The organism is Sulfitobacter sp. R86518 (assembly GCF_042466275.1).
GTDB lineage: Bacteria > Pseudomonadota > Alphaproteobacteria > Rhodobacterales > Rhodobacteraceae > Sulfitobacter > Sulfitobacter pontiacus.
Window position 1 is genome coordinate 396,503 of the sequence record NZ_JAXHCA010000005.1, and the last position, 56,796, is coordinate 453,298.

General features: G+C 61.0%; 55 protein-coding genes and 2 pseudogenes (2 of these 57 only partly in view). 33 read left to right on the forward strand and 24 right to left on the reverse strand.

Features of this window, described 5'->3' with window-relative positions; all coding sequences use genetic code 11:
• The 4 genes from SJY36_RS02730 to SJY36_RS02745 all read left to right on the forward strand — a co-directional run.
• Positions 1-1,530, forward strand: the 3' portion of a protein-coding gene (locus tag SJY36_RS02730; protein WP_386172834.1) for a primosomal protein N'. The gene continues 666 nt to the left of window position 1, outside the view; only the last 1,530 of its 2,196 coding nucleotides appear in the window; its start codon lies beyond the left edge, outside the window; its stop codon occupies positions 1,528-1,530.
• A 143-nt stretch (positions 1,531-1,673) separates the two neighbouring features.
• On the forward strand, positions 1,674-2,906 hold the full coding sequence (locus SJY36_RS02735) for an MFS transporter (protein WP_064216169.1): 1,233 nt from the start codon (positions 1,674-1,676) through the stop codon (positions 2,904-2,906).
• A 59-nt stretch (positions 2,907-2,965) separates the two neighbouring features.
• Positions 2,966-3,838, forward strand: coding sequence for a 50S ribosomal protein L11 methyltransferase (locus tag SJY36_RS02740; RefSeq protein WP_386169899.1), 873 nt, complete (start codon positions 2,966-2,968; stop codon positions 3,836-3,838).
• 109 nt (positions 3,839-3,947) lie between these two features.
• Positions 3,948-4,295: a hypothetical protein gene (locus SJY36_RS02745; RefSeq protein WP_037943314.1), complete on the forward strand. Its 348-nt coding sequence runs from the start codon at positions 3,948-3,950 to the stop codon at positions 4,293-4,295.
• A gap of 133 nt (positions 4,296-4,428) precedes the next feature.
• Here SJY36_RS02745 and SJY36_RS02750 read toward each other — a convergent pair whose 3' ends face one another.
• Complete coding sequence (locus SJY36_RS02750) at positions 4,429-4,647, reverse strand: DUF1127 domain-containing protein (RefSeq protein WP_005851636.1); 219 nt, start codon at positions 4,645-4,647, stop codon at positions 4,429-4,431.
• A 330-nt stretch (positions 4,648-4,977) separates the two neighbouring features.
• Here SJY36_RS02750 and ruvC point away from each other — a divergent pair, with 330 nt between their 5' ends.
• From ruvC to folD, 16 genes and pseudogenes are all read left to right on the forward strand, one after another.
• A complete protein-coding gene (gene ruvC / locus SJY36_RS02755; protein ID WP_009826106.1) occupies positions 4,978-5,484 on the forward strand; it encodes a crossover junction endodeoxyribonuclease RuvC in 507 nt (168 codons plus the stop codon).
• Positions 5,481-6,150: pseudogene (gene ruvA / locus SJY36_RS02760) on the forward strand (Holliday junction branch migration protein RuvA). The gene ruvC and the pseudogene ruvA overlap by 4 nt, the downstream one beginning before the upstream one ends.
• 49 nt (positions 6,151-6,199) lie before the next feature.
• The gene (gene ruvB / locus SJY36_RS02765) at positions 6,200-7,219 is read left to right on the forward strand and encodes a Holliday junction branch migration DNA helicase RuvB (protein ID WP_386172837.1); all 1,020 of its coding nucleotides are present in this window, start codon (positions 6,200-6,202) and stop codon (positions 7,217-7,219) included.
• Positions 7,220-7,266: 47 nt separating this feature from the next.
• A complete protein-coding gene (locus tag SJY36_RS02770; RefSeq protein WP_180828729.1) occupies positions 7,267-7,890 on the forward strand; it encodes a hypothetical protein in 624 nt (207 codons plus the stop codon).
• Positions 7,887-8,273 carry a tol-pal system-associated acyl-CoA thioesterase gene (gene ybgC / locus SJY36_RS02775; RefSeq protein WP_005851645.1) on the forward strand — a complete coding sequence of 129 codons (387 nt, stop codon included), beginning with the start codon at positions 7,887-7,889 and terminating at the stop codon, positions 8,271-8,273. Before SJY36_RS02770 ends, ybgC begins: the two co-directional genes overlap by 4 nt.
• A gap of 132 nt (positions 8,274-8,405) precedes the next feature.
• Positions 8,406-9,101, forward strand: coding sequence for a protein TolQ (gene tolQ / locus SJY36_RS02780; RefSeq protein WP_005851646.1), 696 nt, complete (start codon positions 8,406-8,408; stop codon positions 9,099-9,101).
• Positions 9,102-9,104: 3 nt separating this feature from the next.
• Positions 9,105-9,584: a protein TolR gene (gene tolR, locus SJY36_RS02785; protein WP_243251264.1), complete on the forward strand. Its 480-nt coding sequence runs from the start codon at positions 9,105-9,107 to the stop codon at positions 9,582-9,584.
• A gap of 2 nt (positions 9,585-9,586) precedes the next feature.
• On the forward strand, positions 9,587-10,750 hold the full coding sequence (locus SJY36_RS02790; protein ID WP_386172840.1) for an energy transducer TonB: 1,164 nt from the start codon (positions 9,587-9,589) through the stop codon (positions 10,748-10,750).
• Positions 10,747-12,069, forward strand: a complete 1,323-nt coding sequence (gene tolB / locus SJY36_RS02795; RefSeq protein ID WP_005851653.1) for a Tol-Pal system beta propeller repeat protein TolB — start codon at positions 10,747-10,749, stop codon at positions 12,067-12,069. The genes SJY36_RS02790 and tolB overlap by 4 nt, the downstream gene beginning before the upstream one ends.
• A gap of 100 nt (positions 12,070-12,169) precedes the next feature.
• Positions 12,170-12,694, forward strand: a complete 525-nt coding sequence (gene pal, locus SJY36_RS02800; RefSeq protein WP_005851654.1) for a peptidoglycan-associated lipoprotein Pal — start codon at positions 12,170-12,172, stop codon at positions 12,692-12,694.
• Between the two features lie 28 nt (positions 12,695-12,722).
• Positions 12,723-13,574 carry a tol-pal system protein YbgF gene (gene ybgF / locus SJY36_RS02805; protein WP_005851655.1) on the forward strand — a complete coding sequence of 284 codons (852 nt, stop codon included), beginning with the start codon at positions 12,723-12,725 and terminating at the stop codon, positions 13,572-13,574.
• A 4-nt stretch (positions 13,575-13,578) separates the two neighbouring features.
• On the forward strand, positions 13,579-14,838 hold the full coding sequence (tilS, locus tag SJY36_RS02810) for a tRNA lysidine(34) synthetase TilS (protein ID WP_386172842.1): 1,260 nt from the start codon (positions 13,579-13,581) through the stop codon (positions 14,836-14,838).
• Positions 14,839-14,916: 78 nt separating this feature from the next.
• Positions 14,917-16,833: an ATP-dependent zinc metalloprotease FtsH gene (gene ftsH / locus SJY36_RS02815; RefSeq protein ID WP_005851657.1), complete on the forward strand. Its 1,917-nt coding sequence runs from the start codon at positions 14,917-14,919 to the stop codon at positions 16,831-16,833.
• A gap of 115 nt (positions 16,834-16,948) precedes the next feature.
• A complete protein-coding gene (locus SJY36_RS02820; RefSeq protein WP_386172845.1) occupies positions 16,949-17,530 on the forward strand; it encodes an MOSC domain-containing protein in 582 nt (193 codons plus the stop codon).
• A gap of 173 nt (positions 17,531-17,703) precedes the next feature.
• Positions 17,704-19,380, forward strand: coding sequence for a formate--tetrahydrofolate ligase (locus SJY36_RS02825; RefSeq protein ID WP_386172847.1), 1,677 nt, complete (start codon positions 17,704-17,706; stop codon positions 19,378-19,380).
• A gap of 94 nt (positions 19,381-19,474) precedes the next feature.
• A complete protein-coding gene (gene folD, locus SJY36_RS02830) occupies positions 19,475-20,377 on the forward strand; it encodes a bifunctional methylenetetrahydrofolate dehydrogenase/methenyltetrahydrofolate cyclohydrolase FolD (RefSeq protein WP_037965050.1) in 903 nt (300 codons plus the stop codon).
• Here folD and SJY36_RS02835 read toward each other — a convergent pair.
• The 16 genes and pseudogenes from SJY36_RS02835 to SJY36_RS02910 all read right to left on the reverse strand — a co-directional run bounded on the left by SJY36_RS02835 (position 20,374) and on the right by SJY36_RS02910 (position 36,414).
• On the reverse strand, positions 20,374-20,802 hold the full coding sequence (locus tag SJY36_RS02835) for a PaaI family thioesterase (protein ID WP_278375954.1): 429 nt from the start codon (positions 20,800-20,802) through the stop codon (positions 20,374-20,376). The two genes, folD and SJY36_RS02835, sit on opposite strands and share 4 nt — an antisense overlap.
• A 41-nt stretch (positions 20,803-20,843) precedes the next feature.
• A pseudogene (gene pdeM / locus SJY36_RS02840) lies at positions 20,844-21,508 on the reverse strand (ligase-associated DNA damage response endonuclease PdeM).
• Between the two features lie 258 nt (positions 21,509-21,766).
• On the reverse strand, positions 21,767-24,211 hold the full coding sequence (locus SJY36_RS02845; RefSeq protein WP_386172849.1) for a ligase-associated DNA damage response DEXH box helicase: 2,445 nt from the start codon (positions 24,209-24,211) through the stop codon (positions 21,767-21,769).
• 102 nt (positions 24,212-24,313) lie between these two features.
• Positions 24,314-25,621, reverse strand: a complete 1,308-nt coding sequence (locus SJY36_RS02850) for a hypothetical protein (RefSeq protein ID WP_005851665.1) — start codon at positions 25,619-25,621, stop codon at positions 24,314-24,316.
• Positions 25,622-25,682: 61 nt separating this feature from the next.
• Positions 25,683-26,177, reverse strand: coding sequence for a prepilin peptidase (locus SJY36_RS02855; RefSeq protein WP_386172852.1), 495 nt, complete (start codon positions 26,175-26,177; stop codon positions 25,683-25,685).
• A gap of 3 nt (positions 26,178-26,180) precedes the next feature.
• Entirely contained in the window at positions 26,181-27,035 is an 855-nt protein-coding gene (locus tag SJY36_RS02860; RefSeq protein ID WP_340287384.1) for a hypothetical protein, read from the reverse strand.
• A 28-nt stretch (positions 27,036-27,063) separates the two neighbouring features.
• Positions 27,064-27,618, reverse strand: a complete 555-nt coding sequence (locus SJY36_RS02865; RefSeq protein WP_005851668.1) for a tetratricopeptide repeat protein — start codon at positions 27,616-27,618, stop codon at positions 27,064-27,066.
• A gap of 56 nt (positions 27,619-27,674) precedes the next feature.
• Entirely contained in the window at positions 27,675-28,631 is a 957-nt protein-coding gene (locus SJY36_RS02870) for a type II secretion system F family protein (RefSeq protein ID WP_373276849.1), read from the reverse strand.
• Between the two features lie 12 nt (positions 28,632-28,643).
• The gene (locus SJY36_RS02875) at positions 28,644-29,606 is read right to left on the reverse strand and encodes a type II secretion system F family protein (protein ID WP_005851670.1); all 963 of its coding nucleotides are present in this window, start codon (positions 29,604-29,606) and stop codon (positions 28,644-28,646) included.
• A 12-nt stretch (positions 29,607-29,618) separates the two neighbouring features.
• Positions 29,619-31,064 carry a CpaF family protein gene (locus tag SJY36_RS02880; protein ID WP_037943335.1) on the reverse strand — a complete coding sequence of 482 codons (1,446 nt, stop codon included), beginning with the start codon at positions 31,062-31,064 and terminating at the stop codon, positions 29,619-29,621.
• Between the two features lie 39 nt (positions 31,065-31,103).
• The gene (locus tag SJY36_RS02885; protein WP_005851672.1) at positions 31,104-32,342 is read right to left on the reverse strand and encodes an AAA family ATPase; all 1,239 of its coding nucleotides are present in this window, start codon (positions 32,340-32,342) and stop codon (positions 31,104-31,106) included.
• 272 nt (positions 32,343-32,614) lie between these two features.
• Positions 32,615-33,319 (reverse strand): OmpA family protein, encoded by a 705-nt coding sequence (locus SJY36_RS02890; protein ID WP_037943337.1) that lies wholly within the window; start codon positions 33,317-33,319, stop codon positions 32,615-32,617.
• Positions 33,306-34,745, reverse strand: coding sequence for a type II and III secretion system protein family protein (locus SJY36_RS02895; RefSeq protein WP_005851674.1), 1,440 nt, complete (start codon positions 34,743-34,745; stop codon positions 33,306-33,308). Before SJY36_RS02895 ends, SJY36_RS02890 begins: the two co-directional genes overlap by 14 nt.
• A gap of 211 nt (positions 34,746-34,956) precedes the next feature.
• Positions 34,957-35,820, reverse strand: coding sequence for a Flp pilus assembly protein CpaB (cpaB, locus tag SJY36_RS02900; RefSeq protein WP_005851675.1), 864 nt, complete (start codon positions 35,818-35,820; stop codon positions 34,957-34,959).
• A 132-nt stretch (positions 35,821-35,952) separates the two neighbouring features.
• Complete coding sequence (locus tag SJY36_RS02905; protein ID WP_184583134.1) at positions 35,953-36,126, reverse strand: hypothetical protein; 174 nt, start codon at positions 36,124-36,126, stop codon at positions 35,953-35,955.
• A gap of 93 nt (positions 36,127-36,219) precedes the next feature.
• Positions 36,220-36,414 carry a Flp family type IVb pilin gene (locus SJY36_RS02910; RefSeq protein WP_386172857.1) on the reverse strand — a complete coding sequence of 65 codons (195 nt, stop codon included), beginning with the start codon at positions 36,412-36,414 and terminating at the stop codon, positions 36,220-36,222.
• A gap of 375 nt (positions 36,415-36,789) precedes the next feature.
• Between SJY36_RS02910 and SJY36_RS02915 the strand changes: the two genes are divergently transcribed.
• Complete coding sequence (locus SJY36_RS02915; RefSeq protein WP_386172859.1) at positions 36,790-37,581, forward strand: lytic transglycosylase domain-containing protein; 792 nt, start codon at positions 36,790-36,792, stop codon at positions 37,579-37,581.
• 77 nt (positions 37,582-37,658) lie between these two features.
• Here the strand turns inward: SJY36_RS02915 and SJY36_RS02920 are convergent, their stop codons facing one another.
• From SJY36_RS02920 to tldD, 6 genes are all read right to left on the reverse strand, one after another.
• Positions 37,659-38,285 carry a 3-oxoacid CoA-transferase subunit B gene (locus SJY36_RS02920; RefSeq protein ID WP_237278451.1) on the reverse strand — a complete coding sequence of 209 codons (627 nt, stop codon included), beginning with the start codon at positions 38,283-38,285 and terminating at the stop codon, positions 37,659-37,661.
• Positions 38,285-38,980, reverse strand: coding sequence for a CoA transferase subunit A (locus SJY36_RS02925; protein WP_005851680.1), 696 nt, complete (start codon positions 38,978-38,980; stop codon positions 38,285-38,287). Before SJY36_RS02925 ends, SJY36_RS02920 begins: the two co-directional genes overlap by 1 nt.
• Positions 38,981-39,183: 203 nt before the next feature.
• Positions 39,184-39,756 carry a L,D-transpeptidase gene (locus SJY36_RS02930; protein ID WP_005851682.1) on the reverse strand — a complete coding sequence of 191 codons (573 nt, stop codon included), beginning with the start codon at positions 39,754-39,756 and terminating at the stop codon, positions 39,184-39,186.
• A gap of 102 nt (positions 39,757-39,858) precedes the next feature.
• The gene (gene topA, locus SJY36_RS02935) at positions 39,859-42,525 is read right to left on the reverse strand and encodes a type I DNA topoisomerase (RefSeq protein ID WP_386172861.1); all 2,667 of its coding nucleotides are present in this window, start codon (positions 42,523-42,525) and stop codon (positions 39,859-39,861) included.
• 245 nt (positions 42,526-42,770) lie between these two features.
• Positions 42,771-43,910 (reverse strand): DNA-processing protein DprA, encoded by a 1,140-nt coding sequence (gene dprA / locus SJY36_RS02940; protein ID WP_386172863.1) that lies wholly within the window; start codon positions 43,908-43,910, stop codon positions 42,771-42,773.
• 164 nt (positions 43,911-44,074) lie between these two features.
• Complete coding sequence (gene tldD, locus SJY36_RS02945) at positions 44,075-45,499, reverse strand: metalloprotease TldD (protein WP_132997115.1); 1,425 nt, start codon at positions 45,497-45,499, stop codon at positions 44,075-44,077.
• A gap of 179 nt (positions 45,500-45,678) precedes the next feature.
• Between tldD and coxB the strand changes: the two genes are divergently transcribed.
• The 10 genes from coxB (at position 45,679) to SJY36_RS02995 (ending at position 53,634) form a co-directional block, all read left to right on the forward strand.
• A complete protein-coding gene (coxB, locus tag SJY36_RS02950; protein ID WP_386172866.1) occupies positions 45,679-46,575 on the forward strand; it encodes a cytochrome c oxidase subunit II in 897 nt (298 codons plus the stop codon).
• 63 nt (positions 46,576-46,638) lie between these two features.
• A complete protein-coding gene (gene cyoE / locus SJY36_RS02955; RefSeq protein ID WP_243251291.1) occupies positions 46,639-47,574 on the forward strand; it encodes a heme o synthase in 936 nt (311 codons plus the stop codon).
• A complete protein-coding gene (locus SJY36_RS02960) occupies positions 47,574-47,750 on the forward strand; it encodes a hypothetical protein (RefSeq protein WP_005851690.1) in 177 nt (58 codons plus the stop codon). Before cyoE ends, SJY36_RS02960 begins: the two co-directional genes overlap by 1 nt.
• On the forward strand, positions 47,750-48,325 hold the full coding sequence (locus tag SJY36_RS02965) for a cytochrome c oxidase assembly protein (RefSeq protein ID WP_005851692.1): 576 nt from the start codon (positions 47,750-47,752) through the stop codon (positions 48,323-48,325). Before SJY36_RS02960 ends, SJY36_RS02965 begins: the two co-directional genes overlap by 1 nt.
• A gap of 23 nt (positions 48,326-48,348) precedes the next feature.
• Positions 48,349-49,152: a cytochrome c oxidase subunit 3 gene (locus SJY36_RS02970; protein ID WP_005851694.1), complete on the forward strand. Its 804-nt coding sequence runs from the start codon at positions 48,349-48,351 to the stop codon at positions 49,150-49,152.
• A 120-nt stretch (positions 49,153-49,272) separates the two neighbouring features.
• Positions 49,273-49,953: an SURF1 family protein gene (locus SJY36_RS02975; protein ID WP_386172869.1), complete on the forward strand. Its 681-nt coding sequence runs from the start codon at positions 49,273-49,275 to the stop codon at positions 49,951-49,953.
• A gap of 5 nt (positions 49,954-49,958) precedes the next feature.
• Positions 49,959-51,347: a threonine synthase gene (gene thrC / locus SJY36_RS02980; protein ID WP_289080710.1), complete on the forward strand. Its 1,389-nt coding sequence runs from the start codon at positions 49,959-49,961 to the stop codon at positions 51,345-51,347.
• Entirely contained in the window at positions 51,344-52,606 is a 1,263-nt protein-coding gene (locus SJY36_RS02985; RefSeq protein WP_386172871.1) for a M16 family metallopeptidase, read from the forward strand. The genes thrC and SJY36_RS02985 overlap by 4 nt, the downstream gene beginning before the upstream one ends.
• The gene (locus SJY36_RS02990) at positions 52,606-53,190 is read left to right on the forward strand and encodes a GNAT family N-acetyltransferase (protein ID WP_005851700.1); all 585 of its coding nucleotides are present in this window, start codon (positions 52,606-52,608) and stop codon (positions 53,188-53,190) included. The genes SJY36_RS02985 and SJY36_RS02990 overlap by 1 nt, the downstream gene beginning before the upstream one ends.
• A 6-nt stretch (positions 53,191-53,196) precedes the next feature.
• The gene (locus SJY36_RS02995) at positions 53,197-53,634 is read left to right on the forward strand and encodes a VOC family protein (RefSeq protein ID WP_386172873.1); all 438 of its coding nucleotides are present in this window, start codon (positions 53,197-53,199) and stop codon (positions 53,632-53,634) included.
• Between the two features lie 69 nt (positions 53,635-53,703).
• Here SJY36_RS02995 and SJY36_RS03000 read toward each other — a convergent pair whose 3' ends face one another.
• Positions 53,704-54,303, reverse strand: coding sequence for a GcrA family cell cycle regulator (locus SJY36_RS03000; protein ID WP_005851702.1), 600 nt, complete (start codon positions 54,301-54,303; stop codon positions 53,704-53,706).
• Between the two features lie 432 nt (positions 54,304-54,735).
• On the opposite strand from SJY36_RS03000, the gene SJY36_RS03005 reads away from it, so the two are divergent.
• Together SJY36_RS03005 and argF are read left to right on the forward strand one after the other, a co-directional pair.
• Positions 54,736-55,911, forward strand: a complete 1,176-nt coding sequence (locus tag SJY36_RS03005; RefSeq protein ID WP_386172875.1) for an aspartate aminotransferase family protein — start codon at positions 54,736-54,738, stop codon at positions 55,909-55,911.
• 75 nt (positions 55,912-55,986) lie between these two features.
• A protein-coding gene (argF, locus tag SJY36_RS03010) for an ornithine carbamoyltransferase (RefSeq protein WP_009826142.1) crosses the window boundary here: on the forward strand, positions 55,987-56,796 show its 5' portion. Its footprint extends 96 nt past the window's final position; the window shows 810 of its 906 coding nt (coding positions 1-810); its start codon is at positions 55,987-55,989; the stop codon falls past the right edge of the window.

Consider the following 56,796-nt stretch of genomic DNA (forward strand, 5'->3'; position numbering starts at 1 on the left):
CGGGGCGTGACCGGATCGGGCAAGACCGAAGTCTATCTGGAGGCCGTCGCCGCTGCGCTGAAATCCGGCAGGCAGGCTTTGGTGCTGCTGCCGGAAATCGCGCTGACCGAACAGTTCTTGCACCGTGTGCAGGCGCGGTTTGGCGCAAAGCCTGCGGAATGGCACTCGGGTGCCACGATGACAGAGCGGCGTCGCATCTGGAAAATGGTCGGGCAGGGACAGGCTCAGGTGGTGATCGGTGCGCGGTCGGCGCTGTTTCTGCCGTTCCAGAACCTTGGTCTGATCGTCGTCGACGAGGAACATGACACCTCCTACAAGCAGGAAGAAGGCGTGCTGTATAACGCCCGTGACATGGCGGTGCTGCGGGCGTCCATCTGCGGGGCGCAGGTGGTTTTGGCCTCTGCCACACCGTCGTTGGAAAGCTGGGCCAACGCCGAGGCGGGCAAATATACGCGGGTCGAGCTGACATCGCGCTTTGGGCCGGCGGTGATGCCGACGATGGGCGCGATCGACATGCGCAGCGAAGGCCTGCCGAGCGATAAATGGGTGTCGCCCACGTTGAAGGTCGAGGTCGACAAGCGGCTGGAACGGGGCGAGCAGGCGATGCTGTTCATCAACCGTCGCGGCTATGCGCCGGTGACCCTGTGCCGCGCCTGCGGGCATCAGATCGGCTGCGATCATTGCGATGCGCGGATGGTCGAACATCGCTACCTCAAACGGCTGGTCTGCCACCAATGCGGCGAAAGCAAGCCCATGCCCGAGGTCTGCCCGTCGTGCGAGGCCGAAGGCAAGCTGGCTGCCGTGGGGCCGGGGGTGGAACGTCTGGGCGAAGAAGCCGCAGCGCTTTGGCCCGAGGCGCGGGTCGCGACGCTAAGCTCGGACATGTACGGTTCGGCCCGCGCGCTCAAGGCCGAGATTGCAGGGATCGCCGACGGGGCGGCGGATATCATCATCGGCACGCAGCTGGTTGCGAAGGGGCACAACTTTCCCAACCTCACACTGGTGGGGGTCATTGACGCGGACTTGGGGCTGATGGGATCGGACCTGCGCGCGGCAGAACGAACCTATCAGTTGATGCGGCAGGTGGCAGGGCGCGCCGGACGGGCCGAGGCTCCGGGCACCGCGCTGTTGCAGACCTTTCAGCCGGATCACCCGGTGATCCGCGCCATTCTGGCAGGGGACGAGGAGGGGTTCTGGAAAGCCGAAGCCGGAGAGCGCCGCCACGCCGGCGTGCCGCCCTATGGCCGGATGGCGGGCATCATCCTGAGCGGCCCCGATGTGGCCGCGCTGTTTGATGCGGGCAACCAGCTGGCGCGGCAGGATGCGCCGCTGCGGGCTATCGGCGCGCAGGTCTATGGGCCCGCGCCCGCGCCAATCGCACGGGTGCGCGGGCGCCATCGGGTGCGGCTGCTGGTCAAGGCCGAAAAGGCCGCCCCCTTGCAAGAGGCATTGGCGAAATGGGTCGCACAGCTGCGGTTGAAGAATGATGTGCGCATCGCCGTCGATATCGACCCGCAGAGTTTTTATTAGCGGTGTGACGCGCTTGCCCCTGCGGGGCAAGGGCCTTCGGCGAGGATTTTGGGCCATTTGGAAGCTGCGGTTGCGCGGAGCATGGGCGTGAGGCGGGTGATTTGATCTCGTCAAGGGGCAGGAACGGGGGTAAGGAATTGCCCATGACCCAATATGTGACCCTTGAAGATGCCAAGCATCAACCGTTCTGGCGCCGCCCTGTGGCGCTGCTGTTCCTGATGGCGCTGGCGATGCCCATTGCCTTCAACACATGGTCGGCGCTGCTGAATAACTTTGTGATTGAGGTCGCCGGGTTCGACGGATCAGACATCGGCTTGCTGCATACGGTGCGCGAGATACCGGGCTTTCTGGCGGTCGGCGTGATCGCGATTATTCTGTTCGTGCGCGAACAGGTATTGGGGTTGGTATCACTGGTGCTGCTGGGGGTGGCGACGGCGCTGACCGCGTGGTTCCCGTCGATGGGCGGTATCCTGACGATCACCATGCTCAGCTCTATCGGGTTCCACTATTACGAGACGGTGAACCAGTCGCTGCAGCTGCAGTGGCTCAAGATCGAGGACGCGCCGCGCATGATCGGCTGGCTGATGGCGGCGGGGTCATTGGCGACGCTGGTGGCCTATCTGGCGATCATGGCGCTGTGGGATACCTTGTCGCTGTCCTATAACATCGTCTATCTGATTGGCGGCGGGGTGACGGCGGTGATCGCGCTGGTCGCGCTGCTGGCCTATCCGCAGTTCGAGGCCCCGACACCGCAGGTCAAGAAGATGGTGCTGCGCAAGCGGTACTGGCTGTATTATGCGCTTCAATTCATGTCTGGCGCGCGGCGGCAGATCTTTGTCGTTTTTGCGGGCTTCATGATGGTCGAACGCTTTGGCTTTGATGTGCATGAAATCACCCTGCTCTATCTGATCAACCTGATCGCCAATATGATCTTTGCTCCGCTGATGGGCCGTGCAGTCGGCTTCTTTGGCGAGCGCCGCACGTTGAGCTTTGAATACATCGGGCTGATCATCGTGTTTCTGGCCTATGGCGGCGTCTACTATCTGGGCTGGGGCGTGGTGGTGGCCGCGACGCTGTATGTGCTGGATCATATGTTCTTTGCGCTGGCGCTCGCGCTCAAGACCTATTTTCAGAAGATTGCCGACCCTGCCGACATTGCGCCGACAGCGGCGGTGGCCTTTACCATCAATCACATCGCGGCGGTGTTCCTGCCTGTGGGGCTGGGGCTGCTGTGGCTGATCTCGCCCGCGGCGGTGTTTTTCCTTGCGGCGGGGATGGCGCTGGTGTCGCTGTTGCTGTCACTGATGATCCCGCGCCATCCCGTGCCGGGCCACGAGACGATCTTTTCCAATCCGCTGCCGGCCCCGGCCGAGTAGCACCCCCTGACATAGCCGGACGTCGCACGGCGATATCGGCGATCCTGACGGAGTTTCCCATGCCAACATTCACAGCTTTGACGACCCTTGAAGGACGCAAGCCCGCCTATGCTTTGGGCGAGGCGATGGAGCGGCTGGTGCCGGAACCCACCGGTGTCGGCGTTTTCGAGATGGAAGACGGCTCGGGCCTGTGGGAAGTCGGCGGCTATTTCGAGGAAAGCCCGGATGAGACAGCGCTGGCGGTGCTGGCGGCCTCTATGGGGGCGAAGGAATTTGTCGTGTCAGAGCTGCCGGAAACCGATTGGGTCGCCCATGTGCGCCGCGAGCTGTCGCCGGTCGAGGCAGGGCGGTTCTTTGTCTACGGCAGCCATGACGCGGACAAGGTGCCCGAAGACTGCGAGCCGCTGTTGATCGAGGCAGCGATGGCCTTTGGCACCGGGCACCACGGCACCACATTGGGCTGCTTGCGCGCGTTGGACCGGTTGGCGAACGGCGGCATGGTCGGGCAGAACGTGGCAGATATCGGCTGCGGTACAGCGGTGCTGGCGATGGCAGCCGCGCGCATCTGGCCGAACCCCGTTTTGGCCAGCGACATCGACGAGGTTGCCGTCGACGTGGCCCGCGCCAATGCGGCCGCGAATAATCTGGCCGACCGTTTGATCTGCGTCGAGGCCGCGGGGTTTGACCATCCCGAACTGGCATCGCGCGCGCCCTTCGATCTGGTATTCGCCAACATCCTGAAAGGGCCGTTGGTCGCACTTGCCCCCGATATGGCCGAGGCGCTGGCCTCCGAAGGCTATGCAATTCTATCTGGCATTTTAAACGAACAGGCGGATGACGTGATCGAGGTTTATGCGCGATCCGGCATCAATCTTGTCAACCGAGAGGTGATTGGTGACTGGACCACGTTGACTGTCCAGAAAATGCCATAATCTTTGTCACTTTTCGCCACGAACAAGGTCGAAATGCAGAGAATTTGACACATTCTTGCTTTATTATGATCTTGCGAGAGGTGGGGGCCTTTAGCGACTAGAGGCTGCCATGGTTGATGCTCGTCAACAATTTGGGACACGCGTAAAAAGTTTAGAGAGTAAGAACGTCAAGCTCGCACGGGGCTATTACACCACCATCCGCGCCGACGGGCTGGTTGTCGCGCGGCCGGCGCGGCGCGGCCTGCGGGTGCCGACCAAATTACTGGTCGCGCTGGTGGCCCTGTTCGTCTGCTTCAAAGGGTTCGTTCTGGCGGCGATCGGCCCCACGGCCTATGACAGCAGGCTGGACAGTTTGGCGCAGGGCACCGTGATCGAGCAGGCGGGGGCTTGGGTTTTGCAGGTCGATCCGGTGACGCAAACGCTTGCCCGTAAGCTGGGGCCGGTCTTTCGCGGATAGGGACGCTGCGGGACGGTGGCCTGCACCGTCATATTTCACTGTCGTAGAATAAATGAAGCCACGCAGATCATTCAGATGTGCGTGGCTTGTGCTTTGGGTTGGCAGCCCCTTGGGCGCTATGAAACATCGACCCTTAGCGGATGAAGTGATTCATTGCGACGCGTTCGATGTCGCCACGGACCAGACCGATATCATCGAGTTCACGGTCGGACAGCGCGGACAGGGCGTTGCGTGTGACACGTGCGTCGTTCCATTTGATGATGCTGCCGACAACGTCGCCAAGATGCGCGAAAAAGCGGTTAACAGCCGCGGCGGTGCCGTAGGTGGTTGGGGTATTATAGTAAACAGCCATTGGAGCCATCCTTGAATAAAGAAAAGCCGGATAATCCGGCGGTGCGCTGTGCAATTAGGCAGAATGAAAACACTTCACAACACCCACCGGCGCATGTGTGTTCTGCGTTTGCTGCATAGCAGCATTTGGCGGTTTAGCGCCTATGGATAAGGGGTTTGCCGCTATTGGCGTCGGGGTCGTTTTCAGTGGCTTGAGCGTCGCAACACGTCCCGAAATTCAGGTTGCAGGTTGAATTGTGACTTTTGTGTGGCGCGGTGCAAAAACCTTGGTGGATGTTCGCGTTTCGTGCTACTGCCTTGGAAAAAGAAAATTCTTGAGGATAATGGGCATATGATACGGGTAATCGGCATTGATCCGGGCTTGCGCAATATGGGCTGGGGCGTCATCGACGTGGCCGGCAGCCGCATCACGCATGTGGCGAACGGCATTTGTCAGTCCGAGGGGGCCGATCTTGCCACGCGTCTTTTGTCGCTTCATGCTCAGTTGACGCGCATCATGGTGACCTATCGACCCGATGCCGCGGCGGTAGAGCAGACCTTTGTGAACAAGGACGGTGCCGGGACGCTCAAGCTGGGGCAGGCGCGGGGGATCGCGATGCTGGTGCCTGCGCAGGCGGGGCTGGCGGTGGGTGAATATGCACCCAATACGGTCAAGAAAACGGTCGTTGGCGTCGGCCACGCGGATAAGGGGCAGGTGCTTCATATGGTACGCATGCAATTGCCGGGGGCAGAGATCGCCGGCCCCGATGCCGCGGATGCTTTGGCAATCGCGATCTGTCATGCGCATCACGGGGGGGCCTCGACATTGGCGCAGGCCGTCGCAAGGGCAAGCGCATGATTGGCAAGATCACAGGACGTATTGATTATCGCGCGCCGGATCATCTGCTGATTGACGTGCGTGGTGTTGGTTATCTGGTCTATTGCTCTGACCGGACAATGGCTGCGCTGCCCGGCGTGGGCGAGGTCGTGGCGCTTTTCACCGATCTGGTGGTGCGCGAAGACCTGATGCAGCTTTTCGGCTTTCAGACATTGGCGGAGAAAGAATGGCACCGGCTGCTGACCTCTCGTTCAGGGGGTGGGGGCCAAGGCATCGCTGGCCATTCTGGGCGCGCTTGGGCCAGATGGTGTCAGCCGCGCCATCGCGCTTGGCGACTGGAACGCGGTCAAAGTGGCCAAGGGCGTCGGCCCCAAGATCGCGCAGCGCGTGGTGCTGGACCTCAAGGATAAGGCTCCGGGGGTGATGGCGATGACCGGTTCGCTGGCCGAGGCGCATGGCGAGGTCGAGGCCGCAGCAGAGGTGATCGAAACCGCTGCCCCCAAACGCCGCCCCGTGGCCCCGCCGAACCAGTCCGCGCAGGCAGAGGCGCTGTCGGCGCTTGGCAACCTTGGCTATGGTCCGGGCGATGCGGCAGGGGCCGTGGCGCAAGCCGCCAGAGAGATGCCAGAGGCCGACACCCCGCAGCTGATCCGCGCGGCGTTGAAACTGCTTGCCCCCAAAGGATAGGATGCGCATAGCCGCGTGGCCGTCCGTATGAACCTTGCTTGGATATTTGATGATCGACAGTGACCCAACTTTGCGGCCGGACCCGCAGCCCGGTGATATAGACCGCGCCCTGCGCCCGCAGATGCTGGATGAATTCGTCGGTCAGGCCGAGGCGCGGGCCAACCTCAAGGTGTTCATCCAATCCGCCAAGCAGCGGGGCGAGGCGATGGACCACACGCTGTTCCATGGCCCGCCCGGATTGGGGAAGACCACGCTGGCGCAGATCATGGCACGCGAGCTGGGGGTCGGGTTCCGCATGACCTCTGGCCCTGTGCTGGCAAAGGCGGGCGATCTGGCGGCGATCCTGACCAACCTCGAAGCCCGCGATGTGTTGTTCATCGATGAAATCCACCGTCTGAACCCAGCCGTGGAAGAGGTGCTGTATCCCGCGTTGGAAGACTTTGAACTGGACCTCGTGATCGGCGAAGGGCCCGCCGCGCGCACCGTGCGCATCGAATTGCAGCCGTTCACGCTGGTTGGCGCGACAACGCGCATGGGGCTGTTGACCACGCCGCTGCGCGACCGTTTCGGCATCCCGACGCGTTTGCAGTTCTATACCGAGGATGAGTTGTTCATCATCGTCGATCGCAATGCCCGCAAGCTGGGGGCCCCCGCCGATGAGGGGGGCGCACGCGAGATCGCCAAGCGCGCCCGTGGCACCCCGCGTATTGCGGGCCGTCTACTGCGGCGCGTTGTGGATTTCGCCGTGGTCGAAGGCGACGGCCGCGTGACCCGCGCGCTGGCGGATATGGCGCTGACCCGTCTTGGCGTCGACAAGCTGGGGCTGGACGGGGCTGACCGCCGCTATCTGCGTCTGATCGCCGAGAATTATCAGGGCGGGCCGGTCGGGATCGAAACCATGTCGGCGGCGCTGTCTGAATCCCGTGACGCGCTGGAAGAGGTGATCGAGCCCTACCTGCTGCAACAAGGGCTGATCCAGCGCACGCCGCGGGGACGGATGCTGGCGCAGAAAGCCTGGTCGCATCTGGGGATGGCACCGCCCAAACCCCTAAGCGATTTGTTTGGCTGAGGGCGGGGAAGCCTTCGGCGAGGATTTAAGACCATTTGGAAGTTGAGATGACACCACAAGAGATCGAAGCGCTGTTTACCCGAAGCGACGACAGCTATGCCTTTGCCCGTTGGGGCCGCCCGTTGGCACCTGTGGTCTTTGGCGTGGATGATGCGACGCTGACCGTGGTCAAAAGCGCGATCGAGGCGGTCTGTCAGTTGGCGGGGCACAGCATGTCAGAGACCGACCCCGAGCTTGGCAGCAATCTGATGATGTTCTTTTTCAAGGATTGGGCAGAGCTGTTGGAGGTGCCCGATCTTGACCGTCTGGTGCCTGATCTTGGCCCGTTGGTGGAAAAGCTGGATGCGGCGGGGGCCAATCAGTATCGTCTGTTCCGCTTTGACGAGACAGGTGCCATCAAGGCATGTTTCGTCTTTCTGCGCATGGACGAGCAGCTGAGCGCGATGCCCGCGCAAGCCCTGGCACTGGGGCAGATCGTGCAGTCGTTCTTGCTATGGTCTGATACTGCGTTCCGCGAGGTTTCGCCACTTGCTCTGCACGAGGGGGCGACGATCCTGAAGCCAGAGGTGGCGGCACTGTTGCGTGCGGCCTATGACCCCGTGATGCCCGTGGCAGCGCAAGACCCGTCTCATGCACTGCGTTTGTTCGCGCGGGTGGGGGCGGCGCAATGACCCATCATCTGCCGATCCGCGTTTACTATGAAGACACCGATATGGCGGGGATCGTCTATTACGCGAATTACCTGCGCTATATCGAACGGGCGCGCAGTGACTGGGTGCGCGAGATGGGAATTGACCAGCTGGCCATGAAGGCCGAAGGCGTGGTCTTTGCCGTGCGGCGGGTAGAGGCGGATTACATTCAGCCTGCGGTTTTCGACGATATGCTTGATGTAGAGACATGGGCCACGTCGATCACGCCGGCCCGCATGGTGATGCAGCAAGAGGTCAAACGCGGCGATACGGTCCTGTTCCGGGCGGTGGTCACGATTGTTTGTATCGCGGCGTCAGGCAAACCCTGCCGATTGCCAGCGAAACTTCGCTCAATCCCCGTCTAGCAGGCGGATTGGCCCCATAATCCTAGCAATAGATATTGCACTCGGCTAAGCTTGTGCCAAATAGCGCCTTGGAAAACAGGGCCGTTGAGGCAGATGAAGCCCCTTTTGGGCGCAACAAAAAGAGCAGAACCGATGGAAGCAGAAACGCTGGCGGCGGCAAGCGAGATTGATTTCTCGCTCTTGGGTCTATTTCTCCGCGCAACGATTACCGTAAAACTCGTGATGATCATGCTGATCGTCGCGTCCTTCTGGTCGTGGTCGATCATCATTCAGAAGATGATCCAGTACCGCCACGCCAAAGCCGAGGCAGAGCGGTTTGACCAAGCATTCTGGTCGGGCGAGCCGTTGGACGGGTTGTATGACACGATCGGGCCGGATCCGGATGGGGCCGCAGAAAAGATTTTCGCCGCCGGTATGACGGAATGGCGCCGGTCGCACCGCGAGGATGGCGGGCTGATCCCCGGTGCCACCGCACGGATCGACCGCAGCATGGATGTGGCGATTGCCAAAGAGGCAGAGCGTCTGCAAAAGGGCTTGCCCGTGCTGGCGACCACCGGGTCCACCGCGCCATTTATCGGTCTGTTCGGGACCGTGTTCGGGATCATGAACTCTTTCATCGAGATCGCGGCCCAGCAAAACACCAGCCTCGTCGTCGTCGCCCCCGGTATTGCCGAAGCGCTTTTGGCCACAGGCATCGGCCTTCTGGCGGCTATTCCCGCGGTTATCTTCTATAACAAGCTGAGTGCGGATTCAGACCGTATTCTGGGCGGCTACGAAGCCTTTGCTGATGAATTCGCCACCATCCTCAGCCGTCAGCTGGATAGTTGAGCCATGGCAGGTGGGGTGATGAAAAAGCAGGGCGGGGGTGGCCGTGGCCGCCGTCGCGGCCGTGCGCAGCCGATGGCAGAGATCAACATCACGCCGTTCGTTGACGTGATGCTGGTGCTCTTGATCATCTTTATGGTCGCGGCACCTTTGCTGACCGTTGGCGTACCGGTCGAGCTGCCCAAAACAGCGGCCACCGCCCTGCCGTCCGAGCAGGAGGAGCCGTTGACCGTGACCGTTCTGGCGGACGGGTCCGTGCAGATCCAGAAGACAGAAACCGCGCGTGATGATCTGGTTGCCAAGCTGCGTGCCATTTCGGCGGAGCGTGCGAGCGACCGTGTGTTCCTGCGTGCGGATGGGGCTGTGCCCTATGCCTCGATCATGGAAGTCATGGGGGCGCTGAACGCAGGTGGCTTTAGCAACATTGGTCTGGTGACTGAAACCGGCGGGCCGAAGTTGGACGGCACAGGCGCGTCAGGCGGGTAACCATGCACAAGGGGCATTACATCTCTGGCGCGGGTCACTTGGGGCTCATCGGCTGGCTATTGCTGGGGAATATCTTTACCTCGCACAGCGACCCTGTGGAGATGCAGGAGGTGTCGGTCATCTCTGCCGCGCAATATGACGAGATGGTCGCCGCGGCGCAATCCGCGCAGGCGGAGGCCGCAGCGCAGCCCGAGCCTGCCCCGGAACCTGCACCCGAACCGGAACCGACCCCTGAGCCTGCGCCGGAGCCCGAGCCCGCCCCGGAACCCGAGCCTGTGCCAGAGCCTGAACCCATCGCACCGCCCCCCTCGGAGGACGTGAGCGATCAGGCCCCCGAGCTGCCCGAGCCGCCTGCCGATGTCGCCGTTCTGACGCCAGAGGAAGCACCCGTCGCCGTGCCGCGCCCTGTAGAGCGTGTGGCACCCGAACCCGTAGAGGCCCCGGATCCCGAGGCGCGCACCGATGATGTGCTGCGCGAGGCCGCGACACCGGATGCGCCGGCAGAGAAGGTCGTGGAAGAGGCACAGGAAGCCACCGCCCCCGAAGAGGCGACGACGCAGATTGTGACCGAAGCAACGGAAGCGCCCAAAGCGTCGCCGACCCAATCCGCACGTCCTCCGGCCCGCCGCCCCACACCTCCTGCGCCGCAGGTGGCAGAGGCACCCGCCGAGACGCCGAAACCCGAAGCGCCAAAGCCCGCCACACCGAAGCCGGAAACTCCCAAGCCAGAGGCCCCCAAGCCGACGCCTGAGCCGACAACGGATAAGGACGCCGTGGCAGCCGCGCTCGCCGAAGCCATGGGAGAGACCGACGCGCCTGCAACGCCGGCGGCACCCTCTGGCCCGCCATTGTCGGCTGGCGAGAAAGAATTGCTGCGCGTGGCGGTATCGTCGTGCTGGAACGTGGGGTCCCTTTCCTCCGAGGCATTGCGCACTACTGTAGTGGTGAGTGTCGCAATGAACCAAGATGGCACGCCACAGACCAATTCGATCAAGATGACCAGCAGTTCGGGCGGATCACAGGGGGCTGCCAATCAGGCGTTCGAGGCCGCACGGCGGGCAATTATCCGCTGCGGCGCGCGCGGGTATCAGCTTCCTGTAGAAAAATTCGGTCAATGGCAGAATATTGAGATGACCTTTAATCCTGAAAGGATGCGCATCAAATGATTGTACGAATTCTGAGCCTCTGTCTCGCGCTTATCGGCGGTGTTGCCTCGGTCGCGCAGGCGCAGGATGGACCATTGCGGATCGAGATTACCGAAGGTGTGATTGAACCCTTGCCCTTTGCTGTGCCCAGCTTTCAGCCTGAAAGCGGGGACGCGGGGCAGATGGCCGTTGATCTGGCGCGGGTCGTGTCCGAAGATCTTGTCGGTTCTGGTCTGTTCCGCGAAGTACCGGCAAGCGCCTATATCTCGACCGTAAGCGATTTTAACGCGCCGATCCAATATGCTGACTGGAAGGCGATCAACGCGCAGGCGCTGATCACCGGTGCCGTCAGTGTCTCGGGCAATACGTTGAATGTGAAGTTCCGTCTGTATGACGTATTTTCGGGCGCTGAACTGGGGTCGGGCTTGCAGTTTTCGGGCACGGTCGATGGCTGGCGTCGCATGGCGCATAAGGTGGCCGATGCCGTCTATTCGCGTATCACGGGCGAAGGGGGCTATTTCGACAGCCGCGTCGTCTATGTCTCTGAGACGGGGCCCAAGGATGACCGCGCGAAACGGCTGGCTGTGATGGATTACGATGGGGCCAATGTACGCTATCTGACCGACAGCTCGTCGATCGTGCTGGCACCGCGGTTCTCGCCCTCGGGGGATCGTATTCTCTACACCAGCTACGAAAGCGGCTTCCCGCGGATCTATGTGCTCGACATCGGGTCGGTGCAGCGTCGCGTGCTGGAAAGCGCCGAAGGCACCATGAGCTTCGCGCCGCGGTTCTCTCCGTCCGGCAATACGGTTGTCTATTCGCTGACCCAAGGCGGGAACACGGATATCTACACGATGGATATCAACACCGGCCAGTCGACACGGCTGACCAATACGCCTGCAATTGAAACCGCGCCCAGCTATTCGCCGGACGGCAGCCGGATCGTTTTCGAAAGCGACCGTTCGGGGTCGCAGCAGCTCTATATCATGCCAGCGACCGGCGGCGAGGCGACACGGATCTCGTTTGGCGAAGGGCGCTATGGCACGCCGGTCTGGTCGCCGCGGGGCGATCTGGTGGCCTTTACCAAGCAGAACAAGGGCCGGTTCCACATCGGCGTGATGCGGCTGGACGGGTCGGAAGAACGTCTGCTGACAGCGTCGTTCCTGGATGAAGGCCCCACATGGGCCCCTAACGGCCGCGTCATCATGTTCGCGCGGGAAACCCAAGGGGCAGGCGGGGCGTCGTCGCTTTATTCGGTCGATATCTCGGGCCGGAACCTCAAGCCTGTGCGCACCCAAGAGGGCGGATCGGATCCGTCTTGGTCGCCGCTTCAGAAGTAAACAACAGCCATAGTGCCTTGGTGTTTCCCAATACCAAGGCACTATGGTAACACCGTCACAACAGACACATTAAAATGCTATCGTCAAAAAGGCACAGTCCATGAACCGCATTCTCACCGCAACTCTATTGATCGCAGCGCTGGCCGTATCGGCCTGTACCAACCCTGACCGCTTTGGCGCGGACGGCATGAATAACGGTGCCGCGAATGGCGCAGGCCTGAACGGGGGCATTATCCCCGGCAGCGCGAACGACCCGGCTTCTACGGCATATTTCCAGCAAGCCGTTGGGGATCGCGTGCTGTTCCTGGTTGACCAATCCAACCTGACACCCGAAGGCCAAGCGACGCTGGACGGTCAGGCAGCCTGGTTGAACACCAATACCGATTACCAAGCCGTGATCGAAGGCCACGCGGACGAGCAGGGCACACGGGAATACAACCTTGCGCTTGGCGCACGCCGTGCCAATGCCGCGCGCGAATATTTGATCTCGCGCGGGATCGCCGCCAGCCGTCTTCGCGTTGTAAGCTATGGTAAGGAACGCCCGATCGAAGTCTGTTCGAGCGAGGCATGCTATGCCAAGAACCGTCGGGCTGTGACCGTACTTGCGGGCGGTCTGACCAGCTAAGTCGTCTACGTTAGGTTAGGATTTTAATATGCGGTTTGCTTTGATTGTAGCGCTTGGACTGGCCTTCGGGCCGGTCGCAGCGCAGGCGCAGGATGCGCAGACTTTGGCGGATGTGCGTCAGGAACTGACGGTACTGAATGTCGAGGTGCAAAAGCTGCGCCGGGAACTGTCCACCACGGGCGGCGCGAGCGTTGCCGTGACCGGTGGGTCGGTGCTTGAGCGCGTCAATGCAATGGAAAGTGAACTGCAGCGCCTGACCTCTAAAACCGAAGAGCTGGAAAACCGGATCAACCGCGTGGTCACCGATGGGACCAACCGGATCGGTGATCTGGAATTCCGGCTCGTGGAGCTTGAAGGCGGCGACGTGGGCAGCCTCGGCCAGACCTCTACCCTTGGCGGGGGCGAGATGCCCGCGACCATGGCACCTGCCACGCCCGTGCCCGCACCAGCGGACCCGTTGGCCAATACGTCTACCCCCACCAATACCGCAGAGCTTGCGGTGGGTGAAAAAACAGACTTCGAGCGGGCGAAGGCGGCGCTCGCTGACGGTGACTTTCGCAGCGCCGCAGACCAGTTTGCGACCTTCAATCAGACCTACCCGGGCGGACCGCTAGGCCCCGAAGCCGATCTGCGGCGCGGCGATGCGCTGGACGGTCTGGGGGATACCCGCGAAGCGGCACGCGCCTATCTAGCAAGCTTTAGCGCCGATCCCGCGGGGCCTGTCGCGGCAGAAGCACTGTACCAGCTTGGCAGCTCTCTGGGGGCCTTGGGCCAAACCCAAGAAGCCTGCGTGACCTTGGGCGAAGTCGCATCGCGCTTCCCCACAAGCCCCTTCGTCGCGCAGGCCCAATCCGAACGCAGCGTGCTTGCCTGCCAGTGATCCGATGACCGACCCGCTGGCGCAGAGCATCGCCGCCAGCTTTGACCCCGCGCCGCCGCCCGTATTGGGTGTGGCGGTGTCGGGGGGCGGCGACTCTGTCGCGCTTTTACATCTTTTGAACGACTATGCCCGCAGCCGCGGGATCGCGCTGCACGCAGCAACCGTCGATCACGGCCTGCGCCCGGAGGCCGCCCGCGAAGCCGCGATGGTCGCCGCCCAGTGTCGCGCGCTTGGCGTTCCGCATGACACGTTGAGGTGGACGGGCTGGGACCACAGCGGCAATTTGCAGAACGAGGCCCGCAAGGCGCGTTACCGGTTGTTGGCGGATTGGGCACGGGGGCAGGGCATTGGCGCTGTCTGCATCGGGCATACCGCCGACGATCTGGCAGAGACTTTCGTGATGCGTTTGGGGCGCCGGGCAGGGGTCGACGGGCTATCCGCCATGCCTGCGGTTTTTGACCGACATGGCATGCGTTGGCACAGGCCCTTGCTCAACGCCCGACGCGCCGACCTGCGCGCGCATCTGAAGCAACGCGGGGTGACTTGGGTCGATGACCCCAGCAACGAGGATGACAGCTTCGCGCGGGTGCGCATCCGCAAGGCGCTGGCGGTGCTGACCGACCTGGGCGTTGATTCTGCCGCACTTGCCGATGTCTCGCGCCACCTTGCCGATGCCCGTACCGCGCTTGACGCGCAGATGTTTGCCGCCGCACGCGCCCATGCTCACGTTCAATGCGGTGCCGTGGCGATGGATTGGCAGGCGCTGTGTGCCCTCCCGACAGAGACACGCCGCCGTTTGCTGACCCATACGATCGCTTGGATCAACGGTGCCACCTACGCCCCACGTAGCAGCGCCGTGGCAGAAGTGCTGACGGCGCTTGATGATGCCGGTGCCGCGACCGTGCAGGGGTGCGAGCTGCGTTTGAAGCGCGATAAAATGTGGATTTACAGGGAGTTACAGGCGGTGCGGGCGGTTGATGCACCGGTGGATGCGCTCTGGGATGGCCGCTGGCGTCTGGAACCTTGCGGCGATGCGCCCGCGCCCGACACGCAAACCACGATCCGTGCCTTGGGCGCTAAGGGGTTGCGCAGCTTTGCTGATTGGCGCGATTTGGGCGTGCCGCGCGGTGTCTTGCTGGCCTCTCCGGCGGTGTGGCAGGGCGCGGAACTGGTCGCTGCCCCCCTTGTCGGTCGGTCGCAAAACTGGCAAGCAGTGCTCGAACGCGGCGAAGATGCCTTTTTCGCCGCACATATGACGCATTGAACATGCGCCGATCGTGTCTATCTTACACGCATTGGGCGCTGTGTTTGGTGCCGTCCCCCGGATGTAGGAGACTTTCCTTTGGGTAATATGCGCAATCTCGCCTTTTGGGTTGTATTGATGCTTTTGGTTTTGGCGCTGTTCAATCTGTTCAGCGGCTCGACTGGCGGGCTGCAAAGCCGTGAAATCAGCTATTCCGAATTTGTGACCGCTGTCGAAGCAGGGGACGTGCGCAACGTCACGCTTGATGGTGAACAGGTTCGTTTCCGTCGTGCCGATGGCAGTGACTATGTCACGATCCGGCCCGAAGACGCCGAGGTCACCAGCCTGCTGATGTCCAAGGACATCCCTGTGCGCGCTGAACCCCAGCAGCAATCCGGTTTCCAGACCTTCCTGATGTCGCTGTTGCCCATCCTTCTGCTGATCGGTGTGTGGATCTATTTCATGAACCGCATGCAGGGCGGTGGCAAAGGCGGGGCGATGGGGTTCGGCAAGTCCAAGGCCAAGATGCTGACCGAAAAACACGGTCGTGTGACGTTTGACGACGTGGCGGGCATCGACGAGGCAAAGGAAGAGCTGGAAGAGATCGTCGAATTCCTGCGCAACCCGCAAAAGTTCAGCCGTTTGGGCGGCAAGATCCCCAAAGGCGCACTGCTTGAGGGCCCTCCCGGTACCGGTAAGACCCTGCTGGCGCGGGCGATTGCTGGCGAGGCGGGTGTGCCGTTCTTTACCATTTCGGGCTCCGACTTCGTCGAGATGTTCGTTGGTGTGGGTGCCAGCCGCGTGCGCGACATGTTCGAACAGGCCAAGAAAAATGCGCCCTGCATCGTCTTCATCGATGAGATCGACGCCGTGGGCCGGTCCCGTGGGGCGGGCTACGGTGGTGGCAACGACGAGCGTGAACAGACTTTGAACCAACTGCTGGTCGAGATGGACGGCTTTGAGGCGAACGAAGGCGTGATCATCATCGCCGCGACCAACCGCAAAGACGTGCTGGACCCTGCCTTGCTGCGTCCGGGCCGCTTTGACCGTCAGGTCACCGTGGGCAATCCTGACATCAAAGGCCGCGAGAAGATCCTTGGGGTGCATGCGCGCAAGACGCCGCTTGGCCCTGACGTAGACCTGCGCATTATCGCGCGTGGTACGCCCGGTTTCTCGGGTGCGGATCTGGCGAACCTCGTGAACGAGGCCGCGCTGACCGCCGCACGCGTGGGCCGTCGCTTTGTCGCGATGATGGATTTCGAGGCCGCGAAAGACAAGATCATGATGGGTGCCGAGCGCCGGTCGATGGTGTTGACGCAGGACCAGAAGGAAAAGACCGCCTACCACGAAGCCGGTCATGCCATCGTCGGGATCAAGTTGCCGAAATGCGACCCTGTCTATAAGGCCACGATCATTCCGCGCGGTGGTGCCTTGGGTATGGTGATGAGCCTGCCCGAAATGGACAAACTGCAGATGTTCAAGGACGAAGCCGAGCAAAAGATCGCCATGACGATGGCGGGCAAAGCGGCTGAAATCTTCAAATATGGCGCTGAAACCGTGTCGTCGGGCCCGATGGGCGATATCATGCAGGCCAGCCAGTTGGCGCGTGGCATGGTGATGCGCATGGGCATGTCCGACAAGGTCGGGAACATCGACTATTCGGAAGCGGCGGCTGGTTACCAAGCCAACGGCGGCGCGGGTGGGTTCAGCGTTTCTGCGGCCACGAAAGAGCTGATCGAATCCGAAGTGAAGCGCATCATCGACGAAGGCTACGACCGCGCCTACAAAATGATCACCGATCACGAGGAAGAGTTCGAACGTCTGGCCCAAGGTCTGCTGGAATACGAGACTCTCACCGGCGAGGAGATCAAGCGCGTCATGGAAGGCAAACCGCCCCAAGACCCGGACGGCGACGACACCAGCGGCATGGACAAACCAAGCCTGACCGCGATCCCCAAGGCCAAAGGCAAGAAGACGCCTCCGCCAAGCGGGATGGAGCCTGAGCCAAGCGTCTGACGCCTAGGCATTGATCACCAGAATACGAAAGAAAAGGCCCTGCACCCGCGGGGCCTTTTCTTTTGTCGCGGCTTTGCGCAGGTTACGGACAATGCAGCGCGAAAGGATGCCGGTCATGCCGACGATGAAAGAAACCGATTTTACCGCAACGATCACATGGCTTGGTGTGGTGCCCAAGCTGGCCAAGGGCATCCGCGCCGAACCACGGAGCGAAGCTTTCGCCAGCTATGCCGGTTTCGAGGATGACGTGCACGCGGGGCTGACCCGCGCGTCCTGTGTGCGGGTCACGAACCTCTATCCCAAGGGCACCGAGATCCGGAACGTGCGGCAGCTGTCGATCCTGTCTGCGGAAGAAATGGCCCTGATCGCGGCCGACATGGGGATGGAGGCACTGGACCCCATGCACCTTGGCACGTCTATGGTGATCAAGGGCATCCCCGATTTCACCCATGTGCCGCCCAATGCGCGGCTGCAGGCTGCCTCGGGTGCGACGATCACGATTGATACCGAAAACCGCCCCTGCGTATTGCCCGGGCGCGAGATCGAACAAGACAGCCCCGGCCACGGTCCCAAGTTCAAATCCGCCGCCGAGAACCGTCGCGGCGTGACCGCCTGGATCGAACGCGAGGGGCTGTTGCGCGTCGGTGATACGCTGCGCCTGTTCATCCCCGACCAGCCAGCCTGGCAGCACGGCTAGGCCCAATGGGGCGCGGGCTCACAGCGACCCGCCATGCTCAAATCAGCGACACACCCGCCGGATCGCCGCATCAAGCGCCGGATATGTCGGAATTGCCCCCTCTGCCCATGCCCTCACAGGCGTATTGAGGACATAAGAAACATAGAACGCCGACGGCGCATCAGGGAGGACATATGACCTTTAAATCCGACATCCAAATCGCACGCGAAGCCAGCAAACGCCCCATTCAGGAGATCGGGCAAAAGCTGGGCATCAGCAGCGATGATCTGCTGCCCTACGGCCATGACAAGGCGAAGGTGTCGCAAAAGTTCATCAACTCGGTGCAGGACCGTCCCGATGGCAAGCTGATCCTCGTCACCGCGATCAACCCCACCCCCGCGGGCGAGGGGAAAACCACGACCACCGTTGGTCTGGGCGACGGGTTGAACCGCATCGGCAAAAACGCAGCCGTCTGTATCCGCGAGGCGTCTCTTGGTCCGAACTTCGGCATGAAGGGCGGGGCCGCGGGGGGCGGCTATGCGCAAATCGTGCCCATGGAAGAGATGAACCTGCACTTCACTGGTGACTTCCACGCCATCACCTCGGCGCACAATCTGCTCAGCGCGATGATCGACAACCACATCTATTGGGGCAACGCGCTGGAGATCGACCTACGGCGGGTCGTCTGGCGCCGCGTCGTCGACATGAACGACCGCGCCCTGCGCCAGATCACGGCGTCCTTGGGCGGTGTGTCGAACGGTTTCCCCCGCGAGGCCGGGTTCGACATCACGGTCGCGTCCGAAGTCATGGCGATCTTGTGTTTGGCCAAAGACCTGAACGACCTGCAAAAGCGCCTTGGCGACATGATCGTCGCCTATACCCGCGAGCGTAAACCGATCTATGCGCGCGATATCAAAGCGGATGGTGCGATGACCGTGCTGTTGAGAGACGCGATGCAGCCGAACCTTGTGCAGACGCTGGAAAACAACCCCGCTTTCGTCCACGGCGGGCCTTTCGCCAATATCGCGCATGGCTGCAACTCTGTCATCGCGACCACCACCGCGCTGAAGCTGGCCGATTACGTCGTGACCGAAGCGGGCTTTGGTGCCGATCTGGGGGCAGAGAAGTTCTTGAACATCAAATGCCGCAAGGCCGGGTTGGCACCGTCCTGCGTAGTCGTTGTGGCCACCGTGCGCGCGATGAAGATGAACGGCGGCGTGGCCAAGGCCGATCTGGGCGCTGAAAACGTCGACGCCGTGCAGGCCGGTTGCCCCAACCTTGGCCGCCACATCGAGAACCTGAAATCCTTTGGCGTGCCCGTCGTCGTCGCGATCAACCATTTCGTCACCGACACCGACGCAGAGGTGCAAGCGGTCAAAGACTATGTCGCCTCGCAAGGGGCCGAGGCCGTGCTGTCCCGCCACTGGGAATTGGGCAGTGCTGGCTCTGCCGAACTTGCCGAAAAAGTGGTCGAGACGATCGAGAAGGGCCAGGCGGATTTCGCCACGCTCTACCCCGACGCGATGCCGCTGGCCGATAAGATCAACACCATCGCCACAAAGATCTACCGCGCGGATGGGGCGGTGATGGATCAGAAGATCCTCAACCAGTTGAAAGACTGGGAAGAGCAGGGATATGGCGATCTGCCGGTCTGTATGGCCAAAACGCAATACAGCTTTACCACCGATCCCGAAGCCCGCGGCGCGCCAACCGGCTTTACCATCCCCGTGCGCGAGGTGCGCCTGTCTGCCGGCGCGGGCTTTGTCGTGGCCATCTGCGGTGAGATTATGACTATGCCGGGCCTGCCACGGGTGCCTTCTGCCGAAAATATTCGTCTCAATGACATCGGCGATGTTGAAGGTCTGTTCTAAGCGCGTATGAACAGGGCGCGGAGGGTCGCCCCTTCGCGCCTTCGCCTGCTGTGGCAGGTGATAGCAGCGCCACAACAGACAAAGGACGGTCCCCATGACAGCGACGATCATTGACGGCAAGGCATTTGCAGCACAGGTGCGGGGGCAGGTCGCCCAGCATGTCACGCGGCTGAAGGACGATCACGGGATCACGCCGGGGCTGGCTGTGGTGCTTGTCGGGGCCGATCCTGCCTCCGAGGTCTATGTCAAATCCAAGGGCAAGATGACCAAGGAAGTGGGCATGAAATCGGTCGAACACCGGATGGCAGACACCACATCAGAGGCGGAGCTTCTGACCCTGATCGACACGCTGAACAACGATGACACGATCCACGGTATCCTTGTACAGCTCCCCTTGCCCGATCACCTGAACGAAGACCTTGTGATCAGCGCGATTGATCCGGCCAAGGATGTCGACGGGTTTCATATCTCGAACGTCGGTCTGTTGGGCACGGGGCAGAAATCCATGGTGCCTTGCACGCCGCTTGGCTGTCTGATGATGCTGCGCGACCACCACGGCACCCTGTCGGGGATGGATGCCGTCGTGATCGGGCGCAGCAATATCGTGGGCAAACCTATGGCCCAGCTTCTGCTTAACGACAGCTGCACCGTGACCATCGCCCATTCGCGGACCAAAGACCTTGCCGCTGTTGTGCGCCGCGCTGATATCGTGATCGCCGCCGTGGGCCGCCCCGAGATGGTGCCGGGCGACTGGATCAAACCGGGGGCCACAATCATCGACGTGGGCATCAACCGTCTCGACGCGCCAGAGCGGGGTGAGGGCAAGACCCGTCTGGTCGGGGATGTGGATTTTGACAGCTGCGCCAAGGTGGCCGGTGCGATCACCCCGGTGCCGGGGGGCGTGGGCCCGATGACGATCGCCTGCCTGCTGGCCAATACGGTCACGGCCTGCTGCCGTGCCCATGACCTGCCCGAACCCGAAGGGCTGACCGCCTAAGCGGCGGTTGCCGGAACCGGCACCATCGTGCCCTGAAGCAAGGCGATCAGCACCTGCTGGTCGCCGGTTTGGGCAAAGACCTCGGCCGTGACCACACAAAGCCGCTTGCCCGGTTTCACCACCTTGCCAATCGCGATCAGCCGGTCTCCGCGGGCGGGGGCCAGCAGGTTGATCTTGATCTCTGCGGTGACGACTTCGGACTCCAAGGGCAGTGTCGTCAGCGCGGCATAGCCCGCGGCGCTGTCCCCGATAGAGAACGTCAGCCCCGCGTGGCCAAACCCCTGCTGCTGGCGCGTGCCGGGCAGGATCGGTGCCTCGATCCGGATGAGCCCCTTCGACACATCGCTGAGCTCAGCGCCGAGGGTCTGCATCATCGATTGCGCGGCAAAGCTGTCGCGGATGCGGGCGATTTCTTGAGGGGTCATAGGGGCTCTTTCAACATGGATGGCCGGCCCCGTGGCTGCGCTTAGCGCGGCATGGGGATCGCGGTGGGCTGCGGTCCGGTAAGTATGGCGCAGGCCTGCGGACCCATCAATGCCTGTAGCACCGGCGCGTCACTGTACAAGCCACCGGTATAGGTGCCAAAGGCAGGCATGATCAGCCGTCGGTCGTCATACAGGAAGGCCGGACGCGTCACCGACCGCCCGCTCAGCCGCAGCCGAGCCTTGGGGTGATAATGCCCCGAAACCTCGGCCTGCGCGCTTTCCTGCGCGATATGCCGGAACTGCAAGGGGCCGATCACAAGCTCGGCCAGATGCTCCCCCCCAGTTCGACGGGGCCGGGGTCGTGGTTGCCCTCTACCCACAGCCACTGCCGCCCCGCCTGCAGCCGCGCCAGCGTCAGCCGTGCCGGCTCGGGTAGGGCATGGGCCGCGTGCAGATCGTCGAAACTGTCGCCCAGACACATCACGACACGCGCCGGCACACGATCAAGCGCCGCCGCAAGCCGGGTCAACGTGTCCGTCGTCTCGTAAGGGGGAAGCGTTGTGCCGCCGCGCCGCGCAATCCGTTCGGCTTTGCCAAGATGCAGGTCGGACACGCAGAGCAACCCGTGATCTGCCCACCACAAGGCACCAGAGCCAAGCGCCGTCAGCCGCGCGCCGCAAAAGTCGAATTCATACCCGATGTTCATGCTGCGTTCATCACCAAGTTTGCTCGCGGGCGCAAGGGGCGCTGGCCGATGGACGCGCCTATGGCGGGGCGCAGGAGTATTTAAAAAAGGGTGAAGCGGAAGACGCCCCCGCCTGATCCCGAGGGGCGTGGGGGCGTCTTCACCCTTTGCGGTCATCGGCTCTCCAGCCTGTACCGCGGGGTGATCATGGGGCAAAATACCTAAGCGAAAGTTAATTCACCCTTTCAAAAATACTCAGCTGCGCAGCGATTGCCACGTCTAGCGTCGTTTGAGGGGGGTGTTATCCGGCGCGGGGGTGATCTGTGCGAGGCCGGAGGCTTCCATCAACCGCGCGGATTCCTCGGCCAGCAGACGCTCTTCTGCCTGCCCCTTGACCGGCACGCGGCCCATTTCCAAAAACAGCGGTGCGGACAGCGGGCTGACACGGTCGAGGATACGGTGGTCTATCCGGCCCTTGATACGATGCAGCATTTCCTCGATCCGGCCAAAGTCGACCAGCCCGCGCAGGGCCTCTTCGCGGGTGATGTCGAGCAGGAGGTGATCGGGTTCGTATTTCTGCAAGGTGTCATACAGGATGTCAGAGCTGAAGGTCGCCTGCCGGCCAGACTTACGGGCTTGGGGGGTGTTCCGTTCGATCAGCCCCGCGATGGTGGCGGCGGCGCGGAACGTGCGTTTCATCACCGCATTGCCAGCCAGCCAATGGTCCAACCCGTCATGCAGGGTCGTGGCGTCAACCAGCGGGGCGGGGTCGTCGACTGGATCCAGCCCCCAGATCAGCGTGGCATAATCGGTGGCGACGAAGCCCAGGGGGTTCAGGCCCAGTTCCTCCATCCGTTTTGTCAGCAGCAGCCCGAGCGTCTGCTGCGCGTTGCGACCGGCAAAGCCGTAGAAGACCGTTTGGGCGCGGCCCTCATGGGGGAAGCTTTCGATCAGCAGTCGGCCCGGCTGCGGCAGTTGGCTGACCTCGCGTTGCAGGGTCAGCCATTCGGCCGTGTGGCGCGGCAGCTCGGGCCAGCTGTCTTGGGTGAACATGCGTTGCACGCGGGCGGAGAGCTGGGTCGAGGTGGCGAATTTGGTGCCCATGAAGGTGGCGACGCGTGGTTTCTTGGCGGCGGAGCGGCTGACCTCTACGGTCATTTCCCGCAGCCCCTCGTATTTGACGATCTGGCCGCCGATCAGGAAGGTGTCGCCCGCGCTGAGCGAGGCGGCGAAACCTTCCTCGATTTCGCCCAAAGGGGCACCGCCGCGGTTGCGTTTCATGCGGACCTTCAGCGTGTCCGTATCCTGAATGGTACCGATGTTCATGCGGATGCGCTGGCTGCTGCGAGGGTCGCGCAGGTGCCATTTGCCGTTTGTGCACATCAGACGTTGCCATCTGTCGTAGGCGCGCAGGGCGTAGCCGCCTGTGGCACAGAAATCGAGGCAGGCGTCAAAGGCGGCGCGGCTGAGGCTGGCATAGGCCCCGGCAGAGGTCACCTCGGCATACAGCGCGTTGGCGTCGAAGGGGCCGGCGCAGGCGGTGATCAGGATATGCTGGCATAACACATCGCGGGGGCCGGGGCCGCGCGGGTCGCCGTCAAGATCGCCTGCCAATACGGCGTCGAGGGCGGCGACACATTCGACCACCTCGAACCGGTTTGCAGGTACCAGCAGCGCTTTGGAGGGCGCGTTATAGCGGTGGTTGGCCCGCCCGATGCGCTGGACCAGCCGTTTGACATTCTTTGGCGCACCGATCTGGATCACGAGATCGACATCGCCCCAGTCGATCCCCAGATCAAGGCTGCCGGTACAGACAATCGCGCGCAGATCACCGCGCACCATCGCGGCTTCGACCCGTTCGCGTTGCTGCCGATCGAGCGACCCGTGGTGGATGCCGATGGGCAGGCTATCTTCGTTGGCGAGCCAGAGATTGTGAAAGAAAATCTCGGCCTGAGCGCGGGTATTGTGGAAGATCAGGGTGGTTTTATGCTGGCGTATCTGGTCGAGCACCGCCGGAATCGCATAGGCCGCCCCATTGCCGGACCACGGCGGGGCCGCGTCCGTGCGCAGCATCCGGATGTCGGGCGGCGGGCCGGGATCGGCCAGCAGGATCGGGCAGGGGTCAGGGTGACGCGCCATGAAATGCGCGATGGCGGCGGGATCTTCGACGGTGGCTGACAGGCCCACCCGTTTCAGCCCCGGGCACAGGCGTTGCAGCCGCGCCAGTGCCAGCATCAGTTGGTCGCCCCGCTTGCTGTCGGCCAGCGCGTGGATCTCGTCGATCACGACACGTTTGAGCCCTTTAAACATGCGCGGTGCATCCTCGTAGGAGGTCAGCAGCGCAAGGCTTTCGGGGGTGGTCAGCAGGATATGAGGCGGGTCGGCGCGTTGCCGGCGTTTGCGCGCTTGCGAGGTGTCGCCGGTGCGGTCCTCGATCCGGATGGGGAGGCTCATTTCGGTCACCGGGGTGGTGAGGTTGCGCTTGATATCCGCGGCCAGCGCCTTGAGCGGCGAGATATAGAGCGTGTGCATCCCCTCGTGGCCGCCGTCGGCCAGATCGACCAGCGTGGGTAGAAAACCAGACAGCGTCTTGCCGCCCCCCGTCGGCGCGATCAACAGCAGGGCGGGCGCGTCGGCGCTGTCCAGCATGTCTTGCTGGTGGGGGTGGATGGACCAGCCTTTGGTGGCGAACCAGTCGGAGAACTTGGGGGGCAGGGTCTGCATGGGGTGCAAGATAGGCTGTTTGCACGCGGGGGCCAGCCCCCGCACCCCCGGAGTTTATCTGGCAAAATGAAGAAGATGCCCGCGCCCGTTTCGAGCGCGGTGCTACCTGACGATGGTTTCATCCTCCACGAACATATTGGCCCAAGCACGGTCAATCAGATCAGGGCGCATCTGGTGCGGGATACCTTCGAAATCGCAGATGGAAATCATCTGGTCGATCAGGAAGATCGGCTGATAGTTGGCGAACACATTGTTGATCGTGGGGTATTTTGTTTTCAGCAAATGGATCAGCGTCGCCTCGTCCAGTTTGATGTTTCGTTTCTTTGCTACCATGGCAAAGATCTTGAGGAAGTTTTCCTGATTGGGCCCGTCGATCTTGATCTTGAAGAAGATCCGGCGCAGGGCGGCCTGGTCGAAGATCTCATTGGGGTGGAAGTTGGTGGAGAAGACCACCAGCGTGTCGAAGGGAACTTCGAACTTCTCGCCGGATTGCAGGGCGAGGATGTCCTTGTTTTCTTCCAGCGGCACGATCCAGCGGTTGACCAGCGCCTGTGGCGATTCTGCCTGTCGGCCAAGGTCGTCGACGATGAAGATGCCGCCGGTGGATTTCAGCTGCAGCGGGGCCTGATAGGTCCGTGCGGTGGGGTTGTAGACCAGATCAAGCATATCGAGCGTCAGTTCGCCCCCGGTGATCACTGTGGGGCGTTCGCATTTGACATAGCGGGTGTCAAAGCGCGTCACGCGGCGAAGGGATTTCGGGTCTTGTTTCTCTTCGGAAATGGCGGTGTGCACGATGGGGTCATAGACCGTGATCACCTGACCGGCGTATTCAATCGCGCGGGGGACATAGATCCGGTCGCCAAGCGCGTCGCGAATCCCGTTGGAGATGCTTGATTTGCCATTACCGGGGGGGCCGTACATCAGGATGGAGCGACCGGCCGTCACGGCTGGGCCAAGGTTGCCGATCAGCTCGGACGGGAGCACCAGATGGCCCATCGCCGCTTCGAGCTTTGCGCGGGTGATTTGCATATTGCGCACGGACTGGCGCTTGATCTGTTCGCGGTAGACATCAAGCGGCACGGGCATCGGCCCGAAGTATTCCGATTGCGCCAAGGCATCCAACGCGCGGGCCTTGCCCAGGTCGGTCAGCTGGTAGCCCATTTCGTTACCGTTATTCGCGTTGAGCGTGCCCGTTGCTTCGAGAAGGCGTTGTTCGCGCGACAGATCCACCAGTTCCTGCGTGACCTGAAGCGGCAGGCAGATCGCCGCTGCGAGTTCGCTGACCATGGTGACGTTCTTGCGGAACATCGTCTTGATCATGATGTCGCGCATCATCACCACGGGCAGCTTCATCTCTTGGATGGTGCGCGGCGGAGGGGGGGCCATGACGGCGCTGGTTTGCATATTCATGAAGGCTTCTTTCATGGGGACACGGGCGTGCCCCAAGGCGTAGCGGTTGAATATGGCGAAATCAGGCCCCGAAGTAGGCACCGAGCATTAAATATGCGGCAAGCACAGTTCCAAGGGCGAGACCCATGGGGAATTTCTTGGCTTCGTGCCAGCTGACCCATTGCGGGGCAAGCTTGCGCAGGGGGGAATATTTGGCGGCGCGGTGAATGATATAGGCGGCAACCAGCGTCGCCATGAACAGCGCCATGACAAAGCGCACATCGCCGAGCGCGATAAAGGGCGTGGCGGCGGCGATGAATTTCGCATCCCCCGCCCCCATCAGCCCGCCTGCGTTCATGAAGATGCCCACAACAAGGGCTACCACCATCGCCAGCAGGTGCCAGAGGTAGCTGTCAAAGGGCAGGGTAATCGGGCCGATCAGCACAAACACGGCGGCCAATGCGATCACCGTGACATTGGTGATCCGCATAAAGGCCAGATCGGTGTAGATCGTATAGGCACAAAGGGGCAGCGCGAAGGGCAGAAACCACAGCGCTGCGGAGCTGGTGATCTCCACGCGTTAGCCTGCGTTTTCCAGCGCGCGCAGCGACCGGACGGCGGCCTCGAAGTGCTGTGGGTGGGTACTGATGGCGTCACGCAGCAGCCCTTTACCGGTTTCAACGTCGCCCTTCTTGATCGCGGAGAGGGCGAGGGTGTGCAACAGTTGCGCGCGCTCGGTCTGGTCCATCTCGATCGGGGGGAGGCTGTATTCTCGTTGCGCGCCACGGGCGAGGATCAGGTTGTTCTTGGCGGTAAACAGCGTCGAATCCTGTTTCACAGCCTCGCCGAAAAGGCGTTCGGCAGCCTGATAGTCGCCGCGCGTCAATTTGGAGTAGCCCCAGTTGTTCATGACCGAACCGGGCTTGGTGGTCAGACCAATGGCGATCTCGTAAAAACTGTCGGCCTTGTCCCATTCCTGTTTGCTGTCAGCGACGATCGCCTCAAGCCGGTAGCGGTTGTAGGTTTCATGGGTGGGCGGGACGGAATCCAGCGTCTTTTCCGCTTTGGCCCAATCGCCAGCGCGGATCAGCGCATCGGCGTAATCAACCTTGTCGTCGGGGGTGGCATCCTTGGAAGCGGCAACTTTGCCCCAGACCGATGCGGCCTCTTGGTTGCGTTTGGCGCGGATCAGGGATTTGCCCAAGCTGCGCTGGATGTCGATGCGGCCGGGGTTTTCCTGCGCGGTGCGGGTGAAATAGCTGACCGCCTCGTTCGGGTCGGCCACTGTCAGCATCACATCGTTGAGGTTGCTTTCATCCACGACGTTCACGTCCTGGAAGGCGCGGGTGACGGTATCCTCGCCGGATTTCTTGCCGCAGCCTGCTACTGCGACGACGCCTGCAATGCAGGCGGCCAATAGGATAGGGTGGCGCATTTTTGCGTCCTTTTACTGCTCTGCCTCGTTATGATGCTGGCCGAACCAGATAGTCGCCCGAGCCGCGCCGCACCAATTTATAACTGTCTTCTTGATCCGGGATCGTAACAGAGTTTTCCGATTTTGCGAGTGCTAAGCGCAAATTGTCACGGATTGCGTCACTTTCGCCATTATCGAGCGCATAGGCCTTGCGAAAGGTCAGCTGGGCTTCGGCGAGTTTGCCGCGCTCCATCAACACAACGCCGAGATTATTCCAGACCTCGGGGTGGGTTTCGTCCTTTTCTACAGCGTCGCGCAGCAGCTTTTCCGCCTGACCCAATCGCCCCAGCCCAAGGTTGGCGCTGCCCAGTCCCGACAGGATTTCGGCGTCCAACTGGGAGGCGAGCGCGGCGCGGTTGAAGGCGCGGATGGCCAGTTCGTATTCGCCCGCGCGCATGAGACGGTGGGCGACCTCTACCCCGTCTTCGGCGTCCTTGCGGGTGTTGACACCGGGGGCAAAGGGGTTGTCAGGGCTGGCGCGCTTGCCCCCAAACGCGGAAAGACCGCCTGCAGAGCAAGCGGCCAATCCGGCGATCAGGGTCATACAAAGCGCGAGCCTGAAGGGGTACGCGCGCTTGGGAATGTGGATCATGCAGAGCCTTACTGACCTAGTTTGGTAATGTTCATCACCGATGGCGCGACCAGAATGATCAGCAGCGGAGGAACGGTCAGCATCATTGTGGCAAGTGTCATCTTGGTTGGCAACTTGTTTGCGGCCTCTTCGGCGCGCATCACGCGTTTGTCGCGCATCTCGGCGGCATAGACCCGCAGCGCATCGGCGATGGATGTCCCGAAGGCGGCGGATTGTACCAGCACCGTCACAAAGGACGACACATCTTGCACGCCGCAGCGTTCGCCCATGGCGTTCAGCACGCTGACCTTGTCTTTACCGGCTTTCATCTCATAGGCGACGATTTCGAACTCTTCCGCCAGCGCAGGGTAGGAGGCGCGCAATTCGCGGGCCACGCGGACAATACATTGATCAAGTGACTGGCCGGCTTCGACGCAGACGAGCATCATGTCCAGCGCATCGGGGAAACCACGTGTGATTTCCTCTTTCCGCTCGGCGACGCGGCGGGTCACCCAATAGCGCGGCAGGAAATATCCGATGCCGCCGGGCCCCACGGTATAGAGCATCATCTTGTTGGTGGTCATGCCTTCGCCGCCGCCAAGGAAGTTGATGTAGACGGTGCCGATCACCAGCCCGGCAATACCAAGCGCCATCTGGGCAAAGTGAAAGAACCGTACCGCATCGCGCGAGCTATAGCCCGCCTGGCGCAGCAGCAGCGCCTTGGCGCTTAGCTCTTCCACGTCTTCGGGTTCAAGGAACTTGGCGAATTTTTGCAGCTTCTCGTTGCGGTCCGACTGGCGCAGGCGCTGTTGCTTTCCTGCATCGGCAGCCTCGGTCTGGCTACGCTTGAGCTTGGCCAAAGGGTCTTCGGGCTGGCGCAAGATCATGACAAGCGTTGCGCCCACCATGGTCAGGCCCAATGCGCCCAGAATGGCGATCCAGCCCATGGGACCAAGTGCGGTGTCGAGTGAGTTGAGGAAATTCACAGTGAGGCCCCCTTAGACTTTGATATCGGTCAGCTTGCGCATGACGATGAGGTTAAGCGACAGGAACAGGACAACCGCGATACAGCCGGGGATGAACAGCGGGTGGGTCATGACTTCGTCATAGTAATGCGGGTCACCGAGTTTGATCACGATGAGCGCGAGGATCGGGAAGGCAGACAGGAACTTGCCGGACCATTTCGCCTCGGCGGTGATGGCGCGCACGCGGCGGAACAGGCGGAAGCGGGCGCGGATGACCTTGGCCAACCCCGCAAGGATTTCGGCAAGGTTACCCCCCGATTGCTGCTGGATGGTCACAGCCACCGCGAGGAAGCGCAAATCCTGCATATCAAGCCGTTCGGCCATATCCTTGAGCGCCTCGCCAATGTCGCGGCCATAGGCGGTTTCATCGGCAATTACGCCGAATTCCGACGCCAGCGGGTCCTGGATTTCCTTGGACACGATAGAGATCGCGCTGGTGAAAGGGTGGCCCACGCGCAGCGACCGCACCATCAGTTCCACCGCGTCAGGCAGCTGCTCTTCGATCATGTCCATGCGCTTTTTCGCTTTGGACGAGATCCAGAAGAATACGGCCCCGACACCGATCCCGACAGAGATCAGGATGCGCACGGGCACTTCGGTATTGGTGCCGATGGTCAGCCCCAGAAAGGCGACGACCGAGAGGCCGGCCATGATCATGATCAGCTGTTTCGGCGCAAAAGCGATCGCGGCCTTTTGCGCTTTCTCGGCGAGCAGGGAATAGACCGGAATGGATTTATTATCCATGTGCTGCTGCATTTCCTTGCGCAGCTTGTCCAGAACCTCTTCGCGGCGGGCCCCTTTTTCCAGCATTTCGAGCCGGCGGTTAACCTTGCTGTTGAGGCTGATGGATTTACCGAAAGCGACCAGATACAGCCCTTCGACCAGCACAAGGACACCGACGAAGATCAGGCCATAGATAATGGGTTCTGCACTCATGATTGATAATCCTTACTTGACCACAACGGGTTCATAGATCGACGATGGCAGGTCATAGCCCCACATCTTGAAACGTTCGGAGAAGTGGCTGCGCACGCCGGTGCCGGTGAAGTGGCCGATGATCTTGTTTTCGGGCGTCAGGCCGACGCGCTGAAAGCGGAAGATTTCCTGCATAGAGATCACGTCGCCCTCCATCCCGGTGATTTCGGTGATCGACGTCATGCGGCGCGACCCGTCCTGCAAGCGCGATGCTTGTACGATCAGGTTCACAGCCGACGAGATCTGGCTGCGGACCGCTTTCAGCGGCATTTCGATACCGGCCATGGCGATCATGTTTTCCAGACGGCTGACACCATCGCGGGCAGAGTTGGCGTGGATCGTGGTCATCGACCCGTCGTGGCCGGTGTTCATCGCCTGCAGCATGTCGATCACTTCCTCGCCGCGCGTCTCGCCGACGATGATCCGGTCAGGACGCATCCGCAGGGCGTTTTTCAGACAGTCGCGCGGGGATACCTCGCCCTTGCCTTCAACGTTGGGCGGGCGGCTTTCCATGCGGCCCACATGGGTCTGTTGCAGTTGCAATTCGGCGGTGTCTTCGATGGTCAGGATCCGTTCATCGTTGGCAATAAACGATGACAGCGCGTTCAGCGTGGTGGTTTTCCCAGAACCTGTACCGCCCGAGACGATGATATTCAGACGGGTGGCGACGGCGGCTTGCAGATAGGCTGCCATCTCTTCCGAGAAGGCCCCAAAGCTTACCAGATCATCAATGCCCAGTTTGTCTTTCTTAAACTTACGAATGGAGACAAGGCTGCCGTCCACGGCAATCGGCGGGACCATAGCGTTGAAACGCGAGCCGTCTTTCAAGCGCGCATCGACATAAGGGTTGCTTTCATCGACGCGACGGCCAACGGCGGAAACGATCTTGTCGATGATCCGCAGCAGGTGCTTTTCGTCTTTGAAGGTCACGTCGGTCAGCTGCAGTTTACCCGCACGTTCCACGAAGATCTGTTGCGGGCCGTTAACCAGAATATCGTTGACGCTGTCGTCTTTCAGCAGCGTTTCCAGCGGACCAAGGCCGGTCACCTCGTCATACAGTTCGGAGTTCAGTTGAACGCGGTCCTCGCGGTTCAATACGATGGATTTCTCGGCCAGAATCTCGGTCGAGATTTCGTTGATCTCGCTGCGCAGATCCTGTTCCGAGGCGTGTTCAAGGGCGGCGAGGTTCAGGTTCTCAAGCAGGGCACGGTGCAGTTCGAGCTTGATGTCGCTCATGCGTTGCTTGCGCTTCACGTCGCGATCCTGCGGGGCGACGGTTGCAGCTTGAGCCACGCGGCGCATGCTGGCGGGTTTAGGCGCGACCGCTTCCTCTGGCTGTTGCTGGGGCGCGGGAGCCTTCGCCTTTGGGGCGGGTGTGGCTACGGCAACGTCACCTGGCTTTTTATACTTCGAGAACATCTGAATACTCTTTCTAAATTATCTGGCGCTTGGGCCGGATCAGGCGGCTTTGGCTTCGTCAGCCTTGAGGTCGTGGATAGAAGACGCGAGCTTTGCGATCTCGCGGCGTAGCGGGTTCTTGGCGGCGGTATTGGCGAGCGGCAGACCGTGGTCGTTGGCCTGCGTCACCTGCTTGCCGCCATCAGGCAGCTGCACGTCGATAGAAATACCAAGGCTTTCTGCCATCCGTTTGACCCGCGCTTTGGCGTTAAGGTCGGTAAATTTCGGCGCGCGGTTCATGACATAGCGCAGCTTTTCGACCGGCAGCTCTTCGGATTGCAGCGCGCGTTTGAAACGCAACGCGTTTTGGGCGCAGCGCATATCCAGTTCGAGCATGGCAAAATAGACATGCGCATTGCTCAGCACGGTTTCGGTCCATTGCACCAGCGTCGACGGCATATCGACAACAACGTAGTCGAACTGGTTGCGCGCCATATCCAGAATTCGTGTCACATCTTCCGAGGTGATCAGATCGAGCGGCAGCATATCGGCGGGGGCGGTCAGCACCTGAAGCGTGTCTTCATAGGTCAGCAGAGCTTGACCAAAGCTTTCCTCGTCCATCTCGTCTGTCTCGATCAGCATGTCATAGACGACTTCGCGGCGCGGCAGGTCCAGATAGGTCGCCACGGCCCCGAACTGAAGATCGAAATCCAGCAGGCAGACCTTCGGCGGGTTCTTTTTGTCGGAGGTCGCCAGTTCCCACGCCAGATTAACGGCCATGCTGGTCGCACCGGTGCCACCGGCCAAACCATGTACCACGATCACAGCGCCGTCCTTATCGGCACCGGGTTTCAGCTTGGGGCCTGCCTCGATGTGTTCGGCTTTGGGCTCGGGGCCTGCGCGCAGACGTTCGATGGTCGCCGCCAATTCGCCTTCGGGCAGCGGGTAGGGGACGAATTCATCCGCACCTTGACGCAACAGGGAATGGAGCGAGGCCGGGGACATGTCTTCGGCGATCAGGATCACCTTGATATGACGGGATTTCGCCTGCGAGATGATTTCGGACATCATCGGCAGGTTCTCTTCGTCCTCGGAATCAAGCGCCAGTGCAATCAGCTCGAGCGTCGCCGCTTCGGGCTGGCTGAAAAAAGCGAGGCTTTCAGAAAAGCCGAGATCACCCCAGGCTTCGCCCAAAGCTGATTCCATATCCTCGATCAGCAGGTCAAAGTTCTGTACATCACGGCTGACAGTGCAGGCGATGATCTGTGGTGCGTCAATCTGTGGCATACTGCTGCTCATACCTAAACTTCCCCTTCTTCTCTTTGGGGCGCGGCAAGGGCGGATCGGGCGTCGCCCTGTTCTCTGCCTTGCGGTCCCCTGCGTCAGACCACGGTGGCCGGGCGCAACTGTCCTATTGCAGTGAATATCCCTGCCAAGTTGGGCAAGATTGGGGCTAAATAGTTTCTATTGTTTGGTCTTTTGAAACGATCCGCAGTGATTTGCCGGATTGAAACGCAAAAGGCCCGACCGTCAGCGACGATCAGGCCCTTCTGGAGGTATCTTTTATCCGGTTATTCCGTCGTGGTGCCGGTCGATGTTGCGCCGCCCGATAGCTGAGTCGGTGGCACGGCGCTGGCAACGTAATCGCGATAGATGATCTGCGCGTATTTGCCGTCCAGAACGGTGGGATGTCGCCCGACAAAGCCGCTGACTTCGGTCACTGTGCGACGGTTTGCCCGTTCGCGGCCCTGTGTCACGATCAACGGCTGTGTTTCGCCAAAGGAAACAACGGCCTCAAGACGGCTTCGGCTGATGCCTTGCGTTGACAGAAACGCAACAACGGATTGTGCTCGGCGCAGGCCCAACGCCTTGTTGTAGCTGTTCGAACCGACGGCATCGGTATGGCCATAGACGCGGAACCGGACCTCGGGGAACTGACGGATCCATCCCGCTTGGCGCCGCAGCACAGCCTGCGCGGCCCCGTCCAGCTGGGCCGAGTTAAAGGCAAAGGTCACCGTGGATTCGACTTCGCCGGCAAAGCGGTTGGCCAGATCGAAGGTGTACTGGCGTTCGCCTGTCATCACCAAACGGTTGTTCAGCGTGGCGTTTCCGAAGGTGCCCAGATCGGTCAGGGATCCTGCTTCGCGGTGGAACTGGGTATAGACCGGATCAGGGCTGCTGACGCAGCCTGCTACGGTCATCGCCAAAGCGGCGCATAACCCGGTGATTTTGCCTGTCGAAGGGATCGCTGAAGTCATCTGATCAATCCAATACATAGCCGTATGACCCGCTAAAGTCCTGTTTGGCAACCTCGCCAGCGGCCCCTTTGGTGGGCGCTGTGCTGCCTTTGGACGTGCGACCTGACAGGAACAATTCGCTTTCCGTGGGCGGTTTGATCCGGTCGGTGGGCAGGGCCAAAGCCTCGCCGCGGGTGGGGGTCACGAGATGGGCCGTGATAATGATCACCAGTTCGGACTGGCTGCGCTGATAGTTCGCGCTGCGGAACAACGCGCCCAATACAGGCACATCGCCGATCCAGGGTAGCTGGCTGGAGTTATCGGTGAAATCGTCGGTCAGCAGACCCGCGATCGCAAAGCTTTCGCCGTCGCGCATTTCAACCGTGGTCGAGGTTTCGCGGCGGGTGAAGGCCGAGATGTCGAAACCATTGCCCAAGGACACGCTGTTGCTGGCATCAATCGCCGATACAGCGGCTTTGAGTTCGAGGTTAATCAGGTCTTTATCCACGACACGGGGGATAAAGCTCATCTCTACGCCGAAGGGTTTGTACTGAACCGAAATCTGGTCGCCGGTCTGGGCGACAGGCACCGGGTATTCGCCACCGGCAAGGAACGTCGCCTCTTGCCCGGACAGCGCGACGAGGTTCGGTTCGGCAAGGAAGCGTACGGCGCCCTTCTGCTCCAGGGCTTCAAGCAGCAGGCCGACTTGGGTGGACCCTGCGTTAAAGCCGAACAGTACCGCGCCTGCGTTGCTGTTGGACGCAGGTGTCGTGCCACCAAGAGAGTTTGCAATCGCGCCTGCCGTATTTGTCGTATTGGTCCCGCCGTTGATCGCAAGATCATTGCCCACCAGCCCGTTCAACGCGAGCGACGCGCTTAGGGATTTGGAGACAGATCGGCTCATCTCGGCAAAGCGGACTTTCATCATCACCTGCTGGATGCCGCCGACGCTCATCAGGTTGGAGACGCGTTCCGGCGCGTAGCGTTCGGCCAGATCAAGGGCGCGTTGCAGGCGTTGGGTCGACGACACGATGCCCGACAGGACGATACCGTCGTTGGCTGTGCGCACTTCGATCTTTTCGCCGGGCAGGATCTGCCGCAGGCGTTCCTTGAATTCAGAGACATCCGCCGCGACGCGCACATCCACGTTGGTGATCAACTGACCGGCCGCATCCAGCAGGGTCAGCGTGGTCAGGCCAGGGGATTTGCCCAGCACATAGATGGTGCGATCGGAGAGGGATGAGATATCTGCGATCCCCGGATTGGCGATGCTAAGCTCGGCAAAGGGGATGTCGCTTTCAACCACAACCGCGCGGTTCATCGGGACTTCCAACACACGGTTGGTGCCCTTCTTGACCACACGGAGCGTGTTGGCCTGCGCGTCGATCGGCGCAGTCAATGCAAATGGCATCGCGCCAATGGTCAGTCCCAATAGGGCTGCTTTAATAAACTTATCGATTTTCATGTGACCTGCCTTTGTGATCACGCCTCAAAATAGGGTCTTTGCGCCCGCCGTTTGCGACACTGTGCGGTCCTTTGCGTTTTTTTGCAAGAATCAATGACAGGGGGGGGCGGGTATATGTGGATTAACAGCAACATATCCGAAATGGCAAAACGCCGCGCAAAGTGATGCGCGGCGGTGCTGAGGTCCGTATTTGCCCTGCCTGACTAGCAGATCAGTTGGTGCAGGGGATCGGGATTTCGACCACTTCGGCACCACGACGGGTCCGGATGGTGCAGACTTTTTCTGTGGTTGTTTCGACTTTGACCGTTTCTTCTGTCAGGCCGAGCAGGCGGCGCTGGTCGACTTCGATCTCACCGGCGACGGTGTCATCCTCTGCCCCGACGAGCGAGAGGGATAGGTCACCCGTTGATTGCGCCTGTGCCAATGCGGCAACTTGATAGGGCTGAACGGCAACAGTCACAGTATTCGCAATGGCCGCTTCGCTGCGTTCGCCGCCGGCGCTTTGGTCGATCGCGATGATCTTGACGCCTGCCTCGATCAGTTTGGTCACGTCTCCGGTATCGGCGCGGTCATTGCCGCCCCGGTTGATGCGGCCGGTCCAGTAGACATCGACACGGTCACCGGGGCGCAGGAAGCCCGAGACGCCGCTTGATACATCGACGCGGATCGCGAAAGCACGGCTGCCCCGTTCCAGCTGCGAGGTGAGGCCGGTATCGGCACCGGGTTCGGTCACCTTCACCGCCATAATGGCTTCGTCTTTTTCCATCGCACGCAGTACGACACGCAGGTCATCGCTGTTTTCGGGGAAAAGCGCTGCTTCTTCGATAAACGTGCCTTCGGGGATCGCATTTTCAGGCCAGTTCACCTGCCGCACATCTTCGCGGGTCAGGCGCTGCCCGTATTTCAGCGGCCCGTTGGCCACATATACACCAACCGTTGGCACGATCTGCGCCAAAGCCTCTTGGGCCTGTTGGTTGGCGCGTTGATATTCACTGATGCGGCCCTTTGCCAGATACACAGCACCACCTGCCAAGGCGATACCGGCGAGCAGGACCAGTCCAAAAACCATCCGCATGTTACTTACCTCTCTTGAGTGTGTGCCGGTCCCAGGACGCGGCGCGAAACTTATACCAATGGATAGGCGGTGATTGTGTTCAGACTATGGATAATCCGCGACCAAGCTGGGTCATTATCAGGGTGGCTTGGGTTAGATATCGCTTGGAATATTTTTCGCGATGGTTTCGGAATAGCTTTTAGTCTGAGTGGTTACGGCGACAATGGCCCCTACCGCGATTACGGCAACAGCAGCGGTCAGGATAACCCAGTCCACGGTGACGGCACCGTTCTGTTCTTTGAAAAAAGTCTTGATTTTGGCCAGCATGATAAATGCGCCTTAACTATATGGTGACCGAAAAACGGCTGCGCATCAATGAAAGGGCGCAGCCGTTGATTCAATCTTCGTTGAACGCGAGAATTATTCTTTTTTATCGAATACGCTTTCGTGCGTCTTCATGTGGCTTGCTGTTTTTGCTGTCAGGTCGGACGCACCTTTTTCGATCGAGGAGTAAGCTGCGACGGCCAGGCCAACAACGGCGGCGGTCAGAACAACCCAGTCAACAGTCACAGCGCCGGATTCGTCGTTTTTGAAGTTCTTGATAAAGTTCATCATGGTATGTCCCTCCAAGGATCATAAAGTTTTCAATCTCAACCCTGTCGTCCGTTTCGATGCTTCTCTCTCAATTCCGCATCTGGCTGACTTGGTATGAGCCTATATAGCCTTGTGAATGGGGCACGAATTTGGCGGCAATTGTGACATTTCATTTTTCCGGGCCGGTTTTTGGCAGAATTATTGTAGCCCGCTGATACGAAAAGATTTTCCATCTTCATTTTTTGTTATCCTTGATGGGAAGCGGGGCAGGATTGCATCAATTATGGCGAAATCGCCATGTTCCCTGCCATGTTTGGTTGGTTTGGCGAGGGTTTCCGTGCGAGATTGCTGAAAAAGAGCATTAAATAATCAGTGCAGGCAGCGATGTTTCGACGAATGACCGTATCTTTGATGGTGGGGATGCTGGCGGCCTCGGCTGTCTTGGCAGACGCGCCCAAGCCGTTTCCGAAGTTCGAGGCAAAACGCGTAAAGCCTCCCAAGCCGGGCAGTACCAATCGGATCAATGTCTTTATCGAGCCCAAGGCAGACGACGTCCCCGAGGTTGTCGCAACCAACTCCGGTGCCATCGTGCCAGCGTCACCGGGGCAGTATGATTGGTTCTGGGATCGTGTCTCTCCGGCGGTCGAGAAATCTGGCCCGGGCCGGCTGGAGGCCGCGATGGTCACGCTGGCAACGGCCAGCAGCAAAATCCCCGCGCCACGCATGCAACAGATGCAAGAGATCGCCAAGGCCAACGGGATCGACATCCTCCGCTCTACGATCGGGACACAGGTGTCACCTGCGCTTGTGCTCGCGGTGATCACGGTTAAATCCGCGGGGCGGCCCGATGCCATCAGCGGGGCAGGGGCGCAGGGATTGATGCAATTGATGCCTGATACAGCGACGCGCTTTGGGGTAACCGATAGTATGGTCCCGACGCAGAATATCGCGGGCGGCGTAAAATACCTGGATTGGCTGATGGGCGAATTTGACCGCGATCCGATCTTGGTGCTGGCCGGCTATAACGCGGGCGAAGGGTCCGTGCACAAGCACGCGGGCGTGCCGCCTTTTGCCGAAACCCGTGATTATGTGCCCAAGGTGCTGGCCGCTTTTCAGGTCGCGAAGGGCCTGTGCCAGACCCCGCCCGAGCTAATCTCGGATGGCTGTGTCTTTGCGGCGATGAACTGACACCAGTTCGGGGCCGGATGGAAAAAGGGGCGCGGCCATCGCTGGCAGCGCCCCTTGTTGTTCATCGTGTCAGCAGATTAGACGATTGTCGCTTCGGTCGCGGCGCGCAGTTCGTCTTCCGTAACGCCATCGGCGCATTCAACGATCTTCAGCCCGCCTTCAACGACATCCAGCACACCTAGATTGGTGATGATGCGGTCAACGACGTTCTTGCCGGTCAGCGGCAGGGTGCATTCTTTCAGCACCTTGCTGTCGCCATGCTTGCTGGCGTGGTCCATGACCACCACAACGCGGCCCACACCCGCGACCAGATCCATCGCGCCGCCCATGCCTTTGACCAGCTTTCCGGGGATCATCCAGTTGGCGAGGTCGCCGTTTTCAGCCACTTCCATCGCGCCCAGAATGGCCATGGCGATCTTGCCGCCGCGGATCATCCCGAAGGAGGTCGAGCTGTCGAAATACGAGGTGCGATCCAGCTCGGTGATGGTCTGCTTGCCCGCGTTGATCAGGTCGGCGTCTTCTTCGCCGTCGATGGGGAAAGCCCCCATGCCCAACATGCCGTTTTCCGACTGCAAGGTCACATCCATCCCGTCGGGGATGTAGTTGGACACCAGCGTCGGAATCCCGATGCCAAGGTTCACATACCAACCGTCTTGCAGTTCCTGCGCGGCGCGTGCCGCCATTTGATTGCGATCCCAAGCCATTATGCCGTCCTCACTGTGCGCTGTTCGATGCGTTTCTCGTGATCACCCTGAATGATGCGGTGCACATAAATGCCGGGCAGGTGGATCGCGTCGCCGCCAAGGCTGCCACGGGGGACGATCTCTTCGACCTCGGCGATGCAGATTTTGCCACACATGGCCGCTGGCGGGTTGAAGTTGCGCGCAGTCTTGCGGAACACCAGATTGCCGGTGTCATCCGCTTTCCAGGCTTTCACGATCGCCAGATCCGCAACGATGCCGCGCTCAAGGATATAGGTCTCGCCGTCGAAATCCTTGTGCTCTTTGCCTTCGGCGATCACGGTGCCAACGCCGGTTTTGGTATAGAAACCGGGGATGCCCGCACCACCCGCACGCATACGTTCGGCCAAGGTGCCTTGCGGGTTGAATTCCAGCTCAAGCTCGCCGCCGAGATACTGGCGCATGAATTCCTTGTTCTCGCCGACGTAAGAGCTGATCATTTTCTTGACCTGCTTGGTCTGCAACAAGATACCGATGCCGAAATCATCTACGCCCGCATTGTTCGAGGCAAAGGTCAAATCCTTGGTGCCCGCGTCCCGGATCGCGTTCAGCAGCAGTTCGGGAATACCGCAAAGGCCAAAGCCCCCCGCTGCGATCAGCATGCCATCGTGCAGCACGCCTTCCAGCGCCTCGGCAGCGCTTCCATAGATTTTCTTCATTCCGGCTCCTTTCAAGAGAGGCTCACGGCCCTGTCGTATTATCGTTATACGACTTCTATGACGCGGCGTAACGAACGTGTCAAACCGCCGACGCTAATGTCAGCGGTACCAGTGGAGCTTGCCGGAAAATTCGGGTGAATGTGCGCCCACCCTGCGTCGGGTGGGCAGCTGTCGTTGCGGGGCCAGTGCAGCCCGCAGCGAGGTCAGACGATGCGTACCTGCGTGCCGATGGGGGCAATCTGGTACAGCGCCTCGATCATGTGGTTGTAAAGCCCGATGCACCCGTCAGAGCTTTGCCGCCCGATCTTGCGCGTGTCATGGGTGCCGTGGATCAGATAGGCGGGCCAGCTGAGGTACATCGCATGGGTGCCAAGCGGGTTGTCCGGACCGGGCGGCATATACTTCAGATCGGGGTCGCGTTCGATCATGCTGGGGGTCGGTGTCCAGTCGGGCCCGACACGTTTGCGCACAATGCGGGTGTAGCCGCGTTTGGTCAGCTCGTCGCTGCGGGGCACGGAGGTCGGGTAAATCTTGTAGGTCTCGCCATCGCCGCCCCAATAGTGCAGCGCGCGGGAAGAGGTATCAGCCACGATCGCGGCTTTGCCCAATGTATCAAAGTGGTCCTGCCAGTTCTGGCTGGAAAATCCGTTGGTGTTATGACGCACCGGCGCTGCGATCTCTGGCACCGGCGTCTGTGCGCGCAATAGGGCCGGCGTGAAAAGCGCCGCGCCGGCTGTCAGGATCAACCCGCGTCTTGAGAATGTCTGCTCTGCCATCTTTATGTCCTTCTACCGTGGCGATTGTCACAGGTAAAAGCAGCAAGGGCAGGGCGGGGCAACTCACATATATGTCATTTCATGAATATGTGAGTTGCGCTCTCACTCTTCCGGTGCAGCGGCCGATTTTGCGGGTGCCTTTTTGGCCGCTGGTTTCTTTGCGGGGGCCTTCTTGGCAGCCGTTTTCTTGGCCGGAGCCTTTTTCGCAGCGGTTTTCTTTGCTGCGGGCTTCTTGGTTGCGGCTTTGCGCTTGGCAGGGGACTTCGCCAGCTTTTCCTCGATCAACTCAACCGCACGTTCCATTGTCAGATCGGCAGGCTCGACCTCTTTGGGGATGGTGGCGTTGACCTTTTCCCACTTCACATAAGGCCCGTATTTGCCTTCCATGATGTTGACCTCGCCGCCCAGATCGGGGTGTTCGCCCATCTCGCGGATCGGTTTTGCCGCTTTGCCACGCCCGCCACGGCTGGCGACTTTCTCGGCCAGCAATTGCACGGCGCGGTTCATGCCAACGGTGAACACCTCGTCCAGACTTTCAAGGTTCGCATTGGTCCCGCCACGGTTCGACGTGCTGTCGGCGTGTTTGATATAGGGGCCGTAGCGCCCGATATTGGCCCAGACCATCACCCCATCTTCCGGGTGCGGGCCGATCTCACGCGGCAGCGACAGCAGCATGACAGCGCGTTCCAGCTCCAGCTCTTCGGCGGGCCAGTCCTTGGGCACCGATTGACGCGGCGGTTTTTTGTTCTCTTCGGTGACGGGGCCGCGCTGCACATAAGGGCCGAAGCGCCCTTTGAATACACGAATCTCGTCGCCCATATCCTCGCCCAGCAGTTTGCCATCGGGCGGAATAGCCGAGGCTTCTGCCTCGGGGTCGGGCGGGCCGAAGGGGCGGGTATAGCGGCATTCAGGGTAGTTCGAACAGCCGATGAACGCGCCGCCGGACCGTGCCGTGCGCATGGACAAACGCCCGATCTCGCAGTTGGGGCACAGGCGCGGGTCGCTACCATCCTCATTGGGCGGGAAGAGATGCGGCTCGAGTACCTCGTTGATCTTCTCCAACACCTCGGTGATGCGCAGATCGGCTGTTTCCGCAATCGCAGCCGAAAAATCCTGCCAGAACCGGCCCAGCACATCCTTATAGTCGGCATCCGCCGCGCTCACCTTATCAAGCTGGTTTTCCAGATCGGCGGTGAAATCATAGCCCACATATTTGCGGAAGTAATTCTCGAGGAAGGCCGTCACCAAACGGCCCTTGTCCTCGGGGAACAGACGGTTGCCTTCCTTGCGAACGTATTCGCGGTCCTGAATGGTCGTGACAACGCTGGCGTAGGTCGACGGGCGCCCGATTCCCAGCTCTTCCATGCGCTTGACCAATGTCGCTTCGGTGTAGCGGGGGGGCGGCTGGGTAAAGTGCTGCTCTGGCGTGACAGAGCGTTTGTCCATCTTGTCGCCTTGGGTGATCTGCGGCAAGCGCTTGTCATCCTCGTCCACGACATCGTCGCGGCCTTCTTCGTAGACACGCAGGAAGCCGTCGAATTTCACCACCTGACCGGTGGCGCGCAGCCCGACCTGTTCGTCCTTGCTGCCGATCTCTACCGTGGTGCGTTCCAGACGCGCGCTTTCCATCTGGCAGGCCAGCGTGCGCTTCCAGATCAAGTCGTAAAGCTTGCGTTGATCCGGTTCGGTCAGTTTCAGCGCGTCGGCATCTTTGGTCATGTCGGTGGGGCGCACACATTCGTGCGCCTCTTGCGCGTTCTTGGCCTTGTTTTTGTAGATCCGCGGCTCAGACGGGACATACTCCGCCCCGAACCGGTCCGAGATGGCGTCCCGTGCCATCGTGATCGCCTCGGGGGCCATGTCGATGCCGTCGGTCCGCATATAGGTGATGTGACCGGCTTCATAGAGGCGCTGCGCCGTGCTCATGGTCTGGCGTGCGCCCATGCCGAACTTGCGGCTGGCTTCCTGCTGCAGGGTCGAGGTCATGAACGGGGCCGAGGGGTTGCGGCTCGCGGGTTTCGCTTCGACGCTGGTAACCGTCAGATCACGGCTGGTGATCGCCTGCACCGCCATCTCGGCTTGCGTTTCATTGCCAAGATCAAAACGGTCCAGCTTCTTACCGGCAAGCGTCACCAGACGGGCCTCGAACTCTTGCCCGCGCGGCGTGGCGACCAGCGCCTTGACGCTCCAGTATTCGCGGTTGCGGAAGGCCTCGATCTCCATCTCGCGCTCGACGATCAACCGCAAGGTGACCGACTGTACCCGCCCCGCCGATTTCGCGCCGGGCAATTTGCGCCATAGGACGGGCGACAGGTTGAAGCCCACCAGATAATCCAGCGCGCGCCGTGCCAGATAGGCCTCGACCAGTGGCATATCGACCTGACGCGGGTTCGCCATCGCCTCGGTCACGGCCTTTTTGGTGATCTGGTTGAACACCACGCGGCTGACCGGCGTGTCCTTCTTGATCGACTTGCGTTTGGTCAACGCCTCTTGCAGGTGCCAGCTGATTGCTTCGCCTTCGCGATCAGGGTCAGTCGCGAGGATCAATGCGTTGTCGTCTTTCAGCGCATCAGCGATGGCTTTGACGTGTTTCTTGCTGGCTGCGGCGACTTCCCAGGTCATGTCGAACCCGTTTTCCGGGTCGACCGATCCGTCTTTGGGCGGCAGATCGCGGACGTGGCCGTAGGACGCAAGCACGGTGTAATCACTGCCGAGATACGAGTTGATCGTTTTAGCTTTGGCAGGTGATTCGACGACGACAACTGGCATAAAATTCGGCACCTTGGATCAAATTAATTCGCGTGGCTTATGCTGTGACATGTGGCGTGAAGCGAAGTTTGTCAATCCGCAGAACAGCGCGCCCCCTTTGATACACGGGCTATAAAGCGCCTTTTCGGGGGTGTTTCACGGTGCAATCCGGCCGCGGTTCCGGCTTCCAGATGGTCTAAATCCCGGGGGCGCTTTGGAGGTTCTCCAAAGCGGGGGCTGGCCCCCGATCTGCGGCCGCGTCACGCTCAGTCCGCGCGGGATACCAGCCCGCCTGCATGGCGCAGGATATGCCCGTTCAACTCAAGCTCGACCAGAACAGGCGTGGCGATCCCCGGTGCGACCGCCAGATCGCGCAGCAGCTGGTCTTCGGCAACGGGGCTGGGGCCAAGGCGTGACAATATATCGGTGTGCAGCGCTGCAATGTCGCGCTGGGGCGCGGGGGCGGCTGCTTGGGAAATGGGCGGGCTGGCGGCGGGAGTTTTTGCCGGCCCCAGTTGATCAATCACATCTGCGGCATTGCGTACCAGCGCCGCCCCGTCACGGATCAGCATGTTGCAGCCCGCGGCACGGGCATCGAAGGGATGGCCGGGCACGGCAAGCACCTCTCGCCCCTGATCCAGCGCGTCACGGGCGGTGATCAGGCTGCCGGATTTCGCCGCCGCTTCGACCACGACCGTTGCGCGGCTTAGCCCTGCGATGATCCTGTTGCGGCTGGGGAAATGCCGCGCCATCGGTTGCAGCCCCATCGGTTGTTCCGAAATGCGCAGCCCTTGGGCCGCGATATCTTGGGCAAGCGTCGTATTCTCTACCGGATAGATCACATCGACGCCCCCCGCTTGAACCGCGATTGTGCCGGTGTCGAGCGTGGCCAGATGTGCCGCGGCGTCAATCCCCCGCGCCAATCCCGAGACGACCGTAAACCCCGCCTCACCCAAGCCGGATGCCAAGGCGCGGGCCATGCGCGTCCCGAGCGATGAGGCGTTTCGCGCGCCCACAATCGACACCATAGGGCGGCGCAGCAGCTCGATATCTCCGATTGCCCATAGAAACGGGGGGGCGTCGTCAAGCTCTGCCAGATGAGGGGGGTAGGCTGCGCAATCATGGGCAATCAATCGCGCATTCGCGGCCTTTGCCGCGCGCAGCTCTGCGTGCACGACATTCTCGGGGCAGATGCGATAGTCTTTCACACCTGCGGCGCGGGCGACGTCGGGCAACGCCTCAAGCGCGGCACGCGCGGTGCCGTAGTCGCGCAGCATGCGGTAATAGGTGACAACGCCGACACGGCGCGAGCGCAACAGACGAAGCCGCGCAAAGCTGTCGTCTTCCAGGGTGGGTGGGACCAAGGGGGGCGTGGAAGAGGAAGGAGTGTTGTTCCTGTCAGTCATCCCGCGTCTCCGTCCGTTGCCTCACCAGCTTTAGGCAAAGCTGCTTAACGAAACGTGAACGGCGAAGGATTAATCCGAACTACTAATCCTCTTCGGTGTGCGATCCGGTATCGGATTTCCGGATCACCGGAGCACCTAGGCGCACTCCGGTAATCCGTTTGTACTTAGGCGGCAGCGGCACCGCCGACGGTCAGGCCGCCGATCATCAATGTCGGCTGTCCGACGCCAACGGGCACCCATTGGCCCGCCTTGCCGCAGTTGCCCATGCCCGGATCCAGCGCGGGATCATTGCCGATGGCGCGGATCTGTTGCAGCGCTGTGGCCCCGTCTCCGATCAGCGTGGCCCCTTTGACGGGGGCGCCGACCACGCCATTGCGCACACGGTAAGCTTCGGTGCAGGAGAAAACAAACTTGCCGTTGGTGATATCCACCTGCCCGCCGCCAAAACCGACCGCATAGATGCCGTCCTTGAGGTCCGCGACGATATCACCGGGGGCCACGTCACCGCCCAGCATATAGGTGTTGGTCATGCGCGGCATCGGGGTGTGGGCATAGGATTCGCGGCGGCCATTGCCGGTCGGGGCCACGCCCATCAGCCGGGCGTTCTGCCGGTCCTGCATATAGCCTACCAGCACACCGTCCTCGATCAGCACATTCTTGGCCGAGGGCGTGCCTTCGTCATCAACAGAGATAGACCCGCGCCGATCGGGGAGGGTGCCATCATCCAGCACCGTCACGCCTTTGGCGGCGATGCGTTGGCCCATGAGGCCGGCAAAGGCGCTTGAACCCTTGCGGTTGAAATCCCCTTCCAATCCGTGACCGATGGCCTCGTGCAGCAGGATGCCGGGCCAGCCGGGGCCAAGCACAACATCCATGACGCCCGCAGGCGCAGGCACGGCACGCAGGTTGACGCAGGCAATGCGCAGAGCTTCGCGGGTTTTGGCCTGCCAGTCGGCAGGGTCCAGCAGCCCGTCCAGCCCGACACGCCCGCCACCACCGGCGGTCCCGCTTTCGCGGCGGCCATCCTGTTCGACGATCACCGACACGTTCACGCGCGTCATCGGGCGCACATCGCGGACGGATGTTCCTTCGGGGCGCAGAATCTCGACCTCCTGTATAGAGGCAGAGATAGAGGCAGAAACCTGCACGACACGCGCATCAAGGCTGCGGGCGAAGTCGTCGATCTCGCGCAGGGTGTCGACCTTGACGGGAAAGGCCGCGCCCGCGATTGGATCTTCGTCGGTATAGAGCTTTTGATTGGTCGCGGCTGGCGCATCCGCCCATGTGCCGCCCCCCGCACCTACGGCCAGCCGTGCTGTCTCGCTTGCGCGGCGCAGGGCGGCTTCGGTGATCTCGGTCGAGTGGGCATAGCCAGAGACATCGCCCCGCACCGCCCGCAAGCCAAAGCCTTCGGAGGCATCGTAGCTGGCCGTTTTCAGCCGCCCGTCGTCAAACACCAACCCTTCAGACCGCCGGCGTTCGAAAAACAGTTCCCCGTCGTCGGCACCTGCCACAGCGTCGCGCAGGATGGACAGCGCGGCGTCACGGTCAAGCTGCGCCTCAAAGGGGTTGAAAGGCGGCTGGCTCATAAAAATGTTCCCTGAATCGTGTCATAAAAATCGCTTCGCGTCCGTTTGACGCAAGCAGAAGTCTTTATCTTGAAGTTAGAATATGATTGTAAGCGTACAGATTACAACGGGACAGCTGCCTCCAATTGCGGGGTGCTGCTGGGATTCGCTTATCAATGGTCACAAGATCAGGACGACATATGAAACATCTTCTCTCTTTTTCGGGTCTCATGGCCGCTTTTTCCGCCGTGCCAGCAATGGCGCAGGAAAACCTTCGCATCGACGGGCTGGAAATCATTGGTGAGCCGGTAGACGGCAAGATGGGCTTTCAGCCAGCCGTGACCCGCGTCGCGCAAGACATCCACGATCTGGACCACCTGATCCTGATCATCATCACCTTGATCACCATCTTCGTGACCGGTCTGATCCTTTGGGTGGCGGTCCGCTATAACCGCAAGCGCAACCCCGTTGCCGCGTCCTTCACACACCACACGCCGGTTGAAATCCTCTGGACCGTCGCACCGATCGTGATTTTGGTGCTGATCGGGGCCTATTCGCTGCCGATCCTGTTCCGTCAGCAGGAAATCCCGCAGGCCGACCTGACCATCAAAGCGACCGGCAACCAGTGGTACTGGTCCTATGAATATGTCGACGAGGGCTTCGGCTTTGACAGCTATATGATCGGTGCACCGGCTGTTGGCGGCGAAAACCGCAAAACACCCGAAGTGATCGCGCAGCTTGAAGCAGCCGGCTATACCGAGCAGCAGTTCCTGCTGGCGACCGATACCGCCGTTGTGATCCCTGTCGGTCAGACCATCGTTGTTCAGGTCACCGGTTCGGACGTGATCCACTCTTGGGCGATGCCTGCCTTCGGTGTGAAACAGGACGCCGTGCCCGGCCGTCTGGCGGAAACATGGTTCACCGCCGAGAAAGAAGGCGTGTACTTCGGTCAGTGTTCCGAGCTGTGCGGCAACGCCCACGCCTATATGCCGATCACTGTGAAAGTCGTCTCGGAAGAGGCCTATGCCCAGTGGCTTGGCAACGCGAAAGAAGAGTATGCGGGCATCCCGCAAACTCTGACCGTTGCGTCCAAGTAAGGCACAATTGCTGATGCGGGGTGCGCGAGGCGCGCCCCGGGTTCCTTTTGTATGAGAGATCGCATGACAGATACCAGCACGACACCTGCGGGCGAGTATGAGGCGCAGTTCGGCGATTATTTCGCCCTGATGAAGCCGCGCGTCATGCAGTTGGTGGTATTTACCGCACTTGTTGGCATGCTCGCCGCGCCGGTGTCTGTGCACCCCGTGATCGGTTTTGCCTCGATCCTGTTTGTCGCCATCGGGGCAGGGGCCTCGGGCGCGCTGAACATGTGGTGGGACGCAGACATCGACGCGATCATGCGCCGGACCCAAGGCCGCCCGATCCCGTCGGGGCGCGTGCAGCCGGGCGAAGCACTGGCGATCGGTGTGGCGCTGTCGGGCATGTCTGTCGTCATGCTGGGGCTGGCCGCCAACCTGCTGGCCGCGGGTATGCTGCTGTTCACGATCCTCTTCTACGCCGTTTTCTATTCCATGTGGCTCAAGCGTGCGACGCCGCAGAACATCGTCATCGGTGGTGCTGCGGGGGCGTTCCCGCCCGTGATCGGCTGGATCATCGCCACCGGCAGCTTCTCGGTCGAGGCATGGCTGATGTTCGCGCTGATCTTTATGTGGACCCCGCCGCACTTCTGGGCCTTGGCGCTGTTCATGCGCAATGACTATGACGACGCGAAGGTGCCGATGCTGACCGTGACCCACGGCCGCCGCTCCACCCGTCGTCATATTCTGGCCTATACTGTTTTGCTGGTCATTCTGGCGGTCGGCACCGGCTTCACCTCGATCGGCGGGCCAATCTATCTGGCGACCGCGGGCGTGCTGAACCTGTTGTTCCTGATCGGTGCCTTCCGCATCTGGCAACGTGATGAAGACGACAGCGAAGCCGATGATTTCCGCGTTGAACGCAAGTTCTTCCGCCTGTCGCTATGGTATCTCTTCTTGCACTTCGGTGCCATTTTGCTTGAGGCCACCCTGCGGGGCTACGGCTTGGGAGGCTGGTAATGGGCATTCGCGCTGAACACGAGATTCACACACGCCGCCGCGGGCGCAACCTTGGCGTAGGTCTGCTGCTGGCCGCCTTCGTCGTGCTGGTCATGGCGCTGACCTTTGTCAAAATCACCAATATCGATTTCAACGATCTGCCCGGTGGTGAGCTTCAAACACAGGAGAGCAACTGATGGCCCTGTCCGGACCCGCGAAGACTGTGGTGCAAACCGTCTCTGTCGTCATCCTGATGGGGGGGCTGGCCTGGGCATCGGTGCCGTTCTACGACTGGTTCTGCCGCGTCACCGGCTTTGGCGGAACGCCGGGGCAGGTCGCCGGAGCCGAGGGCGAGGTGCTGGATCAGACGATCAAGGTGCGTTTCGACGGCAGCTTGAACGAAGACATGCCGTGGGAATTCAAACCCGTCGTCAACGAGATGGAACTGCGCATCGGCGAGACCGGGCTGGCGTTCTACGAGGCCTATAACCCAACCGATCACCCCGTCGCGGGGCAGGCGTCCTACAACGTGACGCCCTATGCCGCCGGGGCCTTCTTTGAAAAGATCGAATGTTTCTGCTTTACTGAACAGGTGCTCGCCCCCGGTGAGCGTGTTCAAATGCCCGTCAGCTTCTTTGTTGACCCCGAAATCGTCGAAGACCGTGATGGCAAGTATGTACATACGATCACACTGTCTTATACGTTCTATGAAATTGACCTGCCCGAGGACTATGAAGCCCCCGATCAGGACAGCGAGACAAACCTGAATTAAGAAAAAGGTGAGGGACTGAACCAATGGCCCATGAAAAGAACCATGACTATCACATTCTGCCGCCGTCCACATGGCCATTGCTCAGCTCCATCGCCGGCTGTGTCATGCTGGTTGGTGGTGTCTTCTGGATGCACGATGTAACCCCCTTCGTCTTCTTGGGTGGTCTGGTTGCCGTTCTGTACTGCATGTTCGGATGGTGGTCCGAGGTTGTTGCTGAAAGCCACGTCGGCGATCACACCAACGTCGTGCGCATCGGTCTGCGCTATGGCTTCATCCTGTTCATCATGTCCGAAGTGATGTTCTTTGTGGCGTGGTTCTGGACCTTCTTCAAAGAAGCCCTGTACCCGATGGATGAATTCCCGGGCTCCACATATGTGCAGCCGGATATCATTCCCGTTGACGCCTTCCACCTGCCGCTGATCAACACGCTGATCCTGCTGCTGTCGGGCTGCGCTGTCACATGGGCACACCACGCGCTGGTACATGAAAACAACCGCAAAGACCTGATCGCCGGCCTGTCCATCGCGATCGTTCTGGGCATGCTGTTCACCGCGTTCCAGGCCTATGAATATTATGAGCTGCTGGCCCATGACGACTGGACCTTCGGCGGCGACCTGTTCTTCTCCAGCTTCTTCATGGCGACAGGCTTCCACGGTTTCCACGTTGTGATCGGTACGATCTTCCTTGCGGTCTGCCTGTTCCGCGCGATGAAAGGCCACTTTACCCAAGAGCAGCACGTCGGCTTCGAAGCCGCTGCCTGGTACTGGCACTTTGTTGATGTGGTCTGGCTGTTCCTCTTCTTCGCCGTCTACATGTGGGGCATCTAAGCCCGCAGTCGGCTTGCAAACCGGGCCGCAATCACTAAAAGCAACAGGCGCGCGAGGGGGACCTTGCGCGCCTTTGCATTGCCGCCACCCGTCCACGGGTGCCAACCTCAAGAGAGCTTTATGCGTCGTACGCTATTCCTGCTGATTGTCGGCCTTGGCGGGGCTGCTATCCTGATCTGGCTGAGCGTTTGGCAGATCCAGCGGCTGGCGTGGAAAGAGGCGATCATCGCCGACATCAACACCCGCATCGCCGCCGCCCCCGTCGACCTGCCCCCTACCGTCAACGCCGAGGATGACGCCTATTTGCCCGTCGCGGTGACCGGTTCCTATCACGCAGGCGAGGTGCATGTGCTTGTGTCCCAGAAAGACGTCGGCGCAGGCTACCGCGTCATCGCGCCTTTCACGCTTGAGTTTGGCCGCCGCATCATGGTCGACCGCGGCTTTGTCCGGACGACGGACAAGGACGCCCCCCGCGCGTTGGGCCCCGCGACGGTGACGGGCAATCTGCAATGGCCGCGCGAAACCGATAGCTTCACCCCAGAGGCCGACCTGAAGGGCAACATCTGGTTCGCCCGCGATGTGCCGGATATGGCGCAAACGCTTGGCACCGACCCCGTTCTTCTGGTTGCGCGCAGCAGCATGCCTCAGCCAGCGGGGATCAGCCCGTTGCCCGTCGATACCGCCCGTATTCCCAACGACCACTTGCAATATGCCATCACTTGGTTCTCTCTTGCCGCGATCTGGCTTGGGATGAGCCTGTTCTTCTTGCGCCGCCGCCGCGCGCCCAAAACCGAAAGCTGACCCTTATGCGTTATGTCTCCACCCGTGGTTCCGCCCCCGTTTTGTCGTTCGAAGAGGCGCTGCTGACCGGCCTCGCCCGTGACGGCGGCCTGTATGTGCCCGAAACGATCCCGACGCTAGACACCGATGAGCTGCGCGAGATGGCCACGATGTCCTACGAGGATGTCGCCTTTCGTGTTATGAAACCCTTTGTCGGCGACACATTCAGCGACGATGAATTCAAGGCACTGATCGCCAAGGCCTATGCGGGCTTCAACCACAAGGTGCGCGCGCCGCTGGTGCAGCTTGAACAGGGGCACTTCCTGCTTGAACTGTTCCACGGTCCCACGCTGGCGTTTAAAGACTTTGCCATGCAGTTAATCGGCCACATGTTCCAGGCCGTTCTGTCGCGCAAGGGTGAACGGGTGACCATCGTCGGTGCGACCTCGGGCGATACCGGATCAGCCGCGATCGAAGCCTTCCGCGGGCTGGATAACGTCGATGTCTTCATCCTCTTCCCCCACGGCCGCGTGTCCGAAGTGCAGCGCCGACAGATGACCACACCATCGGAAAGCAACGTGCACGCGCTAGCGCTGGACGGTGACTTCGACGACTGTCAGGCGCGCCTGAAAGACATGTTCAACGACCACGCTTTCCGCGACGGGGTGCAACTGGCAGGGGTCAACAGCATCAACTGGGGCCGCGTGCTGGCGCAGGTGGTCTATTACTTCACGGCAGGGCTCGCTATGGGCGCGCTGGACCGCAAGGTCAGCTTTACCGTGCCCACGGGCAACTTCGGCGACATCTTCGCGGGCTACATCGCGCGCGAAATGGGCCTGCCGATTGCCGATCTGGTGGTTGCGACGAACCAGAATGACATCCTGCACCGCTGCCTGACCACAGGCGGCTACCACAAGGGCGAGGTTCATGCCTCTATCAGCCCATCGATGGATATTCAGGTCAGCTCCAACTTTGAACGCGCCTTGTATTTCGCCTACGGCCAAGACAGCGACGCGATCAATGCGCTGATGGGCGATCTGGCGAAGGGTGGGTTTGACGTGGGCGACAATGCCCTGCGCGACCTGCAAAACACCTATAAATCGGGCCGCGTGTCCGAAGAGGAAACCAGCGAGACGATCAAGACCTTCTACGCCGACACAAACGAGCTTCTGTGCCCGCATTCTGCCATCGGGGTGCGCGTGGGGGCGGCCTTGCGTGACCCGGCGACGCCGATGATCACGCTGGCCACCGCACATCCGGCCAAGTTCCCCGACGCGGTCGAAGCCGCCACAGGCCAGCGCCCGCCGCTGCCCGACCACATGGCCGATCTGTTCGATCGCGAAGAACGCGTGACCCGCGTGCCGAACGACCTTGAGGCGCTCAAGGATATCATTAAAGGGGGCATCGCTCAGTGAGCTTGCAACAACACCGCCTGTCCAACGGCTTTCGTATCGTAACCGAGCATATGCCGGGGCTTGCATCGGCATCTATCGGGGTCTGGGTTTCGGCGGGCGCGCGGCATGAGACGGCCACGCAAAACGGTATCGCGCATTTCCTTGAGCATATGGCGTTCAAGGGCACAGCCAAGCGCACCTCGTTGCAAATCGCCGAAGCGATCGAGGATGTGGGCGGCTATATCAACGCCTATACCTCGCGTGAAGTGACGGCATACTATGTGCGCGTGCTGGAAAATGACGTGTCGCTGGGGCTGGATGTGATCGCCGATATCTTGCGCAATCCCGTCCTTGATAATGGCGAGATCGAGGTGGAGCGCGGCGTGATCCTGCAAGAGATCGGTCAGGCGCTGGATACGCCGGATGATGTGATCTTTGACTGGTTGCAGGAAAAAGCATACCCCAACCAACCCATCGGGCGTACCATTCTGGGCCCGTCCGAACGCGTATCGAATTTCAGCCGCGAAGACCTGTCGGGCTTTATCAGCCAGCATTACGGCCCCGACCAGATGATCCTCGCCGCCGCTGGGGCGGTGGACCATGACGAGATCGTGCGCCTTGCTGAACAGCTGTTCGGCGACATGCCCCCCAAGCCTCTCTTCGACGTGGATGCTGCCAAATTCAGCGGCGGTGAAGTGCGCCAGTTGAAACCGCTTGAGCAAGCGCATTTCGCGCTCGGGTTCGAAGCGCCCGGCTACCGCGCTGATGATATCTATGTCGCGCAGATCTATGCCTCTGCCCTGGGGGGCGGCATGTCGAGCCGCCTGTTCCAGGAGGTCCGCGAGAACCGCGGCCTGTGTTATACGATCTTCGCGCAGGCAGGGGCCTATGCCGATACGGGCATGATGACGATCTATGCGGGCACCAGCGGTGAACAGCTGCCCGAACTGGCGGGCATCACCATTGACGAGATGAAGCGCGCCGCCTCCGACATGTCGCCGGCCGAGGTCGCGCGGGCACGGGCGCAGATGAAGGCTGGGCTGCTGATGGGGCTGGAAAGCCCGTCGAACCGCGCGGAACGTCTGGCGCGTCTGATCCAGATCTGGGACCGCGTCCCCCCGCTGGAAGAGACCATCGCGCAGATTGACGCGGTCACTACAGGTGACGTGCGCGACTTTGCCCAGAATATCGCCTCCAGCGCCCCTGCGGCATTGGCGCTTTATGGTCCGGTAGACGGCGCCCCCACATTGGAAGAACTTCAGGAGCGTCGCGCTGCCTGATGCAACTGCTGAAACGAAAGCTTGCCATTGAAACCGAAAGGCTGACGTTGCGGCCACCGGTGCATGCTGACTTCCGCCCCTGGGCCACCCTGCGGTCGGACAGCATCACCTACCTCACCCCGTGGGAGCCGTCCTGGGCACCGGACCACCTGTCGCGCAAAGCGTTTACCAATCGGGTCTACTGGGCCAACCGGTCGGTCTCTGCGGGGACGGCGCTGCCGCTGTTCCTGATCCGCCGCAAGGATAACATGCTGATCGGGGCGATCACGCTGGATAACATCCGCCGCGGCCCGGCACAGGCGGGCACCTTGGGGTATTGGACCGGCGAACAATTCGCCCGCCGTGGCTATATGCGCGAAGCGATCGAGGCGACGGTGCACCACGCCTTCACCCGTCTGGACATCAGCCGCGTCGAGGCCGCCTGCCTGCCCGAGAACATCGCCTCGCGCGGGTTGCTGGAAAAGACCGGTTTCAAATACGAAGGCGTCGCGCAAAGCTATCTGCAAATCGACGGGCGCTGGCGGACCCATGTGCTGTATGCGCAGTTGCGCGGGGACCGTCGGGGCAAGACCGCAGCGGGGTAGGGGGCTATGATCGCCTATGTCACTGTCGGGGCAGACGACCTTGCACGTGCCAAACGCTTCTATACGGCTTTCCTGCCAGCCTTGGGCTATGCGTTGACCGAAGGTCCCGAGGGCTTGAGCTTTGTGTTGCCACAGGCTTCGGGGCAGCCCGCGGCCATGCCAGATTTCTACGTCAAACCGACCTTTGATGGCGCGCCGGCTTCTGCTGGCAACGGGTCGATGATCGCGTTCGAAGCAACCAGCCAGGCACAGGTGCGCGTGTTACACGCCGCAGCGCTGGCCGCGGGCGGCAGCGATGAGGGCCAGCCGGGGTTTCGCGCCACCTATGGTCCGCGCTTCTACGTCAGCTACCTGCGCGACCCCCAAGGCAACAAGATCGCGGTGTTCTGCGATAATCCGGCAGAGCCGAGCAGGGATGATCCACCCACTGCGCCGACGCGTTGATATGAAAAAGGCCAGACATCGCTGTCTGGCCTTTCGTTACTCTGATGTCCGCAGTGGCTGACTGGCAGCTTAGCGGCGGCGGTCGCGCCGCGCGCTCATCGGTTGGAAGGCGACGCCGACGTGTGCCTCACAATAGGGCTTGCCCTGCTGTACGGGCAGACCGCAGAACCAGAAATCATCCGTTGCAGGGTCACCGACGGGCCATTTGCAGGTCCGCTCTGTCAGGTCCATCAGGCCAATCTTCTTCGACTTTTTCTCGACCTCGCTCACCTTGGCAAGCGCTTCCGGGCTGATCTCGTTCGCGGAGGGCTGCGGTGGCAGCGGCTGACCGGCGGGAATGATCTTGGCGCGCGCGGGCAGGTTGGGGCGGGGCGCTGGCGCGGCCTCCGCCGGTTCCGGCTCTGCGGCTTCGGGGGCGGGTTCAGCCTTGGGCTTGGCGGCCGCGGCGGGTTTCGCGGCAGGCTTGGCCTTGGCTTCCGGTTTGGCAGCCGCAGCAGGGGCGGCGGCGGGCGCTGCGGTTGCGGTCCGGTTGGACAGCCCCAGACGATGCACCTTGCCGATCACGGCATTGCGGGTCACACCGCCCAACTCCTTTGCAATCTGGCTTGCGGATTGGCCCTCGCCCCACATTTTCTTCAGGATCTCTACGCGGTCATCGGTCCAAGACATTTGGCGTCCTTAGCTAACAAGCGGCCCTTCTCAGGACCGCCGTGGAAAAATCTCAAGCCCCTATACTAATCACTGACAGCTTGGGTGCAAGGCGCGAACGGGCGATTGGGACGGCAGCGGGCGCAAACGCTCCCTTAAAACCACAGCAAAGCAGCCCCGGCACCGTTCGTGCGACAGATTGCGGCGATCGCGCGCCAATTTTTGCTTTGCAAGCCGCGAAAAGCTGCTTATGCAAACGGCATGATCAATCGTTCGACATCCTCTTTGCGACGACGCCAAGGCTAATTGGCGACACCGGCCCCTGACACGGGGGGCACGGCATTGATCTTTTGCGACATAAATTGCGTCGCACCCCTTCAAATCTTATTGACCCTCTCCGTCACACATGGCCTTTTGTGCCTTTGATGCGGCCAACCCATAAGGATGATCCTGATGATCCCATCTGTTCTGCCGACCTATTCACGCGCCCCCCTGAGCTTTGTCAAAGGCGAAGGGTCCTGGTTGATTGAACAGGACGGCCGCCGATTTCTGGATCTGGGCGCAGGCATTGCGGTGAACGCGCTTGGCCATGCGCACCCCGCGCTGGTGGCGGCGCTGACCGAACAGGCGGGGCAGCTTTGGCATACCTCGAACCTCTACGAGATCCCCCAGCAACAGGAACTGGCCGACCGGCTGGTCGCGCTCAGCTTTGCCGATACGGTGTTCTTCACCAACTCCGGCACCGAGGCATGCGAACTGGCGGTCAAGATGGCGCGCAAGTATTTCTACGACAAGGGCCAGTCCGACCGGACCGAGATCATCACCTTCTCGGGTTCGTTCCACGGGCGGTCATCTGCCGGGATCGCGGCGGCAGGGTCCGAGAAAATGACCAAAGGCTTCGGCCCGCTGCTCCCCGGTTTCAAACATATCGAATTTGGCGATATGGAGGCGCTTGGCGCGGCGATCACCGATACCACAGCCGCCATCATGATCGAACCGGTGCAGGGCGAAGGCGGCATCCGTCCCGTGCCGGATGCGGACCTCAAACAGATGCGCGCGCTGTGCGAAACACACGGGCTGCTGCTGATCTTTGACGAGGTGCAATGCGGCGTGGGCCGCACCGGCAAGATGTTCGCCCATGAATGGGCCGGTGTCACCCCCGACATCATGATGGTTGCCAAAGGCATCGGCGGCGGTTTCCCCCTGGGCGCCGTGCTGGCTACAGAGAACGCGGCTTCTGGCATGACGGCGGGCACCCACGGGTCGACCTATGGCGGCAACCCGCTGGGCTGTGCCGTGGGCAATGCTGTGGTCAATATCATTGGCACAGACGCCTTTCTTGAGGATGTGAACCGCAAGGCCGGCCTGATGCGCCAAAAGCTCGAAGGGTTGGTCGCCAGCCACCCTGACGTGTTCGAAAGCGTGCGCGGCAGCGGGCTGATGCTGGGGCTGAAATGCAAAGCCACCAACAGCGATGTCGTCGCCGCAGGGTACCGTCACGAGGTCATCACAGTACCGGCGGCGGATAACGTAATCCGCCTGCTGCCCCCTCTCAATATCACCGATGAAGACATCGCCGAGGCCGTCTCCCGCCTTGATCAAGCCGCCAGCAGCCTTGCTGCGAGCTGACCTTCATTTTGCCCTATAAACTCCGGGGGGCCGGGGGGCTGGCCCCCCAACTCCCTAAAATTAAAAGAATACCCCATGAAACATTTTCTCGACATTCACCAAACCGATCCGGCTGACCTGCGCAGCATCATCGACAATGCCGCCACGATGAAATCGTCCCGTCTGGGCCGCCCCCGTGGTGCGCCGGATGATGAACAGCCGCTCAAGGATCACATGGTCGCGCTGATCTTTGAAAAGCCCTCGACACGGACGCGGGTCAGCTTTGACGTGGGCGTACGTCAGATGGGCGGGCAGACGATGGTGCTCTCTGGCGCAGATATGCAGCTCGGCCACGGAGAGACCATCGCCGACACGGCACGGGTGCTCAGCCGCTATGTCGATCTGATCATGATCCGTACCTTCGAAGAGGCGACCCTGCTGGAGATGGCGGAATATGCCTCTGTCCCGGTGATCAACGGGCTGACCAACCGCACCCACCCCTGCCAGATCATGGCCGATATCATGACCTTTGAAGAGCACAGCGGCCCGATCAAGGGCAAAAAGGTGGTCTGGTCCGGTGACGGTAACAACGTCTTCGCCAGCTTCGCGCATGCGGCCAAAGCCTTTGATTTCGAACTTGTGTTTACCGGCCCGCAGACACTGGACCCCGAGGCCGCGCTGAATGGCCTTTACACCACCGAACGTGACCCAAACAAAGCGGTAGAGGGCGCGGATCTGGTCGTGACAGACACATGGGTGTCGATGCATGATCCGCAATCGGCGCGCGAACGTCGGCACAACCAGCTGCGCGGCTATCAGGTGAATGACGCGCTGATGGCCAAGGCAAAACCCGACGCGCTGTTTATGCACTGTTTGCCCGCGCACCGCGACGATGAGGTGACAAGC

Excerpts from the sequence above, each read along its gene's own strand:
- SJY36_RS02960 (WP_005851690.1), top strand. The coding sequence starts at position 47,574 with ATGGGCATTCGCGCTGAACACGAGATTCACACACGCCGCCGCGGGCGC.
- SJY36_RS02825 (WP_386172847.1), top strand. The coding sequence starts at position 17,704 with ATGACCTTTAAATCCGACATCCAAATCGCACGCGAAGCCAGCAAACGC.
- SJY36_RS02865 (WP_005851668.1), bottom strand. The coding sequence starts at position 27,618 with ATGACCCTGATCGCCGGATTGGCCGCTTGCTCTGCAGGCGGTCTTTCC.
- folD (WP_037965050.1), top strand. The coding sequence starts at position 19,475 with ATGACAGCGACGATCATTGACGGCAAGGCATTTGCAGCACAGGTGCGG.
- ybgF (WP_005851655.1), top strand. The coding sequence starts at position 12,723 with ATGCGGTTTGCTTTGATTGTAGCGCTTGGACTGGCCTTCGGGCCGGTC.
- SJY36_RS02915 (WP_386172859.1), top strand. The coding sequence starts at position 36,790 with ATGACCGTATCTTTGATGGTGGGGATGCTGGCGGCCTCGGCTGTCTTG.
- dprA (WP_386172863.1), bottom strand. The coding sequence starts at position 43,910 with ATGACTGACAGGAACAACACTCCTTCCTCTTCCACGCCCCCCTTGGTC.
- SJY36_RS02880 (WP_037943335.1), bottom strand. The coding sequence starts at position 31,064 with ATGTTCTCGAAGTATAAAAAGCCAGGTGACGTTGCCGTAGCCACACCC.
- SJY36_RS03005 (WP_386172875.1), top strand. The coding sequence starts at position 54,736 with ATGATCCCATCTGTTCTGCCGACCTATTCACGCGCCCCCCTGAGCTTT.
- SJY36_RS02890 (WP_037943337.1), bottom strand. The coding sequence starts at position 33,319 with ATGTATTGGATTGATCAGATGACTTCAGCGATCCCTTCGACAGGCAAA.
- topA (WP_386172861.1), bottom strand. The coding sequence starts at position 42,525 with ATGCCAGTTGTCGTCGTCGAATCACCTGCCAAAGCTAAAACGATCAAC.
- SJY36_RS02750 (WP_005851636.1), bottom strand. The coding sequence starts at position 4,647 with ATGGCTGTTTACTATAATACCCCAACCACCTACGGCACCGCCGCGGCT.
- ybgC (WP_005851645.1), top strand. The coding sequence starts at position 7,887 with ATGACCCATCATCTGCCGATCCGCGTTTACTATGAAGACACCGATATG.
- ruvB (WP_386172837.1), top strand. The coding sequence starts at position 6,200 with ATGATCGACAGTGACCCAACTTTGCGGCCGGACCCGCAGCCCGGTGAT.
- SJY36_RS02860 (WP_340287384.1), bottom strand. The coding sequence starts at position 27,035 with ATGCGCCACCCTATCCTATTGGCCGCCTGCATTGCAGGCGTCGTCGCA.
- SJY36_RS02930 (WP_005851682.1), bottom strand. The coding sequence starts at position 39,756 with ATGGCAGAGCAGACATTCTCAAGACGCGGGTTGATCCTGACAGCCGGC.
- SJY36_RS02925 (WP_005851680.1), bottom strand. The coding sequence starts at position 38,980 with ATGAAGAAAATCTATGGAAGCGCTGCCGAGGCGCTGGAAGGCGTGCTG.
- SJY36_RS02835 (WP_278375954.1), bottom strand. The coding sequence starts at position 20,802 with ATGACCCCTCAAGAAATCGCCCGCATCCGCGACAGCTTTGCCGCGCAA.
- SJY36_RS02965 (WP_005851692.1), top strand. The coding sequence starts at position 47,750 with ATGGCCCTGTCCGGACCCGCGAAGACTGTGGTGCAAACCGTCTCTGTC.
- tolB (WP_005851653.1), top strand. The coding sequence starts at position 10,747 with ATGATTGTACGAATTCTGAGCCTCTGTCTCGCGCTTATCGGCGGTGTT.
- pal (WP_005851654.1), top strand. The coding sequence starts at position 12,170 with ATGAACCGCATTCTCACCGCAACTCTATTGATCGCAGCGCTGGCCGTA.
- SJY36_RS02990 (WP_005851700.1), top strand. The coding sequence starts at position 52,606 with ATGCAACTGCTGAAACGAAAGCTTGCCATTGAAACCGAAAGGCTGACG.
- ruvC (WP_009826106.1), top strand. The coding sequence starts at position 4,978 with ATGATACGGGTAATCGGCATTGATCCGGGCTTGCGCAATATGGGCTGG.
- SJY36_RS02970 (WP_005851694.1), top strand. The coding sequence starts at position 48,349 with ATGGCCCATGAAAAGAACCATGACTATCACATTCTGCCGCCGTCCACA.
- tolR (WP_243251264.1), top strand. The coding sequence starts at position 9,105 with ATGGCAGGTGGGGTGATGAAAAAGCAGGGCGGGGGTGGCCGTGGCCGC.
- SJY36_RS02770 (WP_180828729.1), top strand. The coding sequence starts at position 7,267 with ATGACACCACAAGAGATCGAAGCGCTGTTTACCCGAAGCGACGACAGC.
- SJY36_RS02875 (WP_005851670.1), bottom strand. The coding sequence starts at position 29,606 with ATGAGTGCAGAACCCATTATCTATGGCCTGATCTTCGTCGGTGTCCTT.
- cpaB (WP_005851675.1), bottom strand. The coding sequence starts at position 35,820 with ATGCGGATGGTTTTTGGACTGGTCCTGCTCGCCGGTATCGCCTTGGCA.
- SJY36_RS02745 (WP_037943314.1), top strand. The coding sequence starts at position 3,948 with ATGGTTGATGCTCGTCAACAATTTGGGACACGCGTAAAAAGTTTAGAG.
- SJY36_RS02740 (WP_386169899.1), top strand. The coding sequence starts at position 2,966 with ATGCCAACATTCACAGCTTTGACGACCCTTGAAGGACGCAAGCCCGCC.
- SJY36_RS03000 (WP_005851702.1), bottom strand. The coding sequence starts at position 54,303 with ATGTCTTGGACCGATGACCGCGTAGAGATCCTGAAGAAAATGTGGGGC.
- tldD (WP_132997115.1), bottom strand. The coding sequence starts at position 45,499 with ATGAGCCAGCCGCCTTTCAACCCCTTTGAGGCGCAGCTTGACCGTGAC.
- SJY36_RS02895 (WP_005851674.1), bottom strand. The coding sequence starts at position 34,745 with ATGAAAATCGATAAGTTTATTAAAGCAGCCCTATTGGGACTGACCATT.
- SJY36_RS02910 (WP_386172857.1), bottom strand. The coding sequence starts at position 36,414 with ATGATGAACTTTATCAAGAACTTCAAAAACGACGAATCCGGCGCTGTG.
- SJY36_RS02850 (WP_005851665.1), bottom strand. The coding sequence starts at position 25,621 with ATGAATATGCAAACCAGCGCCGTCATGGCCCCCCCTCCGCCGCGCACC.
- SJY36_RS02820 (WP_386172845.1), top strand. The coding sequence starts at position 16,949 with ATGCCGACGATGAAAGAAACCGATTTTACCGCAACGATCACATGGCTT.
- SJY36_RS02885 (WP_005851672.1), bottom strand. The coding sequence starts at position 32,342 with ATGAGCAGCAGTATGCCACAGATTGACGCACCACAGATCATCGCCTGC.
- SJY36_RS02975 (WP_386172869.1), top strand. The coding sequence starts at position 49,273 with ATGCGTCGTACGCTATTCCTGCTGATTGTCGGCCTTGGCGGGGCTGCT.
- SJY36_RS02995 (WP_386172873.1), top strand. The coding sequence starts at position 53,197 with ATGATCGCCTATGTCACTGTCGGGGCAGACGACCTTGCACGTGCCAAA.
- thrC (WP_289080710.1), top strand. The coding sequence starts at position 49,959 with ATGCGTTATGTCTCCACCCGTGGTTCCGCCCCCGTTTTGTCGTTCGAA.
- SJY36_RS02845 (WP_386172849.1), bottom strand. The coding sequence starts at position 24,211 with ATGCAGACCCTGCCCCCCAAGTTCTCCGACTGGTTCGCCACCAAAGGC.
- tolQ (WP_005851646.1), top strand. The coding sequence starts at position 8,406 with ATGGAAGCAGAAACGCTGGCGGCGGCAAGCGAGATTGATTTCTCGCTC.
- SJY36_RS02790 (WP_386172840.1), top strand. The coding sequence starts at position 9,587 with ATGCACAAGGGGCATTACATCTCTGGCGCGGGTCACTTGGGGCTCATC.
- SJY36_RS02735 (WP_064216169.1), top strand. The coding sequence starts at position 1,674 with ATGACCCAATATGTGACCCTTGAAGATGCCAAGCATCAACCGTTCTGG.
- cyoE (WP_243251291.1), top strand. The coding sequence starts at position 46,639 with ATGACAGATACCAGCACGACACCTGCGGGCGAGTATGAGGCGCAGTTC.
- tilS (WP_386172842.1), top strand. The coding sequence starts at position 13,579 with ATGACCGACCCGCTGGCGCAGAGCATCGCCGCCAGCTTTGACCCCGCG.
- coxB (WP_386172866.1), top strand. The coding sequence starts at position 45,679 with ATGAAACATCTTCTCTCTTTTTCGGGTCTCATGGCCGCTTTTTCCGCC.
- SJY36_RS02905 (WP_184583134.1), bottom strand. The coding sequence starts at position 36,126 with ATGCTGGCCAAAATCAAGACTTTTTTCAAAGAACAGAACGGTGCCGTC.
- SJY36_RS02920 (WP_237278451.1), bottom strand. The coding sequence starts at position 38,285 with ATGGCTTGGGATCGCAATCAAATGGCGGCACGCGCCGCGCAGGAACTG.